Consider the following 57,671-nt stretch of genomic DNA (forward strand, 5'->3'; position numbering starts at 1 on the left):
GCCGCACGCCAAGGGCGATCGCGGCGGCCCCGCGCGTGGGCGTCCCGAATAAGGGGGCGGCAACGACTGCGGCGCTGAGGTTTTTCGTCGCGGGCAATCCGTATGTTTCAGACGTTAAGCAAAGTCAGATTCACCCTAATGGAGGATGGCAATCATGAAGAGCCAAAACATGTTGGATTATATCGGCGACAAAATGGACGCGCTGGATTTTGACGGCGACTTGGACCTGAACTGGGACAAAGAGGCCCGGGTGTTTGAAGTCGAGATCACGATGACCGTCGAGGCGGCCAGCGGCTTTGAGGTGGAAGACCAGGACGGGCAGACGATCGACGACGGCGAGATCGACTACGAGGACGCCATTTTGTTCTATGATGCCACCCGCCTCAACGGGGATGACTACCAGGACAATTACCTGGCCGTCTTCGGTTTTCAAGGCAAGCAGGGCATCAGCAAAGCTACGGTGGACGCGGTCTTTAGCTACCTTCAGGACCTGCTTGATGATGGCCAATCGGACCTGATGGACTTTGTGGACGGCACGTCCGATGCGGACACCTTCGAGCTGCACTTCGACCAGGCGAAATACCAGACCGCCTACGCCAAGCAACCTGAGGCCGCCAAGCACGAGCTGCTGGCCTACCCCCAGTACTAGGAGGCGCCAATGAGTCAGTGGTTTGAGATCGCAATTGAAACCAGCAGCGAAGCCGTCGATGCCGTCGCTAACTTTCTCATGGAGGAAGGCGCCGGTGGCATCCAAATCGATGACGCCGCCGATTTTCAGGGCGGCGCCGTGAGCCAAAGCGGCGTGTTGTTTGATCCCGATAGCGTGCCGCACCGCCGCGCCGGGGCGAAAGTCAGCGGCTATTTTGCGGGCGACGCCCATCCGGCCGAGCTCGTGGCCACGCTGAAGGCACGGGTGGCCCAGCTGCCCGCTTTTGGCTTGGCCATGGGGGCCGGTACGGTCACGGCAGCGCCGATCGCTCAGGCCGATTGGGCCAACGAGTGGAAGAAGTACTACCGGCCGCTGCGCATCACGCGCTACTTGACCATCGTCCCGGCGTGGCTGGATTATCAGCCGCAGCAGGCCGGCGAGCAGGTGATGCGCCTGGATCCGGACATGGCCTTTGGCACCGGCAGCCATCCCACCACAGCACTGATGCTGCGGCTATTGGAAGAGCTGGTGCGCGGCGGGGAGACGATGATCGACGTCGGTACGGGCTCGGGCGTCTTGGCGCTTGCGGCGCGCCTGATGGGCGCGGCGCAGGTCCTGGCAACGGACGTGGATGAGGGCGCGGTGCAAAACGCCAAGGCCAACTTGGCGCTGAATGCGGTCGATCAGATCACGGTGGTCGAAAGCGACCTGCTTAACGGCATTGATCTCAAGGCCGACCTGATCGCCGCCAATATTTTAGCCAACGTGCTGCTGCCGCTGATCCCGCAGGTGCCCGCACGGCTCAAGCCCCACGGCCGGCTGCTTCTGTCCGGCATCTACCTGGATAAGGTCGCGGCGGTCAAGCAGGCGCTTTCTGCCAGCGGCCTTAAGTGCCTGGCGCAATATCAGCTCGGCGATTGGGTCGCCCTGGTGGCGGGCCACGAGCAGGAGGATCCCTCATGAACCGGTTCTTCACGAGCCACAAGCTGGTCAGCGGGCAAACGCTGACGCTTGAGCCGGCGATCCAAAAGCACGCCATTCAGGTGCTCAGGCTGCAGCCGGGGGCGCTGATTGAGGTGGTTGGTCCGGACGCGCAGCCTTATACGGCGGCGATCGTGGCGGCAGCACCCTTGACGGTCCAGGTGCAGGCGGCCTTGAGTCGGCAGAGTGAACTGCCGGTGAAGGTCCACCTGATCTGCGGCGTGCCCAAGGGGGATAAGGCCGAGCTGATCGTGCAGAAGGCCACCGAGCTGGGCGCCTTTGCCATCAGCTTTTTCAACAGCGAGTGGGCCACGGCCAAGTGGGACGGCAAGCGGGTCGCCAAAAAGCTGGTCCGCCTGCAGACGATCGCCCAAGGGGCGGCGGAACAATCGCACCGGAGTGTCGTCCCGCGCATTGATGTGGTAACATTAAACGAAACCACCCAGCTGCCGGCCGCTGCGAAGCTCGTCGCGTACGAGGAGAGCGCCAAGGCCGGCGAGCGCAGTGTGCTCGTGCAGACGCTTGAACAGCGCCCGACCAGCCTGCTGGTGGTCTTTGGTCCGGAAGGCGGCCTGAGCCCGGCCGAGGTCGCGCGCCTGGCGGCCGCCGGGTTTCAGCCGGCCGGCCTGGGGCCGCGGATCTTGCGGACCGAAACGGCACCACTATATCTGCTCAGCGCCGTATCCGTGCTCAGCGAATTGCAGGGAGATAAGAATGAGTAAAGTCAAAGCCTGGTTGAGGACCCCTTCAGCCCTGATCATTATTTTAAGTATCATCGCGACCATGGTCCTGCCGTGGGCGTTCACGCTGCTGCACATCCACGTGGCGGTGCGGATCTTAGTGCTGTGGATCCTCATCGACATGGGCCTGGCCCTGTGGTTCGGCCGGCTGATGAGCGGCTACCACCTGGGCTGGTGGCTGAGTCTGGTCCTGCCAGTGTGCTTTGGCATCATGGTCCTGGTGCGCTTTGCCAACTACGGCTACTGGTTCGTGCCGGTCTACTGGCTGCTCACGATGCTCGCTTGGACCCGTGACTAGTTTTTTTTCGCAAGATTGGTATACTCAAGGCTAAGAAACTCTGCATGGCACGTTTCCGGCGTGCTTTTTTGCTTACTAGGGCTGCGCGGCAGCCTGAACGCGGGCGGCTGCTGACTAGCTCCGGCGGCGCGCGAGAAAGGGGACCATCATGGCAGAAGAACCAGAATTGACGCAGGATCAAGTCATGGCGATGTGCGCCAAGTACATGAATGACGAACACCTAGCGTTTGTGAAGAAGGCCTATGATTTTGCGGCGTACGTGCACAAGGACCAGCGCCGCAAGTCGGGGGAGCCTTACATTATCCATCCCATTCAGGTGGCCGGGATCTTAGCCGACCTGAAAATGGACCCGATCACGGTGGCGTCGGGTTACCTGCACGACGTGGTGGAAGACACCAACATCACTTTGGGCGACATTCAGGAAGTGTTCGGCCAGGAAACGGCGGTCATTGTCGACGGCCTGACCAAGCTGAGCAAAGTGACCTATGTGGCCCACAAGGATGAGCTGGCCGAGAACCACCGCAAAATGTTGCTGGCGATGGCCAAGGACATGCGAGTGATCCTGGTCAAGCTGGCCGACCGGCTCCACAACATGCGCACGCTGATGCACCTGCGTCCGGACAAGCAGCGCCGCATCGCCAACGAAACGCTGGAGATCTACGCCCCGCTCGCCGACCGGCTGGGCATCAGCACCATCAAGTGGGAGCTGGAGGACCTCAGTCTGCGCTACCTCAACCCGCAGCAGTACTACCGCATCGCCCAGCTGATGAAGTCTAAGCGCACCGAGCGCGAGGAATACATCGCCAAGGCCATTGTCGACATCAAAAAGGCGCTGGCCGACCTGAACATGAAGTACGAGATCTACGGCCGGCCGAAGCACATCTACTCGATCTATAAGAAGATGCGAGACAAGCACAAGCAGTTCGACGAGCTTTACGATCTGCTTGCGGTGCGGGTGATCACCCAAAACATCAAGGACTGCTACGCCGTGCTCGGCGTGATCCACACCCAGTGGAAACCGATGCCCGGCCGGTTCAAGGACTACATTGCCATGCCTAAGGCCAACGGCTACCAGAGTCTGCACACGACCGTGATCGGGCCGATGGGCAAGCCGCTGGAGGTGCAGATCCGCACCGAGGAGATGCACCACATCGCCGAATTCGGGGTCGCGGCGCACTGGGCGTACAAGGAAGGCCAGACCACGGAGGTCCAGTACGACAAGGCGGGCAAGCAGATCGACATGTTCCGCGAGATCCTGGAGATCCAAGACGAGACCAACGACGCGCACGACTTCATGGACAGCGTGAAGGGCGACATTTTCACCGACCGGGTCTACGTCTTCACGCCGCAGGGGGATGTTTACGAGTTGCCGAAGGGGTCGGTGCCGCTGGACTTTGCCTACATGGTCCACACCGAAGTCGGTAACCACAGTGTCGGCGCCAAGATCAACGGCAAGATCGTGCCCCTGAACTACCAGCTGAAAAACGGCGACATTGTGGAGATGCTGACCAACAGCAGCTCCAAGCCCAGCCGCGACTGGGTCAATATCGCCTTCACCTCGCGCGCCCGCAACAAGATCCGCCGCTACTTCAAGCAGGCGGACAAGGGGGAAAACTCCGAAAAAGGGCGCACTGAGCTTGAGCAGACCCTGACGGAAATGGGTTTTGCGCCGAAGGACTTCATGGGCCAAAAGCGGGACATGACCGATCTGCTGAAGCGGCTGAACTTCAGCACCGAAAGCGAGCTGCTCTCGGCGATCGGCTACGGTGAGTATTCGGCCAAGGTGATCGCCAACCGCCTGACGGACCGGGTGCGGCGCGAGAAGGCGGATGCGGACAAGAAGGCCAAGGAAGACGCCATTTTGGCTAATAACCAAAAGGTCACGACCATGTCCAAGGAGAAAAAGCCGGTCTCCCGCACCGAAGAGGGCGTGGTCATTGAAGGCGTTGACAACTTGCTTGTCCACCTGGCGAAGTGCTGCAGTCCCGTGCCGGGTGACCCGATCGTCGGCTACGTCACCAAGGGCCGCGGCGTCACGATCCACCGCACGGATTGCCCGAACGTCGCCAGCACGCCGGAAATGGCCGGTCGCCTGATCGACGTCCGCTGGCAGAACATGAACGACCAAAGCCAGCTGTTCGACACGGAGCTTGAGATTTACGGGTACAACCGCAACGGCCTCTTGAACGAGGTCCTGCAGACCCTGAACTCGCAGACCAAGAACCTGACGAACGTTAACGGCCGGGTCGATCACGACAAGATGGCCGACATTCACGTCACCGTCGGTATCCCGAACCTCGGGGCGCTATTGCACATGATGGATGCCATCAAGAACATTCCGGATATTTACGAAGTGAAGCGGGCGCAAGGCTAGGCGCAAAGCAGGCCACGCGCCTGCTTTTTGATGAGGAGGAGCCGGCATGAGAGCAGTACTGCAGCGCGTGAGTCAAGCCAGCGTGACGATCGAAGGGCGAACGACCGGACAGATTCAGCAGGGCTTTTTGATCCTGCTGGGGGTGGGGCCGCAGGATACGCCGGCTGACGTCGACTGGCTGGTGAACAAGATCAGCAAGCTGCGCGTCTTCAGCGATGAACAGGGCAAGATGAACCTGGCGCTGGCCGCGGTCGGCGGCGCCGTGCTGGTGGTGTCCCAGTTCACGCTATACGCTGACGTGCGCCGCGGCAACCGGCCCAGTTTCACGGCTGCGGCCGCCCCGGCCCTTGGGCAGCGGCTTTACGAGGCGTTTTTGACCAAGTTTGAGGCCACCGGGATCCCGGTGGCGCACGGCGAATTTGGCGCGGATATGCAAGTGGCCCTGACCAACGACGGGCCAGTCACGATACTATTGGACACGGAGGAAACACATGCTGGTTAATGCAATTTGGGATTTGGATGGGACCTTGTTTGACACGTACCCGGAAATGCTGCGGGCGCTGGTCAAGACCCTGCACTACTTCGGGCAGGCAGACGTCGATCAGGCGGCACTGCTGAAAACCGTCAAGCGCGGCTCCATCACGGAAACGCTGACGACGCTTGCGCCGACTTTGGGCGCAAAGCCGGCCGAAGTCTTGACTCACTTCCACATGCTGGAGCGCAGCCAGGTCATGATCGCCCAGCCTTACCCGGAGGTGCCGGGGGTGCTGCGCGCGATCCGCGATGCCGGGGGCATCAACCTGCTGATGACGCACCGGGACAAGTCGGCCTGGGCGCTGCTGCGGCAGGCCGGACTCAAGGACCTGTTTTTGGACGGGGTCACCTCAGATCTGGGCCTACCGCGCAAACCCGCGCCTGACGCCGTGGCCTACCTGGTGAAGGGCCATCAGCTGAACCCGGCGGTCACCGCCATGATCGGCGACCGCAAGCTGGATGTCATCGCCGGGCAAAACGCCGGGGTCAAGGGTGTGTACTTCAACGTTGACGGCCTGAACGACGCGCCGATGGCGGACCTTCAGGTGGACCATCTGGTGGATCTGCTGCCGGCGTTCAACGCGGCGCAACCGTAAAACGCGGGTGGCGATCCCCGCAAGCAGATCGCCAGCTTTGGCACGTCAAAACGCCCAGGCACCGCGGTTCAACGAACCGCAGTGTCTGGGCGTTTTTTGGTACGCGATGATTGATGGTTTCAGTGCTACTGATGATTGCCGGCCTTGAAGTAGCTGGTCAGGCCCGTGACCACGTCCTGGGCGACCTTTTGCTGGTAGCCGGCGCTTGCGATGTGCTTGAAGTCCTTATTGGTGTTAATGTAGCCCATTTCAAGCAGGACCGCCGGCTGGGTGTTGTTGCGGATCACTTCGAAGTTGCCAAACTGGACGCCGCGGTTGGGCAGCGTGAGGTTGCCTGCAAAGGCGTGGTTCAGGTGTTTGGCCAGCTGCATGTCCTTTTTGGCGTTGTAGTAGTAGGTGGTAAAGCCCGAGGCCTCGTTGGCGTTGGCGCTGGAGTCAAAGTGCAGGGAGATGAAGGCGTCCGCGTGCGCTTTTTCCGCCACGACCGGGCGCGGAGCCAGGTCGACGAACGTGTCGCTGGTGCGGGTGTAAATGACGTTGGCGCCCTGGGCGCGAAGCGCGGCCCCAACGGCCTCGGCCATCTTCAGGGTGTAGGTCTTCTCGTACTGGCCGCTGGTCGCCATGGCCCCGGAATCGCTGCCGCCGTGACCCGGATCAAGCACGATCGTCGCTTCCGCCAGGTTGGTCGCCGCTTTTGCGGTCTTGCTGCCCGGCGTGGTGACGGTCCAGGACGCCAGGTAGCCGGTTTTGCCGCTGGCGGTTTGCACCTTGTACCACTCACTGGACTGATCCAGCACCGTCACGGTGGTGCCCTTCGGCAGCTGGGTGACCACCGGTGCGTTTAACCCGGCTGCCGAGCGCAGATTGACGCTGATGTTGGTGGTCGCTTTGATGGCGCTGACGGTCGGCTGCGGCTTAGGACTGGCCGCCTTGGTTTGCTGCGGGGAGGCGAGCGTGACGGTTTTGCCGGTCAGCGCCACCGCCCGGGTGCTGACCCACGCGGCAGTGTTCTTGTAGGCGATCTGCGTCCAGTTGCCTTCCTGGTAGATCACGTCCAGCAGGTCCCCGGCCGCCGCGGTGCCGAGCACCTTTGCGTCGGTCGCAGCGTACTGACGGATGTTCACGCCGGTTTTGACCGTGGCGGTCTTGGCGCTAGTCGTCGTCGCTTCGGTTTGGTCAACCAGCCAGGAGGCGACCCAGCCGATCTTGTTGCCGGCCAGCCGCACCTGATCCCATGCGTTTTCTTGCTTGATCACGGTCAGCTTGGTGCCACGCTGGACCTGGCCCATGAGCCCGAAAGACATCCCCGGGCCCAGCCGGACGTTCAGCACGCTGGCGCGCACGCTGATGGTGTTGCTTGCGGCCAGCACGGAGGTGGTCGCCACCGAAACGCCGATCATCAGCCCGCAGGCAAGCGCCAGCGGCCATCGCTTAAGCTGCTTAATTTTCATCTTGTCATCCCCCACCAGTAAAGTGCCACTAGGCTGATTATACCAAAACTGGTCCGTGAAAACGGTTCGCGATCGGTTTTTTCTGCCCGGACCGTTGACAAGTTACTGAAAACAACGTAGGCTTGACTCAAATACAAAGCGCCAATGAGGAAGCAGGATAGGTCATTGTGAAGCGACCCGGAGATGGTGAAAGCCGGGACCGACCGAAAAGACACTTCTGAGGCTGACGAGCTCCGGTTGCCACCGTTATGGCTGAGTTAAATGCAAGGTGGTACCGTGTCCGCACCCTTCGTCGATGACGAGGGGTGTTTTTTGTTGGCAATGGCACGAGGAGGAAAGCATGAGTTATCAACGTCCTAAAGGCACCGCAGACATACTGCCGGGTCAAAGCGCACTTTGGCAGCACGTCGAAGCGATCGCCAAGCGCATTATGGAAAGTTACCAGTACCGAGAGATCCGCACACCGCTGTTTGAAAACTACGACGTGTTCGCGCGCTCCAGCGGTGAGACCTCAGATGTGGTCTCAAAGGAAATGTACACGTTCGCGGACAAGGGCGGCCGGCAGATGGCCCTGCGGCCGGAGGGCACAGCCGGCGTCGTGCGCGCCTACGTGGAAAATAAGCTGTACGGACCCGATCACGAAAAGCCGTACAAGGTCTACTACATGGGGCCGATGTACCGCTACGAGCGGCCGCAAAGCGGCCGCCAGCGGGAATTCCACCAGATCGGGGTCGAGGCGTTCGGCGTTGATAGTCCGGCGCTGGATGCGGAAGTGATCGCGCTGGCCAAGGATCTGCTCGAGGCGCTGGGGGCCAAGCACCTGAAGTTTGCGATCAATACGCTGGGCGATCCGGCCAGCCGGGCCGCCTATCACCAGGCGCTGGTGGCGTTTCTGACGCCGTTTCAGGCCCAGCTGTCCGCAGATTCCAAGGTGCGCCTGGAGAAAAATCCCCTGCGCATCCTTGACAGCAAGGACAAAGGGGACCAGGCCATTGTGGCCGGCGCGCCGAAGATCCTCGATTACCTGACGCCTGAGGCCACGGCTCACTTTGAGGCCGTGCAGGGCTTCTTGAAGGCGCTGGGGATCCCGTACGAGATCGATGCCGACATGGTGCGCGGCCTGGATTACTACAACCACACGATCTTCGAGGTGATGAGCGACGACGCTGTGTTCGGCGGCGGCTACACCACCGTGCTTGCCGGCGGCCGCTACAACGGGCTGGTCGAGGAGCTCGGCGGCCCGCAGACCCCGGGCGTCGGCTTCGCCATGGGGGTGGAGCGCGCGATGCTGCTGCTGTCCGGGCAGGCGATCGAAACCGCACTGCCGGCGTACATCGTGACCATCGGCGAGGCGGCCCAGGCCGCCGCACTGCGCTTGGCGCACGCGTTGCGGCGGCAAGGCGTTGCGGTCGACATGGACTTTCAGGGCCGCAAACCCAAGGCCCAGTTCAAGTCCGCCAATAAGGCGAACGCCCAACTGGTCATGACCTTGGGTGACAGCGAGCTGGCCAGTGCGACCGTGCAGGTCAAGAACATGCAAACTGGGGTCCAAAAGGAATTCAAGCAGGCGGCAGTGGCCGAAGACTTTCGGGCACTAGCTGCACAATTGGAGGCAGATCATGAGTAAACGCACAATGTATGCCGGGGACGTCACGTTAGCCAACCTCGGCGCAACCGTCACGTTAAAGGGCTGGGTGCAAAAGCGCCGCAGCCTAGGCAACCTGATTTTTATCGACCTGCGCGACCGCGCGGGGATCGTCCAGCTGGTCTTTTCGCAGGAATTCGGGGAGGCGGCGCTGGCCGTGGCGAACGAGGCCCGCTCCGAGTACGTCCTTGAGGTCACCGGGAAGGTTGCCGCGCGCGGCGCTGACGCCATCAACCGCGACATGAAAACCGGCGAGATCGAAGTCGAGATCGCCGCGGCCAAGATCCTGAACAAGGCCCAGACGCCGCCGTTTGATATTGCCGACGGGGTCAACGCGACCGAAGAAACCAAGCTCAAGTACCGCTACCTTGACCTGCGCCGGCCGGAGATGCAAGCGGCCATCATCACGCGCAGCAAGATCCTGGCGGCCGTGCACCACTACTTCGACGAGAACGGGTTCCTCGACATTGAAACGCCGACGCTGACCGCCTCGACCCCGGAAGGCGCGCGGGACTACCTGGTCCCATCCCGGGTCTATCCGGGCAGCTTCTACGCGCTGCCGCAGTCCCCGCAGCTGTTCAAGCAGCTGCTCATGGGCGCCGGCTTTGACCGCTACTACCAAATCGCGCGCTGCTACCGCGACGAGGACCTGCGCGGCGACCGTCAGCCGGAGTTCACGCAGATCGATATGGAGACGAGCTTTCTTGACCAGCAGGAGATCCAAGACCTCACCGAAGGCCTGATCGCCCGCGTCATGAAAGAGGTCAAGGGCATCGACGTCAAGCGGCCGTTTCCGCGGATCCAGTGGCAAGACGCGATGGATCAGTACGGCTCCGACCGGCCGGACCTGCGCTTTGGCATGCTGATCCAGGACGTTTCCGCCATTGTGAAGGATTCCGCGTTCAAGGTGTTCAGCGGCGCCGTCGAACAGGGCGGTCAGGTGCGCGCCATCGTCGTGCCAGGCGGGGCGGAAAAGTACTCCCGCAAGAAGATCGACGAACAGCAGGATTACATCAAGCGGTTTGGCGCCAAGGGGCTTGCCTGGCTGAAGGTCACGGACGACGGCATCGCCGGGCCCATCAGTAAATTCTTTGGCGACGGCCAGCTGCTGACCAAGCCGCTGGGCGCCAAGGCCGGGGACCTGGTCCTCTTCGTTGCCGATCAGGCCAGCGTGGTCGCGGCCAGTCTGGGCTACCTGCGCACGCACTTCGGCCATGACCTTGGCCTCGTTGACGAAGCGCAGTACAACTTCTGCTGGGTCGTCAATTGGCCGCTGTTCGAGTACGACGAAGGGATCCAGCGCTGGGTCCCAGCCCACCACCCGTTCACCATGCCGAACGAGGAAGACGTTCACCTGCTGGACACCGATCCCCACAGCGCCCACGCGCAGTCCTACGACATCATCATGAACGGGGATGAACTGGGCGGCGGCTCGATCCGCATCCACAGCCGGGAGATCCAGGAAAAGATGCTGAAGGCGCTGGGCTTCACCCCAGAGCGGGCGCAAAAGTCCTTTGGCTTCCTGCTCGACGCGTTGACGTACGGCTTCCCGCCGCACGGTGGCCTGGCGATCGGACTGGATCGCTTTGCGATGCTGCTGCTGGGCCGCGATAATATTCGCGACGTCATTGCCTTCCCGAAGAACTCCAAGGCCTCCGAGCCGATGACCAGTGCGCCAACCCCGGTGGCCGACGCGCAGCTGGCAGATCTTGGCATCGAGGTCCGGGCCAACGTCGACCCTGACGCCGCCCATGCCGGGGACAACGAGTTAACTGAATAACTGCCGGGCGGCTAAGAACTAAACCGCGAGCCCCGGCGCCGCCCCCGCACCATGATTCGTTCCATGAATCATCGTGCAGGGGCGTTTTTGTTGCTGGTGTTGCAACACGCAGGCCAATGCGCAGCGACGCTGACCCGTTTTTTACCGGGACGACAATAAGATTGCTGGCAATCTAAAGCCAATCTCGTTATACTGGGAGCGAGGTGATGAGCATGGAAAAAGACTTGAATGAACTGCGTAAGAAATTAACCCCGCAGCAGTTTGACGTCACGCAACAGGCCGGCACTGAGCGGCCATTTAGCAGTGAGTACGACGATTTTTACCAGCCCGGGATCTACGTCGATGTCGTGTCCGGGGAGCCGCTGTTTTCCTCCCAGGACAAGTACGATGCGGGCTGCGGCTGGCCGTCCTTCACCAAACCGCTCGCTAAGCTGACCGAAAAGCGGGACACCCGGCTGTTCATGGAACGCGTCGAGGTGCGCAGCAAGCAGGCGGATTCCCACCTGGGCCACGTCTTCACCGACGGGCCGCAGGATAAAGGCGGACTGCGATACTGCATCAATGGGGCCGCACTGCGGTTTGTGCCACTAGCCGAACTGGATGCACAGGGGTACGGGCAGTACAAGCAGTTGTTTGAGGAGGCGCAGTAACATGGCAGAAGAAACCGCAATTTTTGCCGGCGGGTGTTTCTGGTGCATGGTGCACCCATTTGATACCCAGCCGGGGATCAACGCTGTGATTTCCGGCTACACCGGCGGCCATGTGCCGAATCCCACCTACGAGCAGGTGGCAAGTCATACCACCGGCCACACCGAGGCCGTGGAGATCAAGTTTGATCCGGCCGTGATCTCCTACGCCCAGCTGGTCGAGATCTACTGGCAGCAGACGGACCCCACCGACGCGATGGGCCAGTTTCAGGACCGCGGCGATTCCTACCGCCCGGTGATCTTTTACCACACGCCTGAGCAAAAGGCCATTGCCGAGGCCTCAAAAGCCAAGCTGGCGGCCAGCGGCAAGTTCACGGACCCCATCGTGACCACGATTGAGCCGGCCCAGCCGTTCTACCCAGCCGAGGAGTACCACCAGGATTTCTACAAGAAAAACCCGTGGCGTTACGCGCTCGAAGAACAAGGCGGCCGTGACCAGTTCAAAGCGGCCCACTGGCAGCATTAGCGAACCGGTCTCCCAAAGCACTTTGGGCGGCCGGGTTTGGCGCGCCTGAAAGCAAGCACCGCGCGAAGCCAGGCCCTTGCCTGTGGTATACTGATGGTACCAATTTTCGGGAAAGGGATCCTTATGCAAGAAATCGACCGACTGATCCGCCGCCACCAAAACTGGAGCCGCCTGACCGCTGCGTTCTTTTACAGTATCTGCGTGGCGCTGGCTTTAAATATGTTCTGGGAACCAGGCGGGGTCTTTGCCAGCGGGGTGACCGGGGCGGCGCAGCTGCTCGCCACGGTGGTGCGCAAGTGGTTCAACGTCTCGTTTGGCACGCCGTTTGGGCCGATGGCCACCACGGACCTGTTTTCAACCGGGACGCTGCTGTTTCTGCTGAACGTGCCGCTTTTTGTTGTGGCCTGGAAGCAGATCGGCCACCGCTTCACGATGTTCACGTTCCTGGCCGTGATTTTCTCGACCGTCATGATCCGGCTGCTCGGCGTCGTCAAGCCCTTGACCACCGATCCCATCGTCTGTGCGATTTTCGGGGCGGTGATCAACGGCCTGGGGACCGGGTTTGCCCTCCGCAACAACATCTCGACCGGGGGCCTGGACATCGTCGGCATCGTTTGGCGCAAGAAGACCGGCGCTACGATCGGCTCGGTCAACATCGCGATCAACATCGTGATCATCTTCCTGGCGGGCTTTGTTAACGACTGGCCGCACGCATTGTACTCGGCGCTGGCCATCTTCATCAACGGCCGGGTGATGGACGCGATGTACACGCGGCAGCAGCGCCTGCAGGTCATGATCGTGACGGACCAGCAAAAGGCGGTCGTCAACGAGATCCAGAACACGCTGCGGCGGGGGATCACCATCGTGCACGACGCGGAAGGGGCTTTTCACCACGAGGAGAAAACGATCCTCTTTACCATCATCACCCGCGCCGAGATCTACGACCTGGAGGACGCGATGCGGCGCAGTGACCCTTACGCGTTCGTTTCCATCACGCAGTCCGTCAAGATCATGGGCCACTTTTACGAACCGAAAACAGATTAACCCGGGCCGCCTGGGTGCGGCCCTTTAAGGAGGACTTCGGGATGCTGATCGGGGCTAACGTTTCAATGAAGGGCCAAGGAATGTTCGTCGGGGCGGTGGCGGAGGCGCAAAGCTACGGCGCAACTTCCTTGCAGTTTTACACCGGGGCGCCGCAAAACACCCGGCGCAAGGCCATCTCCGCAATGCGCATTCCGGAAGGCTTGGCCGCGATGCAGGCGGCGGGCCTGTCGCACTTGGTCATTCACGCCCCGTACATCGTGAATCTGGGCAACACGGTGAAGCCGGAAAATTATCCCTTTGCCGTTCAGTTCATGAAGGAAGAAGTCGCCCGGGCCGAGGCCCTGCACGCATTTGCCATGCCGTTTCACCCCGGGGCGCACGTCGGGGCCGGGCCGGCGGCGGCCGTCGCCCAGATCGCCAGAGGCCTCAATGAGATCATCACGGCAGACCAGCACGTGCTGATCGCCTTAGAGACCATGGCGGGCAAGGGCACCGAGGTCGGGCGCACGTTCGAGGAGCTGGCGGCGATCATTGCGCGGATCGACCAGCCGGATAAGGTGGCCGTCACCATGGACACCTGTCACATGAGCGACGCGGGCTACAACGTGAAGGAAGATTTTGATGGGGTGCTTAACGAATTCGATCACGTGGTCGGGCTGGATAAGCTCGCGGTGGTCCACGTCAATGACTCAAAAAATCCGCAGGGGGCGCACAAGGACCGCCACCAAAACATCGGCTTTGGGACGCTGGGCTTTGACTGCTTGAATGCCATCGTGCACCATCCTCAGCTGGCAGGGGTGCCCAAGATCTTGGAGACGCCATACGTGGGGCCGGACAAGGCCCACCTGGTGCCCCCGTACGGTGTGGAGATCGGCTGGCTGAAGCGGCAGCAGTTTGCGCCTGAGGAGCTGGTTGCCCTCGGCGCGGCCCCGCTGGGTGAATAAGGCCAATCAAAAACGGCAGGGACTATTCCCTGCCGCTTTTGATTAGGGGGTAGCGGGCTGCCGGCGGCTGCTTGCGCCATGCCGCCTGATGGAAGGGGGCGGGTTACTGCTTGGCGGCGTCGTCGACTTCATCAAGCCCCATGTGCTCGAGGATCAGCATGGCAGTTTCTTCGATGGACCGGTGCGCCGTGTTGATCACCATGCACCCGAGTTTTTGGTACAGATCATCGGCGAACTTGAGCTCCTCGTTGACTTGATCGCGGGCCGAGTAGGCGGTGTCGGGGTTAAGGCCATACGCGATCATGCGCTGGCGCCGAAATTCCATGAGGACGGAGGCGTCGGTCGTCAGGCCAACGATCTTCTTTTGGTCGACCTTCCAGATCTCTTCCGGAATGTGGGCGTTGGGCACGAGCGGCAGGTTTGCGACCTTGAAGTTGCGGTTGGCGAGGAACAGTGACAGCGGTGTCTTACTGGTCCGGGAGACCCCGAGCAGGACGATGTCCGCCTCCAGAAAGCCCTTCGGATCCTTGCCGTCGTCGTACATCACGGCGAATTCCATGGCAGAGATGCGGTCAAAGTACTTCTCGTCTAGGTCATGCACGGCCCCGGCCACTCCGCTGGGCTGGTCGCCGGTCTCGCTCTTCACCGCGCTAAGGATCGGGGTCATGACGTCGATGAAGGGCAGGGCGATCTGCTTGGCGTAGTCCCTGCCGATCTGCGCGAGGCCAGGGGTGACCAGCGTCGCGATGACGACGGCGCGGGTGTCGCCCTTGGCCGTGTCGAGGGTCTCCAGCAGTTTTTTCTGCTCGTGGACGAAGGGGAACCTGAGGTAGTGCGCGCTTTGGGTGGCGAACTGGGCGGCCACCGCCTGGGCCAGTTTCAGCCCGGTTTCGCCAACCGAATCGGAAATGATGTAGTAGTTCGTTTCTTCTTCCAAGATGATCCCGTCCTTTGTGATTGATACCGTTATCATACCATAATCGGACAGTTCACAGCGGCACCGGCCATTTTGGTGAGAGAATTTGCAAAATAAATCACAGAATTGGCAGTTGCCGTATTGACGCGTTTTTTGATGTTCGATATAATAGTTGAGAACTAGCGATGCAACAATCAATGGTTACGCAAGTGTCGGAGGGAGGGATATCATATGGCAAAGACAGTCGTTAAGAAAAACGAATCTCTCGATGATGCTCTTCGGCGCTTCAAGCGCACCGTATCCAAGTCAGGTACATTAGCCGAATACCGCAAGCGGGAATTCTACGAAAAGCCAAGTGTCAAGCGGAAGCTTAAGTCCGAAGCTGCACGCAAGCGCAAGAAGTTCTAATTGTTCGCGAAACGCGCGCCGAATGTGGTGCGCGTTTTTTGTTTTGCGGCGACCCGGCCGCCATTGAGGCAGGCGAGGCGGTGCAAGTGAGGAAAGGAAGTTCATCATGGCAGTACTGGATCAATTGAACGAGCAAATGAAGGCCGCAATGAAGGCCAGGGACAAGGCGACCTTGAGCACGGTGCGGATGCTGAAGTCCGCCCTGCAAAACAAGCAGATCGAACTGGGTCACCCTTTGACCGAAGCGGAAGAGCAAAGTGTGCTGACCTCTGAGATGAAGCAGCGCAAGGAAAGCTTGAGCGAGTTTGAAAAGGCCGGGCGCGAGGATCTGGTGACCCCGCTGAAGGCGGAGATCAAGATCGTGGCGGCCTACCTGCCGGCCCAGCTCGATGAGGCGGCGGTGGCCAAGCTGGTCGATGAGACCATCAAGGAGACCGGGGCCACGAGCAAGGCCGATTTTGGCAAGGTCATGAAGACCCTGATGCCCAAGGTCAAGGGTCAGGCCGATGGTGGTCTGGTCAACCAGTTGGTCAAGGCCAAACTTCAATAATTCGCTTGCTTCTGGATCGCCGCGCCGCACTGTGACGCGGCTTTTTTATGGTAAAATGAAGAAAACCTAGCAAGGAGGCGGCTTCTTGGCAGAAGAATCCGTAGAGAAGACCCTGACGCTCAGCAGCACGGATCAGGCAATCGCGCTGTCGGGCGTTAACGATGAGAATTTTACGTTGATCGAAGAGGCGCTGGACGTGTTGATCGCGCCGTTTGGAGACACGCTAAAGATCACGGGGACCCCCAAGGCCACCAGCCTGGCTTACCAGCTGATCCAGCAACTGTTGACGCTATTGAGCCGGGGCATTGCGATCGCCCCGCAGGACGTCGTGTCCGGCGTCAACATGGCGCAGCGCGGCACCCTGGAATACTTTGCCGACATGTACTCAGAGACTTTGCTCCGCGACGCCAAGGGGGCCCCGATCCGGGTCAAGAACTTTGGCCAGCGGCAGTACGTGCAATCGATCAAGCACAACGACATCACCTTCGGTATCGGCCCGGCCGGCACTGGGAAGACCTACCTGGCCGTCGTCATGGCGGTGGCCGCGATGAAGGCCGGCGAGGTCGAAAAGCTGATCCTCACGCGGCCTGCGGTGGAAGCGGGCGAGAATCTGGGCTTTTTGCCCGGCGACCTCAAGGAGAAAGTTGATCCGTACCTGCGGCCGATCTACGACGCGCTGTACGCCGTGCTCGGCACCGACCACACAAACCGGTTGATGGACCGGGGCGTGATCGAGATCGCGCCGCTGGCCTACATGCGCGGGCGAACGCTGGATAACGCGTTTGCGATCCTCGATGAGGCGCAAAACACGACGCAGGCGCAGATGAAGATGTTCCTGACGCGGCTCGGCTTTTCGTCCCGCATGATCGTCAATGGGGACATCACGCAGATCGACCTGCCAAACCACCAAAGCAGCGGGCTGATCCAGGCCCAGCGGATCTTGAAGGATATTGACCACATCGGCTTTGCCACGTTCTCGGCGAGCGATGTGGTCCGGCACCCAGTCGTTGCCAAGATCATTGAGGCGTACGGTCAGGCGGACCAACCTCAGTGATCAGCAAGGAGAGGCAATGCGAAAATCAGCCCAACTGAGCAAAAGCGCGGTCCTGATCACGGCCTGTTTTACGGTGCTGCTCGTGGCCGCCATCGCGTGGATCACGCTGCCCGATCCCGTGGCCGTGAAGCTCAACCGCCCGGCCTCGCAGACGATCATCGCCACGCAAACGGTGCAGGACGAGGCGGCCACCCGGCAGGCGAAAAAGGCGGCCGAAAATGCCGTCGCGCCGGTTTACAGCTACGATGCGTCGGTCGGCTCCAAGCAGCAGGACCTGCTCAACCAGCTGCAGAAAGCCTTGACCACCACCGAAACCACCCAGACCTCAGCGGCCCAAAAGAAGTACCGCGCGGCCTCGGCCGAAAGTGCCAGTGCCACGTATCAACGGCCCTCGGTCAGCGACTTGACGGCGGCGTTTCGGACGGCCAACCCCAAGGCGGAGAATCCCTTTTTCTACCAGTTTAACGATCATTTCTACCGGGCCGCCTTCGCCCTGACCTCCAAGCAGCGCGCAGCCGTGTTTGACACGGTCGCCTCGGCCGTGGCCACGCAGCTCAAGGAAAAGCTGACCGCGTCCGACCTGGCCGCGGCGCAAAAGGCCGCCACGGCTGACCTGTCGATCAGTGATCTCAGCACCGCCCAGCGGCGGATGGGGACCACCTTGATCCAGCAAGCCATCATTCCCAATCAGATGATCAACCAGGCGCAGACCAAGCTCAAGCGGGCCCAGGCCCAAGTCGCGGTGGATCCGGTCGAGATCGTTTCCGGCCAGGTGATCGTGCAACAGGGCCAGATCGTGGACGCCCCGATCATGCACCAGCTGAACGTGCTGGGGCTGACGCAGCGGCGCGCGCCGTGGGCGTTGTTTGGTTTGCTGCTGCTGGTGGTGGTCCAGGCCGTGGCGCTGTTGACGTTGCTGCGCCAAGAAGCCGCGGCCGCGCAGCGCAAGGACAGCCTGCTTTACAGCGCGCTGATGCTGATCACCGTGCTCGTGATGCTGGGGCTGCGGTTTGTGGCCACCACTGCCGGCGCTAATCTGGCGATGCTGCTGCCAGCGGCGTTCATGCCGCTGTTGCTCCATAATTTCAGCGGGCGCCGGTTTGGGTTGCTGGCCGCCTTGATGCAGACCTTCTTGGCCTTCTTTGTGTTCTATTCCACCACGGGGACGCTGTTCACTGCGGCCACGGCGATCAGCTACCTGACGTCGGGCGTGCTAGCGGACATGGTGGCGCATAAGCGGCTCACGGCCGAAGCACGGCTGGTCGCGTTTTGGGTCCTGGGGGTCAACTTGCTGCTGACGCTCAGTACGATGCTGCTGCAAGGGGCCCGGTTCACGGCGCTGGCGACCTGGCAGACGCTTGGCTTTGTCGTCGTGGGGCAGCTGCTGGGGTACCTCTTGGCCCTGGGGGCGACCCCGTACCTGGAGATGATCCTGCAGGACGATTCGGTCCTGAAGCTCAACAAGCTGAGCGACCCGAACGATCCGCTGCTCCGGGAGCTGATGGCCAAAGCGCCTGGCACTTACCACCACAGCATGATGGTGGCCAGCCTGGCCAGCAACGCGGTGGCGGCGATCGGCGGGCGGTCAACGCTGACTCGGGTGGCCTGTTATTACCACGACGTCGGCAAGCTCAAGCGGCCGCTGTACTTCACGGAGAACCAGCCTGCGGGTTTTGACTCGCCGCACAACCACCTGACGGCTGCGCAGTCCGCGGAGATCATCTTTGCGCACGTGACGGACGGGGTCGCCATGCTCAAGGCGCGGCATATGCCCAAGTTCATCATCGACATTGCCCAGCAGCACCACGGCACGACGTTGATGAAGTATTTCTACATTGAGGCCAAAAAGGCGGACCCCAGCACCCCAGAGGCGGCCTACCGCTACGATGGCCCCAAGCCGCAGACCCTGGAAGCGGCCGTGGTCAACCTAGCGGACACCTGTGAGGCCGCGGTCCGGTCGATGAAGCATCCGACCCAGGAGACGATCGCCGCGTTCGTCACGCGGATCACCAACGAACGCCTGGCGGACGGCCAGTTCGACGAGGCGCCCATCACGGTCCAGCAGCTGCGCCGCGTGGGCGACTCGCTGGTGAGCGGCCTGACGAGCACCTTTTACACGCGGATCGAGTACCCAAAAGACACTGCACCAGCTAAAGGAGAAGCATAATGGACTTGGAATTTTACGATGATGATCACCGCTTAGACGAGGCACACGCCAAGCTTGCCAAGGACCTGGTTGAATTTGCCGGCAAGGAGTTGAACAAGGCCGCGGACACCGAAATGTCGATCACGATCGTTTCCGATGAGGAGATTCACCGGATCAACAAGCAGTACCGCGATACGGACCGGGTGACCGACGTCATCTCGTTTGCCATCGAAGACGGCGAGCAAGAGACGCTGATTGGCTTTCCTGACATGCCCGAAAACATCGGCGATTTGTTCATCGATCCCGACCAGGTGGCGCGGCAGGCCAAGGACTTCGGCCACTCGTTTGAACGCGAGCTCGGCTACACCGTGGTACACGGGTTCTTGCACCTGAACGGCTACGATCACATCAAGCCGGAAGACGAAGCGGTCATGATCCCGCTGCAAGAAAAGATCCTCGACGCTTATGGCCTCACCAGATAAGCAGATCGATAAAAATCACCATTTTGGGCAGTCGCTGAAGCACGCCGCCGCTGGCCTGTTCTGCGTGTTTCTGCGGGAGGGCAACTTCCGCCGCGAAAGTGTGATGGCGCTGCTGGTGTTCATCATGGCCTGGTGGCTGCAGGTCGGCCGCTTTCAGTGGTTCATTCTGATGCTCGCGGTGATGCTGGTGTTTCTCATGGAGCTGTGGAACACGATCATTGAAAACGTCGTGGACCTGGTCGTGGGCCGCCGCTTTGACGTGCGGGCCAAGGCCATCAAGGACATGAGCGCCGGCGCGGTGCTGGTGGCCAGCGGCATCGCGGTGCTCTGCGGTGCCTACGTGTTCATTCCGCCGCTGTGGCACCTGCTGACGCGCTGGTTTTAGGAGGGGATAATCATGGATGAGTTGATCAAGGCCGCGCAAACCGCGCGCGAGCGGGCTTACGTGCCGTATTCCGAGTTCAAGGTCGGGGCCGCGGTGGTCGCCGGCGGTGAGGTGTTCACCGGGTGCAACATCGAAAACGCCAGCTACGGCCTGGCGATGTGTGCAGAGCGCGTCGCCATTTTCAAGGCGGTGGCGGCCGGCCACCTGCGGCTCGATGCGCTGGCCGTGATCGGCGACACCACGGCGCCCATTTCACCCTGCGGCGCGTGCCGTCAGGTGATGGCGGAGTTTTTTGCCGCCGATGCGCCCGTTCTGCTGGGCAACCTGGCAGGCGAGCAGACGAAAACCACGGTGGCGGCGCTGCTGCCTGGTGCTTTTACTAAAGGAGATATGCAGAAATGACTCATCATTCAGGCTTCGTCGCCATTATCGGGCGGCCGAACGTCGGCAAGTCCACATTCATGAACCGGATCCTTGGCGAGAAGATCGCGATCATGTCACCCAAGGCCCAAACCACCCGCAACAAGATCAATGGCATCTATACCACAGACGACGTGCAGATCGTGTTCGTCGACACCCCAGGCATCCACAAGCCCAAGAATCAGCTGGATGATTACATGGATACGGCTGCGCTCTCGACGCTTAACCAAGTGGATGCGGTCCTCTTCATGGTCGCCGCCGACGAGGAGATGGGACCGGGCGATCAGTACATCATCAATCAGCTCAAGCCGGTCGAAAGTCCGGTTTACCTGCTGATCAACAAGATCGACCTGGTTCACCCGGACGACCTGCTGCCGCGCATCAAGCAGTACCAGATGGCGCGCGATTTTACCGGGGTCTTTCCGATTTCCGCGACGATGGGCAACAACGTCGATGAGCTGCTGGCGACGCTGACGCAGGCGCTGCCGGAGGGGCCGCAGTATTATCCGGCCGACCAGCTGACGGATCACCCCGAGTATTTCGTGGTCGGCGAGCTGATCCGGGAGAAGATCCTGGAGCTGACCCGCGACGAAGTGCCGCACTCGGTGGCCGTCGAGGTTGAACGGATGAAGGACCGGGTGAACGGTAAGCTGCAGATCGAGGCCTACATCATTATCGAGCGTGATTCGCAAAAGGGCATCATCATCGGCCGCGGCGGCGCGATGCTCAAGCAGATCGGGATCCGCGCCCGCCGCGACATCGAGGCGCTGCTGGGCGAGCCGGTCAACCTGAAGTTGTGGGTCCGGGTGCAGAAGAACTGGCGGGACAATAACCAGTACCTGCGCAGTCTCGGCTACAACATCAAGGATCTGCGCTAATGGCCCGCCGTGAGGTCCAGTTCAACGGACTGGTGCTTTCGCGGCAGAGCTACCGGGAGGCCGACATGCTGGTCAAAATTGCGACCGACCAGTTTGGCAAGCGGATGTTTCTTCTGCACCGCGCGCGCAAACCCGGTTTTCCGCTGGCCGCTGGCATTCTCCCGTTCACGCAGGGGACTTACGTGGGCACCATCAACCCGAGCGGCCTGTCTTACCTCAATGCGGTGCGCCGCGCTGACCAGTTTCAGCAGATCGCCGGTGACATTACGCTCAACGCCTACGCAACTTATGTGCTTGGCCTGATCGACCTCGCGGTTCCGGACGGCGAACCGCTGGGGGCGTGGTACGATTTTGCGGCCACCAGCTTGCGGTTGATTGACACCGGCCTGGATCCGGCCATCGTGGCGAACATCGCGGAGGTCCAGTTGCTGGGGGCGTTCGGCGTGGCGCCGAATTGGCGCGCCTGCGTGCTCGACGGCCGGACGGACCTGCCGCTTGATTTCTCGGAAAAGTACGGCGGCCTGCTGTGTCAGGCCCACTGGGCCCTGGACGACTACCGCTTCCACGTGCAGCCCAAGGCGTTATTTCTCTTGCGGCGGTTCTCGACGATCGATCTGCACCAGTTGCACTCCATTACGGTGAGCGCACCCACCAAGCGTGAGTTGCGCCGCGTGCTGGACCGGCTCTATCAGGACATGGTGGGCACGGTCCCCAAGGCCAAATCCTTCTTAGACCAAATGCAGCGCTGGCAGGACCGACTGCCCCCACGATAAGGTGCGGAGAGGTCGCGGGCTTAGGGGGACAGCCAGCCGCTCCGCATGTCATCCTGTACGCCATAAATGGCTACAGGATGATCATAGCCCCGGGCATTGTCGGCGTACTTTGCCGACGAGGCCCGGGGCGTAGCTGGCCACTCCCGCGTTGTCTTTAGCAAGGCGCGCAGAGTTCGCGCACTGATGGGCCTGGCCAGCCGCCCCGCAAGCCGCCCAGTCCACCACCACGCTCTAACAATCACAATTCCCTGGCCTTGTCGGTTTTTCCGGCAAGGCCTTTTGCATCGCCAGCCATGTTCCCACTGGCGACTGGGCCCGGTCAATTCAGGGTGCGGGTCTGGCCAAACTATATTATGATGGGATAAGTGATTATCTGAGTTGGAAAGTGGGTACGGGTTTTGAAGACACTGAGTATCATCGTTCCTTGCTATAATGCGGCTGCTTACATGAAGCGCGCGGTCACGTCACTGCTTGCCGGGGGGCCGGCGGTTGAAGTCATCTTGGTCGATGACGGCTCAACCGATGCGACCGCTGCTGTGGCGGACGAGTTTGCGCGCAGCTACCCCGCGCAAGTGGTGGTTGTGCACCAGGCGAACGCCGGCCACGGCGGCGCGATCAACGCCGGGCTAAAAGTCGCCAGCGGCCGTTACCTCAAGGTGGTCGACGCCGACGATTGGCTGGACGAAGGGGCGCTCCATCAGGTGCTGGCGACCCTCTCGCAGCTGCCGGCGCCAGTCGACTTGTTCATCAGCAACTACATTTACGACAAGGTCGGCGCCAAGCACCAAAAAGTGACGCGGTACCGCCACGGCCTGCCGCAGAACCGCGTCTTTGGGTGGGACGAGGTGCGACTGCCAGTTGGCACGTACCTGCTGATGCATGCCCTGATCTACCGCACCCAAGTGCTCCGCGATTTGCCGCTGCAGCTGCCGACCCACACCTTTTACGTCGATAACCTCTTCGCGCTGGAGCCGCTGCCGCACACCAAGCGGCTCTACTACCTGGACGTGGATCTTTACCATTACTACATTGGGCGGCCCGACCAGTCGGTGCACGAGTCGGTGATGATCAAGCGCATCGATGAGCAGCTGGCCGTGAATCGGCGCATGATCAAGGTCGTGGCCGAGCGCCAGGGCCTGGAGCCGCATCTCTACCGCTACATGGCGCGGTACACGGAAATCGTTACGGGGATCTCGTCCATTTTGCTGCTGCGGGCCGGCACCCCGGCGGCGCTGGCCAAAAAGGCGAACCTATGGCGCTACATGCGCATGACCGCACCGCACTTTTACCGTCTGGCGCGCACCAGCGTCGTGGGGTGCGCCGTTAACTTGCCGGGCTGGCTGGGCCGGCGCACCAGCGTTGACTTTTACAAGGTGCTCCAGCGCATTTACCACTTTAACTGAGGCCGCGGATGGAAACTCGGCGGATTCAACTCATTGCCAGTGACCTGGACCACACCCTGCTGGACGCAAAAGGCCGGGTGCCACGGGCCACAATGTCGCGGCTGGCGGCGTTGGCGGCGCTGGGCATCCCCTTTGTGCCGATCAGCGGCCGCGATTTGCCCACCATGCAGGCGCTGTTTCCCAACCAGGCGTGGCTAGTGGCGGCTAACGGCGCTGTGATCGCCCACGCCGGACGGCCCGCCCAGGCCCGATTGCTCGCCGCAAATCAGGTGCAGGCGCTGCTGGCCGCGGCCAGTGCGGCAGCGGCGGTGCCAGTCCTGTGCCGACTGTGGCAGGTGGAGGTCCTCGATGGGGACGCAGCGCGGGTCGCCGAGTTGCGGCAGTTTTTCCGCGTGGTGCGGGTGGTGCCGCGCTTCACCCAGCTGACCGATGTGACCAAGGTGACGCTGCTGGTGCCACCGGTGCGCCGGCGGCTGGTGCAGGCCACCCTTGAGGCCAAGATGGGCGCCGCGGTGCAGATCACGGCCGGGGAGGCCAACGCCCTTGGCATCACGGCGGCGGCGGTCGACAAAGCGGCGGCGCTGACCACGCTTTGCCATGAGCTTGCGGTGCCGCTGAGCGCCGTGCTGGCGTTTGGCGATGCCCAAAATGATGCCGGGATGCTGCGGCTGGCCGGGGTCGGCATGCGGATGCAAGACGGGGACCCCGCGCTTGCTGCGCAAACCGCGCTGATCGCCCCGCCCAATGCCGAAGACGGCGTGGGGCAGGTGCTAGGCTGCCTGCTTGAAGGCCACGGCCGCCTTGCAATCAAAGGAGGATAGAAGTATGAAACCAATTAAGCTGATCGCAACTGACTTGGACCGAACGCTGCTTTTGGATGACAGCACGATTCCGGATGGTACCTTTGCGCGCATTCGGGCGCTGCACGAAGCGGGGATCGAATTCGTCGCCGCCAGCGGCCGCGGCGTTTACACACTCGAGGACTTGTTTGCCCCAGTCAAAGACCAGATGAGCTTCCTGGCGGAAAACGGCGGCGTCCTGAAACGGGCCGGTCAGGTGGTCGGCGCGACCTATTTGACGCCCGCCCAGGTGGCAGACATCGTGGGCTTTGTCCGGACCCAGCCGAATGCCATTGCGATCGGCAACGGATTGGCCGCGACCTACCTCGATCAAAGCGAGCGTCAGTACCAGCCGGCCCTCAGCAGCTTCATCACCCGGTTTAAAATCGCCGCTGACCTGGCCCATCCAGCGGCGCCGCTGGCCAAGCTGTCGCTTTACTTCCCCCACGAAGGGGCGTACGCGGCCCTGGCGCCGGTTTACCAGCCGCGCTTTGGCAAGGAGCTGGCACTGACGGTGGGCGGGCCGGCGTTCATCGACATCATGCCAAAAACCACTAACAAGGGCAACGGCCTCAAGCAGCTGGGTGAAGTGTTGGGCATCGCGCCGGCGGAGATGATGGCGTTCGGCGATACCAACAACGACATCGAAATGATGAAGACCGTCGGCTATCCCGTCCTGGTTGCTAATGCCACCGCCAACATGTGGCAGTACGGCAAGTATCAGACCGCCAGCAATCAGGAGCGCGGCGTGCTTAAGGCCATTGACCGCGTGCTGGCCGGCGGCTTACCGGACCTCATTGGCTAAAACAGGCCATCAAGTTCGTTTACAACTCAAAAAAGCGCTGCCGCCGCCCGCTTCTCAGCAAAGCGGGCGGTGGCAGCGCTTTTTGGCCCAGGCGGTGCGGACAGCCCCGCGGGCGGCGGGTGAGACAAAGCGGTCTCAGTTACGACAAGGCTTTGGTCGTCGAGGGCGCCAGCAGCTCCTGCGCGTAGCTTTCCGCGGTTTGCAGGTCGACGTGGTGGCCCGCCAGGAAGATCCACTCCAGGATCGAGAGCACGGTCATACTGTAGTGCTGGGCAACGAGCTCAACCGGCGTCTTCAGCCGCCGCGGCCTCGCACTGGCGGCCAGCAGGCTGGAAAACACTCTGGTGAAGTAGTTGGTGAAGTTGAAGACCAGCTGCGAATCAAGCGGGTTGTGGGCCACGACTTTGACCAGCAGCTCGCGGTGCGCGTCGAACAGGTTGTAGATCTGGGCGAAGGCCTCGAGGAAGCTGTCACTGCTTTTGGCCTGGGACAGGGAATCAAGGTGGACTTCCTTGCGCATCCGGAACCAGCAGTAGGTGAGAAGGTCGTACTTATCGTCAAAATAGTTGTAAAAGGTCGCGCGCGGGTAGTCGGCGACCTGGCAAACCTCATTGACACTGATCTTCTCAAAAGGCTTTTCACCCAGCAGGGTCAGCATTGTTTCTGAAAACGCTAACAGTGTGCGCTTTGCACCGCGCGTGATTTTCTGATCCGGATCATACTTCATTTTCATATTCTCCTCCAGCTTATTTCTTAGACACTTTTCACAAGATGTCCAAATCAGGACAATCGCCCATCCATTGTCCCTTGCCGCTTCTATGCCTGTACTTTATCATGGCAATGAACGTTTGACAAGTGTCTAAAAGTAGTCAAGTGAGTGAGGGGATTCACATGAAGAAATTTATGCAGCAGCATGGGATGGCGGCGGTCACGTGGTTCATTGTGGTCGTGCTGGCGATCGTGTTCATGCCAGATGTTAACGCACTGGTGCGGGACAATGGGGCCGTTAAGCTCCCCAGCGACGTGCAAAGCCAAGTGGCCACGCGCATTCAAAAAAAGGCGAACGGCAAGCCCGTGCGGACCTACACCGCGGTTTTTGCCAACGGTGATCACCGGCTCACCCACGCGCAAACGCGCCTGATTGACCGCCGGCTGCACCAGGTGAAGAGCGAACAAGGGCTGCACATCACGGCCATCATGCGGCCCAACGATAACGCCCAAACGCGCAAGCAGCTGATCGCCAAGGACAAGTCGACTCAGCTGGCGCAGATCACGGTGCGCGAAGGGGCGCTAGTCAAGACGCAGGTGCAGAAGCTGCGCAGTCAGCTGGCCGTTAAAGGCGTGAAGACGTACGTGACCGGTGCGGACGCGCTGAACGACGACTTTACCAACGTGACGGAAAAGGGCATCCAAAAGACCGAAGTGATCGCGATCGTCTTCATTTTCATCGTGCTGATTATCGTCTTTCGCTCACCAATCGTGCCGATCCTGTCGCTGCTTAACGTCGGCGTCGCGTTCATCACCAGCCTCAGCATCGTGATGAACCTCGCCGCGCATTTGAACTTCCCGATCTCCAACTTCACGCAGGTCTTCATGGTCATCGTGCTGTTTGGGATCGGCACCGACTACAATATTTTGCTGTACGACTATTTCAAGAGCGAACTGGCGAAGGGGAAAACTGCGCTTGAGGCGACGCGCGAGACCCGCCGGCACGGCGGCCGCACCGTTTTGTACTCTGGCGTCTCCGTCCTGATTGGCTTCTCCGTCCTCTGGCTGGCGAAGTTTTCCTTCTATCAAAGTGCTTCGGCGGTGGCAATCGGGGTCTTGATCCTGCTGCCGGTGCTGCTGTCCTTGAACATGTTCTTCATGGCCACGCTGGGCGAGAAGATGTTTTGGCCAAGCAAGCTCAATGGCGGCGAGAGCGCCAGCAAGCTTTGGTACGGACTTTCTCGCGCTTCGATGAGCAAGCCCGCACTGTGGCTGGCGGGGTTGGTCGTGCTGGCGGTGCCGTTCACGCTCGCGATGATGCAGGTGTCGGAGAGCTTCAACAACGCCGAAGAAGTGCCGAGCACCTATCAGTCCAAGCAAGGCTACCTCGTGATCGAAGATCATTTCTCCAAGGGGATGACCGCGCCTGCGACGGTTTATATCCAGAGCAAAACACCCCTCGACACCCCGGCCAAGCTGGCCGCGATCGACCACCTGACGCAGTATCTGCAAAAAGAGCCCGGCGTCAAGACGGTCGCGTCTGTGACCGAACCTGGCGGCAACAAGCTGGATCAGATGTACTTGCGGTCGCAGCTGACGACCATCACGGACGGACTCAAGGCCTCTGAAAAGGGGCTGACGACGATCAAGGCGGGCCTGAGCGGTGCCAACCGGCAGCTCAAGGCCCAGGATATCGCGGGCGGTGTCGGCCAGGTCACCAAGTTGGCTAACGGTACCGATCAGCTCCAGCGCAGCATGAGCCAGATGCAGTCTGGTCTGACCGCCTACACCGCTGGGGTGGCGCAGGCCAACCGCGGCGCGCAGCAGTTGAGCGGCGCAACCGGCCAGCTGCAAGCCGGGGCCCAGACGCTGGACCTTGGCGCCGGCCGCCTTGCTAGCGGTGCCGGTCAGGCCGTCAGCGGTGCGCAGCAGTTGGCGCAAGGCACGGCGGCCGTTAGCAAGAACACGGCCAAGCTGAGTGCGGCGGCTGGCCAGCTGCAAGCCGGCACCGGGGCGCTTAACGAGGGCATCACCGGTTTGCAAGCGAGCCAGGCTAAAATGGCACCGACGCTCGGCCAGCTCCAAAAGCAGCTGACCGCCTACCAGGCGGAAGCCAAAGCGTTGATCGCGTATCTGAATCAGCAGCCAGGCATGGGCAAAGCCATGGGTGCCCAGGCCAGCCAGGCCGTTCAGGGGCTGACCGCCGGGCTGAGCCAGATCACGCAGGGTGCGGCGGCGCTGAACAGTGGCATGACCGCCGCGGGCAGCAACGTGCCTAAGCTTAACGCTGGCGCGGCGGCGCTGGCTAACGGCGCCAACCGCCTAAGCGCGGGCACAGGCCAAGTCGATCAAGGCACGCAGAAATTGGCGGCCAGCCTGGCTGCTTTAGCTGGGGGCACCAAGCAGGCCACCAGTGGGATCGATGCCCTGGCCACTGGCGCGGGCCAAACGGCTCAAGGCGCGGCCACGCTGGCCGCAGGGACAAGTCAGCTGGCCGCTAAGAGTGGCGCGCTGACCAGTGGCGCCGGGCAGCTGGCCAGCGGCAGCAAGCAGGTCAACGCGGGGGTCCAGCAGCTGAGCGCCAAGCTCACCCAAATGAGCAGTCAACTCACTAAGCTTGAGTCCGGCCTCGGCTCCGCTTCCGCCGGCCTAACCGCGCTGAAGTCGGGATCAGCCTCGATGGATGATTACCTCACGCAGATGAAGGGCTCATACATGGGGAATCAGTTCTATCTTCCTCAGACCGCCATCAAGGCCAAGGCATTCAGGCCCGCCTTGAACGCGTACATGGCCGACCACCGCAAGATCACGACGATGACCGTTGTCTTTAAAGGCGACCCGAACTCGGATCTGGCGGATAAGCAGTTCGGCGAGTTAAACCGCGACCTGAAAGCCGAGGTCAAGCACGGTTCGCTGGCCTCAGCGAAGGTGGCGATCGGCGGGCAAACGGCCCAGAACCACGACCTGCGCAGCCTCGCCAACGGTGATTTCCTGCGCACGGCCTCGATCATGGTGATTGGGATCTTCATCGCCTTGATCGTGGTCACGGAATCAGTGCTGCAGCCGCTGACGATCATGGGCACCCTGGTGACGGCCTACGTCACCTCGATGGGCATTACCCGGCTGCTGTCCAAACTGGTGCTTGGCCGGCCGCTGCTGAGCTGGAACACTCCGTTTTTCACCTTCATCATGCTGATGGCACTTGGGGTGGACTACAGCATCTTCTTGATGATCCGCTTCCGCGACGGCCGCGCCGAGCCTGACGTGAAACTGCGGATGCTCAAGGCGGCCACCACCATTGGCACGGTCGTCCTGTCTGCGGCAGTCATTCTCGGCGGCACGTTTGCCGCCCTGATGCCAAGCGGCGTCACGACCCTGATCCAAGTCGCACTGGGCGTGATCATTGGGCTTGTGCTGCTGGTGATCCTGCTGCCAATCGCGATGTCTGCTTTGGTCAGCTTGACCGAGTGGCATCAGGCCCGCGAACACCGCGCGCCAGATCAAGCCAAATAAATGCCAGACCCGCAGCCGTTATTGGTTGCGGGTTTTGTGGTATTCTTGCGGCAGAGGTGAGACCATGAAGAAAATTGCGGTGTACTGCGGCGCTTATTCCGGCCAGCCGGGGTATGACCAGGCGGCCCGGCAAGTGGGCGAGTGGCTCGTCGCCCACGGCTACGCGCTGGTTTATGGCGGCGGCGGGGTCGGGCTGATGAAGACGCTGGGCCAAACGGTGCTGGCCGCCGGCGGTACGGTGTACGGGGTCATGCCGGCGAACCTCTACGAGCGGGGGGCGGCGCTGCCTGCGCTGCCGCACCTAGAAATCGTTGCCGACATGGCGGCGCGCAAGAAGCGCATGCTAGAACTCGCGGATGTTTGCCTGGCCTTGCCTGGCGGTGCCGGCACGCTGGAGGAGATCAGCGAGGCCTTCTCGTGGGCGCGCGTTGGCGACAATGCCAGCCCGTGTGCGTTTTACAACGTCGCGCATTACTACGACCTGCTGGCGGCGTTTTACGATCACATGGTGGCGGCAGGCTTTTTGACCGCGGCGGACCGGCAAAAGCTGCTGTTCACGGCCGACTTGGCCGCCCTTGCCCCCTTCATTGCCAGCTACCGGCCGCCGCAACTGCGCAAGTATTAATGGCGCGAGCGCTTGACCGGGTTTTCAGCCGTGCTATACTTAATTTAATTAAATCGGTGATGAGAAAAAGCGTTGCGGGCCTTGTGCCGTTTAGCGAGTAAGGGGTAGTGGGAGCCTTGCCGGTCGCCTTGCAGCGGGCGTTTTCGAGCCATGTTTAAGTAAGGGCAAGTCTCTGACTTGAAGTAGGGTGGAACCGCGCGGAAGCGTCCCTATGCTGATTTTGGCATAGGGGCGCTTTTTTTCATGACCAGAAAAGAGGAAATCATGACAGAGAAGATGAGTGTCCAGAAGATGATCCAAACGCTGCAAAACTTCTGGGCGGACAAGGGCTGCATGCTGATGCAAGCCTATGATACGGAGAAAGGGGCGGGGACGATGAGTCCTTACACCTTCCTGCGGGCGATCGGGCCAGAGCCGTGGGCGGCGGCCTACGTGGAGCCCTCCCGTCGGCCGGCTGACGGCCGCTACGGGGAAAACCCGAACCGGCTGTATCAACACCACCAGTTCCAGGTCGTGATGAAGCCGTCGCCAGCGAACATCCAGGAGTACTACCTGGATTCTCTGCGAGCGCTTGACCTCGATCCGCTAGAGCACGACATCCGCTTCGTTGAAGACAACTGGGAGAATCCTTCTATGGGCTGCGCCGGGGTTGGTTGGGAAGTCTGGCTGGACGGTATGGAAGTCAGCCAGTTCACCTACTTCCAGGTGGTCGGCGGGTTGGCCGTTTCACCGGTCACTAGCGAAATCACTTATGGGGTCGAACGGCTGGCGTCTTACATCCAGAATGTGAACTCCGTGTTCGACCTGGAATGGGGCGACGGGGTGCTGTACGGCGATATTTTCAAGGAGCCCGAATACGAGCATTCCAAGTACTCCTTTGAAGAATCCGACCAGGACATGCTGCTGAAGTTCTTTGATGCGTACGAGAAGGAAGCATGGCGGCTGATGGACCTGGGCTTGGTTCACCCGGCCTACGACTACATCTTGAAGTGCAGCCACACCTTTAACTTGCTTGATGCGCGCGGCGTCGTGTCGGTGACTGAGCGTGCCGGCTACCTGAGCCGGATCCGCAAGATGGCGCACAAGGTCGCAAAGGCGTTTGTTGAAGAGCGCAAGAAGCTGGGCTTCCCGCTGCTCAAGCACCAAATGGAGGAGGCAGACTAATGGCCACATACTTATTAGAAATTGGGCTCGAGGACATGCCCGCGCACGTGGTGACGCCAAGCGTCAACCAGTTCGCGCAAAAGGCGAGCCAGTTTCTCAAGGACAATCACCTGGATTTTGATCAGATCAAGACTTACTCGACCCCGCGGCGGCTGACGATCGAAGTGCAGGGGCTGGCCGCCAAGCAGGCCGACACTGAAGAGGACGTCAAGGGCCCGGCCAAGAAAATCGCCCAAGACGCGGCAGGCAACTGGAGCAAGGCCGCGATCGGGTTCACCCGCGGCCAAGGCATGACCGTCGATGACATTCAGTTCCGTGAGCTGAAAGGAGTCGAATACGTCTACCTGCACAAGCAGACCGCGGGCAAGCCCGCCGCTGCGATCCTGCCCGGCCTGATCGACGTGGTCAAGGGGTTGACGTTCCCGACCCGCATGAAGTGGGGCAGTTACGACTTCGAGTACATTCGGCCGATCCACTGGCTGGTGTCCCTGCTTGACGACCAGATCATCCCGATGCAGCTGCTGGACGTGCAGGCCGGTCGCCGCACCCAGGGGCACCGCTTCCTGGGCCACGCCGTTGACCTCAAGCAAGCCAGCGATTACGTCGAAGCACTGCGCAGCGAGAAGGTGTTGGTCGACGCGCACGAACGTAAGGAGCTGATCCGCACCCAGATCGCGCAGATCGCCGCCGATCAGGGGTGGCATATCGACCTGGATGCTGACCTGCTAGAAGAGGTCAACAATTTGGTCGAGTGGCCGACCGCTTTTGCCGGCCGCTTCGATGAGAAGTACCTCGCGATCCCCGAGGCGGTGTTGATCACGTCGATGAAGGACAACCAGCGCTACTTTTACGCCCGTGACCAGGCGGGCAAACTGGTCAACGCCTTTATCGGGGTCAGAAACGGGAACGCCGAGCACCTTGAGAACGTGATCGCCGGGAACGTGAAGGTCCTGACGGCGCGGCTGGAGGACGCGGCCTTCTTCTACGCGGAAGACCAGAAGAAGACGATCGCCCAATTCGTTGAGCGCCTGAAGACCGTCAGCTTCCACGATAAGATCGGCTCGATGGCCGAAAAAATGGCGCGGGTCGGCACGATCGCCGGCCTGCTCGCCGATGCGGTCGGGCTGGACGACAAGGCCAAAGCCAAGCTGCTGCGGGCCGCTGCCATCTACAAGTTCGACCTCGTCTCCGCGATGGTCGGCGAGTTTGCCGAGCTGCAAGGGGTGATGGGCGAAGTTTACGCCAACCTGGCCGGGGAAGACCCAGCGGTCGCCCAGGCGATCCGCGAGCACTACGAACCGATTTCTGCAGACGGCGCGCTGCCTGAGTCGACGATCGGGACGCTGCTCGCCATTGCGGATAAACTGGACTCGGTCATGAGCTTCTTTGCGGTCGACTTGATCCCAACGGGCTCGAATGACCCCTACGCCCTGCGGCGGGGGGCCTACGGGATCGTCCGCATGGTCGCCGCGCATCACTGGGGCTTTAACGTGATGGCGCTGCAGCAGCAGATCGTCGCCGCGCTGGGGCAACAGGGCCAGCTTGCCGGCCTGGACTGGGAGAAGCATCAAGGCGCGGTTGCCGACTTTTTCCGGGACCGGGTCGCGCAGCTGCTGGGCACCGGCAAGATCCGCCACGACATCCTGGACGCGGTGCAGAACGCGCCAACCGTCGACGTGGAAGCCATGATCGACGCGGCCAAGATCCTCACCGCGCACCAAGACGATGCCGACTTCAAGCTGACCATGGAGGCCCTCGGGCGCGTCGTCCGCATCGCGGACAAGGATCCTCAGCACGTCGCCGTCGACGCTGCCCTGTTTGAAAATAGCACTGAAAAGGCACTCCACGACGCGGTGGCCGCGGTGAAAACGCGCTTTAATTCCCAGCCCAGCGAGGCGAACTATCAGGCCTTGCGGGGCCTGACGCCGGTGATCACCGATTACTTCACGGAAACCATGATCATGGCCGATGACCAGGCGGTGCGGACGAATCGCATGGCCGAGCTGACCGGGCTGGCCGCCCTGATCCACCAGTTTGGCGACGTGACGGCGGTCATCGTCAAGTAGCTTGCAATTCGGCAAGCGCGTCGGTATAATATAGCTTGTATTAGTCTGTAGAAAACGGCAAAAACGAAGTCGCATTTCACCTTGAAGTGCGACTTTTTACCGCTATTAAAGGGAGGTTTGCGAATGGCTCGGATCCCGACAGAAGTGATCGATCAAGTGCGCTCGACGGTCAACATTGCTGATTACATTGGCCAGTATGTGGCCCTTCGCAAACAAGGTCAGAACCTGTTCGGATTGTGCCCGTTCCAGACGGAAAAGACGCCGTCGTTTTCGGTTTCCGAAAGCAAGCAGATCTTTCAGTGCTTTTCCTGCGGCCGCGGCGGCAACGTCTTCAAGTTCGTGCAGGAGTATGATCATGTGACCTTTCCAGAGGCCGTCGCCAAGGTCGCCGAATTTGCCCACATTCCGCTAGGCGTTGACGTGACGCCGACGCGGCGCCAGGAAGACCCGGCCGTCGTGCGGCAAAAGCAGCTGCTCAAGGAAACTGCCGCGATGATGCACCACCTGCTGGTCAACACCAAGGGCGGGGAGGCGGCCCTGAGCTACCTCACCGGCCGCAACCTGAGCCAAGCGACGATCGATCACTTTGACGTTGGCTATGTCCCGGCGGATCGCAGCTTGGTCAAGAAGTTTCTCGACAGTCGGGGGGCCACCTACGACGAGGAGCGGGCCAGCGGGCTGTTCGTTGAGGACGACCAGGGCCACTTGTTTGATCGGTTCAACGATCGGGTCATGTTCCCGCTCAAAGATGCCTATGGTGACATTATCGGCTTTTCGGGCCGGGTGCTGACCAAGGAGGCGAGCCAGGCCAAGTACTTGAACAGTCCAGAAACGGCGCTGTTCAACAAGCGGGATGTGCTGTTCAACCTTGATCAGGCCAAGGGCACCTTTAAAGAAAATGGCGCCTTGTTGTTTGAGGGCTTTATGGATGTCATCTCGGCGTTCCAAGCCGGGGTGCTAAACGGGATCGCGTCGATGGGCACGAGCCTGACTCAAGACCAGGTCGGGATCATTAGCAGACAGACCAAGCGGCTGACGATTTGCTACGACGGGGATGCCCCCGGCCAGCATGCGGCAGACCGGGCGCTGGCGCTGGTGCGCGACCATCCGCAGCTCCAGGTGGGCGTGGTGGTACTGCCAGCCGGCCAGGACCCGGATGAGTTCATCCAGGCCCACGGGGCAGAGGCGTTTGGCAAGCAGCTGCAGCACACGCTGACGCCGATCGGCTTTCGGCTCAACTACCTCGCGCAAGGGCGGGACATGAGTGCTGATCAGGAAAAACTGGCCTACGTGAATGAAGCACTTAAAGAGATCGCGCAGGAACCCGAACCGGTTGCCCAGAGCCTGTACCTTAACCAGGTCAGCGAGCTGACCGGGGTGCCGGCCGAGACCCTGCGCCAGCAGCTCCCGGTGGTTAGTGCCCCGCGGCCAATCGCGCCGGCCGACTGGGGGGCGGCCCCGCCGCCGCCAGAAGAGGAAGGCGCCGGCCCAATGCCAGCACCGCCCGCGCCGCATTTTGATCGGTTCGAGAAGGCCGAGCGGCAGCTGCTTCAGCTGACCTGGCACGAGCCGGGGGTCGCCAGGCGCCTGCATCAGGCGGACTTTCACTTTCCTGATCAGCAGTACCAGGCGCTGTTTGCGGCCTGGCTGGCCTACGCGAAGGACGCTGCGGCGCCGACCGTCGCCGGCTTTCTCGACACGGTGGGCGAGCAGCAAAGCGCCTTGGTTTCGGCGATTGATTTTGACGCCTGGCCGGCGCTTGACGATGACGGCGTGAGCGACCTGATCCAGGCCGTCAGCCTGCTCGGCATCAGGCAGCAGCGGGATTTCGCCAAGCAGCACATGAACCAGGCGCAGCAGCTGGGCGATCAGGCGGCCGCGGACAAATATTTTGAAGACTATCTTCGGTTGCAGCGGCAGTTTAAAGCCGCGACTGGACAATAAGCTATAGGAGGCACTTTAATGGCTGATAAAGAGACTGAGAACAAACAGACCAAGAAGACGACTGAGGCAAAGCCAGCCGCCAAGCGTACGGCCAAGAAGGCGCCTGCTTCCAGCACCAAGAAGGCTCCGACCAAGAAGGCTCCGGCCAAGAAGGCGGCCACCAAGACTTCAGCAACTGCCGCTTCGGCCAAGAAGTACGAGACCGCGGTCAAGAAGCTGATCAAGGACTTCAAGAAAGAAAAGGCAATCACCAACGAGGAGCTGGTCAAGCAAATCGTCAAACCGTTTGCGCTGAAGAGCGAAGCGGTCGATGACCTGATGCAGCAGCTGGAAGACAACGGCATTTCCATCGTTGATGAGAACGGTGATCCCGCCGAAGCCAGCCTGAAGAAGGAAAAGCCGGTTTCCAAGAAGGCCCTCAGTGATATGTCGGCGCCCACCGGCGTCAAGATCAACGACCCGGTCCGGATGTACCTGAAGGAGATCGGCCGCGTGCCGCTGCTCACCGCAGACCAGGAAGTGGATCTGGCCTTGAAGATCGAGCAAGGCGATCAGGAAGCCAAGCAGCGGCTGGCCGAAGCAAACCTGCGGCTGGTCGTGTCGATCGCCAAGCGGTACGTTGGGCGCGGCATGCAGTTCCTGGACCTGATTCAGGAAGGGAACATGGGGCTCATGAAGGCCGTCGAGAAGTTCGACTACCGCAAGGGCTTTAAGTTCTCCACGTACGCCACCTGGTGGATCCGCCAGGCTATCACCCGCGCGATCGCCGATCAGGCGCGCACTATCCGGATCCCGGTCCACATGGTCGAAACCATCAACAAGCTGATCCGCATCCAGCGCCAGCTGCTTCAAGACCTCGGGCGCGAACCAACGCCTGAAGAGATCGGGGCGGAAATGGACATGCCGACGGAGAAGGTTCGCGAGATCCTGAAGATCGCGCAAGAACCCGTTTCCTTGGAGACGCCAATCGGGGAAGAGGACGATTCGCACCTTGGCGACTTCATCGAAGACGACAACGCGACCTCGCCGGAAGATCACGCGAGCTACGAGCTGCTGAAAGAGCAGCTGGAGAGCGTGCTCGACACGCTGACCGACCGGGAAGAGAACGTCCTGCGCCTGCGCTTTGGGCTGGACGACGGCCGCACGCGCACCCTTGAAGAGGTGGGTAAGGTCTTCGGGGTCACCCGTGAGCGGATCCGCCAAATCGAGGCCAAGGCGCTGCGGAAGTTGCGGCACCCGAGTCGCTCCAAACAGCTCAAGGACTTTTTGGAATAATCTGATCAACGTCAGCTGCGGCTGGCGTTTTTTGGTCGCCAGATTCGTGTATACTGAACCTAAACCACAAAGGAGTGCAATTCATGTCAACCATTCATCTCTCCACCCGGCTCCAGCACCTTGCTGACCTTAACGCGGACGGCCGGCGCATTGCCGATATCGGCACCGACCACGCCTATTTACCCATTTACCTGGCCCAAACCGGCCAGATCGAGTACGCGGTGGCCAGCGACATTGGAGAAGGCCCAGTCGGCATTGCCAAGGCCAACGTCGCTGCGGCCGGCTTGACCGCGACCATTGACGTGCGCCAGGCGGACGGGCTGGCGGGGCTCACCGCCGCCGATGCGCTGGACACGATTTACATCGCGGGGATGGGCGGCCAGCTGATCCAAGCCATCCTGACTGCCGGCATGGCCCGTCTGGATGGTACGGAGACGCTGATCCTCGGGCCTAACCGCGACGCCGAGGACCTGCGCCGGTTCCTCGCCGCCAGGGAGTTCGGAATTTTGGATGAGGACCTGGTCGAAGACGCTGGTCACGTCTACCCGCTCATGAGTGTGGCGCAGACCCGCCCGCAGGTGCCCTACACCGAAGCCGACTTGATCTTAGGCCCGGTGCTGCGGCGCAAGCGCAGTCCGCTGTTTCTTGCGCAGCTGGCGCTGGCGGTGGAGAAAACCGAAGCGGTCCTGCAGGGGCTGGCGAACGCGCATGATCTGCCAGAAGAAAAGATCGCCGCTGAACAGGCGCGCCTCACGATTCTAAAGGAGGAGTTACATGCTGACCGGAAATGAGATCATCACCCAGTTTGAACAGTTTGCCCCGCAAAGCCTGGCCGTGCCAGGGGACCCGGTGGGCATTCAGCTCGGGGACGGCAACCAAACCGTGCACACGGTCCTGGTGACGCTGGATGTGCGGCCCGAGGTGGTCGATGAGGCGATCGCGCTGAACGCCGACATGATCTTTGCCCACCATCCGGCGGTGTTCCACGCGCCGAAGAATCTGAACTACGCCGATCCGCAAAACGCGATGTACGGGCAGCTGGCGGCGCACCACATCCTGGTTTATGCGGCGCACACGAACTTGGATCGCGCCACCGGCGGCATGAACGACTGGCTTGCCGCGGCCATGCACCTGAGCGCCGTCAAGCCGTTTATCGCGGGCGGCGACGAGGCGAACATGGGCCGCATTGGCACACTGGCTGAGCAGACCACGATCGCCCAGTTTGCGCAGGCCCTAAAGGAAACCTTCAACCTCAGCGGGCTGCGGGTCGTCGCCGATGACCTCTTCCAGCCGGTGCAAACAGTGGCCGTGGTGGGCGGCGACGGCGGGCAGTTTTACCTGGACGCAAAAGCGGCCGGGGCCGATGTCTTTGTCACCGGGGATGTTTACTATCACACGGGCCACGACATGCTCGCGCACCACATGCCGGTGATCGATCCGGGCCATCACATCGAGGCCATCATGAAGGAACAGGTGCGGGCGCTGCTGATCGGCTGGGCCGAAGCCAACAACTGGCCGCTGCACGTGGTGGCCTCGACGTTGAGCACTGATCCGTTCACGTTTATCTAACAGGCTGGGCCATACGGCGGTTTTAACCCAAAACGCAAGCACCCCGGCATCACGATTCGGAATTTGAATCGCGGTGCCGGGGTGTTTGCGTGGTTAGGCGGTGCCGAACGGAACGCGACTGGGACGTTTGGGCGCAATCGCGTTTCTGCTTATAGCTGCTCATCAGTGTCAAAGTTCAGCGGGCTCATCGCCGTTGACTCCTGAAGCAGCTGGGCGGTGAAGGCGGTCCAGGCGGTTTTCGCGATCTCCGCATTCTTCAAGCTGGCACTGGTCGCAAGCGCGCTCAGATCAGCGTTTTGCGAAGCGCGGCGCCCGGTCGCTTCGATGTTGGCCAGCAGCTTGGCGTGCGTCGCCGCTTGGCACTGCTGCAGGGCGTGCTGGAAGTGCCAGAAGTGCGCATCGATCAGCACGCCGGCCAGCTTGTACTGCCAGTATGCGGAGTCCAGGCTGGGCGGCAGGGCGCCGATTTGATAATCGGCCGGCGTCTCGGTCGTGCCCGCAAAGAAGGGGACAAACTGGCTCTCCGCGGCCACGCCCATGGCCTGCCAGTGAATGCCGGCCAGCTCGCGCGGCAGGCCAGGCCGCAACTGAAGCACGTGGCTTTCCTGGGTGCGCGCCAGGCTGATCGGCCGAAACCGGTGCGGCGCTTGCGCCGCGGGATCGCCCGGATCGTAGGGCGTCTCTTCGAAGTGGCTGCTTAACACGTGAAACGCGTCCTCCACCTGCAGCGGGCGGTCCGGCCTTAACGCAAACGGCAGCGTCATCGCGGTCGGTTCATTGTGCTGGCTGGGCGATAGCCGCCGCTGGCCGTCCCAGACCCGCGGGGTGTTATAGGTGCGGTCAAACGGGGTCGCCGTGCCGAAGAGATCACGGAAGATGAACGGGGTCCCTGGCCGCCACAGGTGACACGCGGCCGCAAATTCAAAAATGCCGGGACTGGTCAAAAAGTGCGGGTCATTTGGCCGGACCTCCTGAATGCTCAGCTGGTTGGCCACCACCGCGTAGCAGTCGTCAGGCAGCCGCTGGGCGACCCAGTGGTGGCCGGTCGCGATCTCCATGTACCAGGCCTCATCGTGATCGGCAAACAAGATGCCGTTGGCCTCGCCGGCGCCGCTGGCTTGGACCAGCTGCCCCAACCGCTGGACGCCTTCTTTGGCCGAGCGAATGTAGGGGAGCACCACCGTCACCATTGCCTCTTCGAGGATCCCCGCCGTGGGGTACGGGTCGTAAGCCAGCACTCGGGCGTTGGCATAGGCGCTTTCCGTCGCGCTCATCGCCACGCCCTGCTGATTGATGCCCGCTTCTTCAAACAGGCCGAACTGATCGGTCCACTCCGGGGTGGCGGTGTACCGCTGGGCATCCGCCGGCAGCGGGCAGGTGAACGCGTTGGCCTTGGAGGTGAAGGTGGCTTTGGTGCGGCGTGTTTGCGCCGGCCGGCTGACCAATAATTTCGGCCAGGCCGCCTTTGCATCTTCATTGCGGCCGATCATGACGCTGCCATCGGCACTGGCCGCTTTGCCGATCAAAATACTGGTACAAGAGGTCCGAGTCATTAGGAAGATCCTTTCTCTGTTCACAATTGGCGAACAGCTGGCTATGAGCCGTGAGTTTTCATTTATTATACCCGAAATTGGCCTGGGAGGCTGTATTTTCCGGGCGTCACCGTGTATTCTAGTACCATTGGTGGCAGCGGGGAGTGCCTCGACAGAGGCCGCCCAGCACAGCTGTTCACAATCTATGAACAAGTAGGCAGAAAAACGATGGCAAAGCTCACGAAGTTTGATTCGCATGAAACGTTGACGAAACTAGGGGTGGCACTCGTCAGTGGGTTGTTGACGGCAATCGCGCTGAATTTCTTCTTGACGCCGGCGCAGGTGTTCCAGGGTGGGGCAACGGGGCTGGCCCAGCTGATCTCCATTTTTCTGCACCGGCTGAAGCTGACCAGCGGGGATCTGACCGGGTGGTTCAACCTGCTGATCAACTTGCCGATCGTCTACCTCGGGTGGCGCAAACTGGGGCGCAGCTTTACGCTGTTTAGCTTGCTGAACATCGTGATCATTTCTGGCTTCACCATCCTGCTACCGGTCAGCGCGCTGTCGACGAACCCGCTGATGAACGCGATCTTCGGCGGGGTGCTGACCGGCGCTGCAGTGGGGATCGCACTGCGCTACGGCTTTTCCACCGGCGGGTTTGACATCGTGTCGATGTACCTGGCGAAAACCACGCGGCGATCAGTCGGTTGGCTCATGTTCGGCATTAACCTCGTGATCGTGCTGATCGCCGGGTTCGGCCTGGAATGGGAAAGCGCCCTGTACACGATCATTTCGATCTACTGCATGACCCGCGTTGTCGACATGATCCACACCTCCAACCAGAAGATCACCGCCCTGATCGTCACGGAGCACCCGGACGCGGTCGTGGCTGCGGTGTCGGCTCGGCTGATCCGCGGCATCACGGTGATCCCCAGCCGCGGGGGCTTTTTGCACCGGCCGAACACAACGCTGATGATCGTCATCACGCGCTATGAGCTTTACGACCTGACGCAGGCGACGCTGGGCGCGGACCGGCTGGCCTTTATTGATATTCTCAACACCGTCGACGTGGTGGGTGAATTCCTCACGTCTGACCAGCAGGAGGCCAAGCGCAAGACGCCTGTTCAAGCCTCGCAATCTCAGGTATAATGCGAAGAAGAAGCATAAAGGAGCGATAACATGCCATTAGTTCACATTGATCTCATCGAAGGCCGCACCCCGGCGCAGCTAGCCCAGATGTGCAAGGACGTCACCGCCGCGATCGTGAAAAACACAGGCGCGCCGGCCGAGCACGTGCACATCGTGTTAAACGAAATGAGCCCGGCCCATTACGCAGTCGGCGGCACGCTGAAAGCAAACGAGTAGGAGGCGAGCGCATTGGCAGACGAGAAGCCGCAAACGCCCGCAGAAGACGCCTACTTCGCCAAGATGAAGCAGGCCATTGTGAAGGCCCTGGAAACGGTGATCGACCCGGAACTCGGGATCGATATCATTAACTTGGGCTTGATTTACGGGGTCGACTTGGATGAAACCGGCCACTGCGACGTTGAAATGACCCTGACCACGATGGGTTGTCCGCTGACGGACATGCTTGACGACGGGATCCACCAGGCGCTGCTGGCCATCGATGGCATCACTTCCGTCGACATTCACCTTGTTTGGTACCCGCAGTGGGGCCCGGAGCGAATGAGTCGGGAGGCGCGCATGGCCTTGGGCATTCACTAAATCTGCTTGGCGAATGTGACCTGTGCCCGCGGCTCGTTTTCTGAAGCAGCGGTCCGTCCCGCGAACGTTCCGGCAGTAGGGTTTGAAGAACAAATCACGGTGAAATCAGTCCCTGCTTCGCGATTGTATGCCTGAATCGCGAGGCGGGGACGCCTGCGTTTTAGGGTGCGCCAGCCGGTTCGTGCTGTTTTCTTATTGGAGGCCTGTTTGGATTATTGGAATAACATCACGGCGCTGGCGGCCCAGATGCCGACCCGGCCCGTCACGGCGCAACTGACCGCGCTGACGGCTTGGCGGCAAGCCGTCGCCGCCAGCCGGTTGCCTAACCTGCCCCTGCCGCGGCTTGGCCTGACTGGCGAGGCAATGGCCGAGGCGGAATACGCCTTTGGGGTGCCTGCAAAGGCGGTGCGCGACTTAGATCACCTACTGCGTAATTACCGGCAGTACATTGCTTACCACTACGGCATGTGGGCGTTCGTGCAAACTGCGCTGTTCACGTCCTGGACTGAGCTGTTCGGCCGCCAGCGCTACTTGGAAGTGGCGGCGGGCAACGGCTACGTCAGCGCAGGGCTGCAGGCGGCCGGCAACCCAGTCATCACCACTGACAGTCTCACGTGGCGGCCGCAAAACGAGACGGGCCGCCATCCGTTGGTGCCGGTGAGGCAAGCGGGGGCCAGCGCTGCGCTGTGGCAATACGGTGAGGCCGTTGACGCGGTGGTCATGGCCTGGTCGCCAGACCACGAGTGGAGCGACGCCGCGTTCTTGCAGCTGCTCCGGCGCCGCTTCAGTAATCTGCCCCTGTTTGTGATCGGGGAGCGGGCGGGGGCCACGGATAGCCGCTTGTTCTGGCAGCTGGCCCAGTTCGTCCCGGACCGGCGGCTGCTGACCTTGAACCGGCAGTTTCCGCGGTTTGATGCGATCAATGACCGGATCTACCTGATTAAATAGAAAGGGTGGCGCAAGTGAAGCGATTGATTGTTCTGGGCGCGGCCTGGTTCCTAATGATCTTGGCCGCCGGCTTCGTCTGGTCCGCTCACGACCAGACCGAGTACGCCGAACTCCTTGACCATTTCAACTTGACGGAGGATGCGGTGCGGATCAAGTCCGATGCCCGAATGACCCTGCCAGAGGCGGCGGCCAAGCTGGCGAAAAGCGATCTGACCGACTTTCAGGTTCAGTTTCGGGCCAGTGATTCGCGGGTTTACTTGTTTGCCAAGGGGGACTACGGCAGCCTGCCGCTGGCGTCCGGGCAGTGGTTCTCCGACGCGGACTTGGCCTCATCGCTGCCGGTCATGGTGGTCGGGCAGGACCATGCCAAGGCGTTGACGGTCGGGAGCCACCAGCAGTACGCCAAGCAGGCCGGTGAATACATCCCCGTGCTCGGGATCATTTCCTCGCCGCGCAGTCGCCGCCTCAATGCCGTGCGCTTTTTCAACGCCAGCGGCAGCGAGGCGAACCACCTGCGCGTCAGTCAAATGACGATCTACGCGGACGGCCAGCAGACTCCCGCGCAGAAGCGCCAACTCGCCCGGCTGCTGGGCGGCCGCGCGGCGGGGTACCAGTACCGCCAGCGCAGTGCGGCGGGTGACTTCTGGGCGACGATGGGGCTGACCTTGACCCTGTGCGCAGGGCTTGCGGCCTTGGCGGCGCTGTTGGCCTGGCTGACCGGCTGGTTCATGCAGCACGCCTTGCCGGCTGAACTGCCGCTGGAATCGCGGCACCGGACGCTCCGCGGGCTGTGGCTGCGGGTGAGCGGGTATGCCGCAATTGACACCGGCTTAGGGCTGCTTGCCGTCAACTGGTGGTTTTACCTGAGCAACCACCTGCGGGCCGTGCTGTTTGCGGTTGGCCTGTGGGGCTTGGCAATTGCCGTGCTTTACGTTTTCTTGATGCGCAGCGCAAGTGGAAAGGATGATCCAGCATGACCCTGCCAGCAGGCTTTATCACGAAGTATGAAACGCTCCTCAAAGCGGATGCGGCGGCCTTCCTGGCGACGTTTGACGCTTCCGCCGCGGCCGGCTTTCGGACCAATCCCTTGCACGAAGCAACGGCCGCGGCCCCGGCGATCCCTTGGAGTCAGTGGGGCCATTACGGGAAAGTGGCGGGGGCATCGCTGGCGCACGTGGCCGGCGACGTGTACAGTCAGGAGCCCAGCGCGCAGTTTGTGGGCACCGTCGCTGCGCCAAAGCCTGGGGAGCGGGTGCTGGACCTGTGCGCGGCCCCTGGCGGCAAGTCCACCCATTTGGGCAGTTACATGCAGCAGCAGGGCCTTTTGGTCGCCAATGAGATCAACCCCGGCCGGGCGCGGGTGCTGTCCAGCAACCTCGAACGCTTTGGGCTGACGAACGCACTGGTGACGAATACCGACCCGGCGCACCTGGCCGCCCTTTTGCCGGAATTTTTCGACCGGATCTTGGTCGACGCGCCGTGCTCCGGCGAAGGCATGTTTCGCAAGGACCCGGACGCGATGAGCTACTGGACCCCGAGCTATTCAGCAAGCTGCGCCGAGCGCCAGCGCGAGATCCTGACCGAAGCGGTCAAAATGCTGCGGCCAGGGGGCGTTCTGGTCTATTCTACCTGCACCTTCGCGCCTGAAGAAGACGAGCAGATCGTGGCCTGGGCGACGCAGCACCTGGCGCTTTCGGTGCTGCCCATTGAGAAAGTCGCCGGCATCGCCGATGGCCGCCCGGACTGGGCGAACGGCGACTTGGCCTTGGCTGGCACCGCCCGGCTGTGGCCGCACCAGGTGGCCGGCGAGGGCCATTTTGTGTCCAAGTTGCAAAAGGCGGGGAGCGCCGCTGCGGCGCGGCCCCGGGCAGTGGCCCCGGTGCGGCTGAACCGCGAGCAGCAGCGCGACTTTGCCGCCTTTGAGCAGGCGAGCCTGGCCGCGCCGCTGAACCTGCCGCTCACGCTGAACCGCGACGTCCTGGCCACCCTGCCGACTGATACCCCGGCGCTGCCAGGCATCCACATCCTGCGCACGGGGCTGACGCTGGGCACCTTTAAGCGCGGCCGCTTTGAGCCCGCCCACGCGCTGGCCACGGCCCTTGCCCCAGCGGCGTTCAAGACCGTGGTGGCCGTCAGCGAAGACGAGTTTGCCCGCTACCGCCACGGGGAGACGCTCAGCCGGCCGGCTTTGACCAGCAAGCAAACCGTGCTGTTGACCTACCAAGGCCGCGGTTTTGCCCTGGGCAAGGCGGTCAGCGGCACCATCAAGAACGCCTATCCCAAAGGCCTGCGCATCTAAGCAGCGCTTGCCGGGGTGCGTACAAACCAAAAACGTCCCTGCCTCACGATCTTAAGTCGCGAAGCAGGGACGTTTGCTTTGGCGGAGCGGTGGGTGATGAGACGCGCCGCGGCGATGATCCGAATGACTGTTGCGGTTAAGGCAGCGCCAACCCCCGCTGCTGGGCGTAACTGGCCAGCGCCGGGGCCACGACGACGGGTACGTTCTGCAAGGCCTTGACGTCCCTAGCGCCGAGCATGGCCATCAGCGCTGGCAGCATGGCCTGCCACTGCTTGATGTGCGCTTCCGCAGCCGCCGGGCCCTCTTGGATCAGCCAGTGCAAGGCGAGCCCGCTGATGCCGACAGCGCTGGCGCCCAGGCGCAGGGCCTTGAGCACGTCCCAGGGGCTGCGCACGCCGCCGGTCGCCAGGATGGTGAGTCCACTGGCGCCGGCCTCAAGCAGGGATTCAACCGTGCTTTGCCCAAAGTCGGCCAGCATCGCGAACTGATCGCCCTGACGGCGCACGCCTTCGATGCGGGCGAAGTTTGTCCCGCCCCGGCCGCCCACGTCAACGTAGCGGACGCCGGCGGTTTTGAGCTTCGCCAGCGCCTCACGGGTCATCCCGAACCCGACTTCTTTGACGATCACCGGCACGGCGACGCCCTCGACTAACGCCTTGATCTGCGTCAACCAGTGAAAATCGCGGTCGCCCTCGGGCATGACGATCTCCTGCACCGCGTTTAGATGGATCTCAAGCGCGTCGGCCCCGATCATCGCAATCGCCGCCTGCGCCTGGGCCACGGTCTTGTCCGCCCCGATGTTGGCGAGAAGAAAGCCGGTGGGATTGGTTTCGCGGACAATGCTGAAGGTGGGCGCAAGCGCCGGTTCTTTCAGCGCGACAGCCTGCGACCCCGTCGCCATGGCCAGCCCGGTGTGCGCCGCGATTGCCGCCAGCTGCTGGTTGTAGACGCCCGTCTGCTTGGAGCCGCCGGTCATGGCGTTGATGAAAAACGGCCACTGCCAGTTGAACAGCCCAGGGGCCACCAAGACGTCCGCCACGGCGGTTTCTGGCAGCGGGTCGTGCAACAGCCGCACCTGCTCAAAGCCCGCGGCTGCCTGGTCCTGGAAGAACTTTTCCGCTAAGAAGACGTGCTCGTCCTTGCGGTGGGACTGAATGGATTGGCTCATTACTTTGCCTCCAGTACTTGGGCTGCCGGACCCGGCGCCGCCACAAGCAGGCGACCGCCAAACGCGCTTAGGGCCTTTTGGATGGTCGGGACGGCAGGCGCCAGGGTCAGGATCTTCACGTTGGGGCCCGCGTCCATGGTGGCGTATGCGGGTACGCCTTGCTGGCGCAGCGCCTGCACGGTGTGCCATACCGCCATGGTATCCGGCTGAAAATAGGTGAAGGCGGGGCTGCCCGCCAGGATCGCCGCGTGCATGCGGGCGCTGCTTTGCTCGGTGAGCTCCCCGATGCGGGTGAAGTCGGCTGCCGCCAGGGCGGCGACCATGGCGGCAGCGGCTTGCTCGTTGCTCTTCACAAAAGCGGGGTAGTAAGGGCTGGTCGCCACCGTGTTGGCCATCAGCTGCCGCGAAGAGACTGGCTTTTGGCCGGCGTCGACCATGACCACGATCATGCGCAGGGGCAGGGTGGTTTTGGGCAGCGGTTCGGCAAAGGACGTTAGGTCGTCTTCGCCGCGGTGCCAAATGGCCAGACCGCCGTAGATCGAACGGGCCGCCGAGCCGCTGCCGCGCCGAGCTAAGCGCGACAGGGCCGCTGGCGCAAGGCGCAACCCGGCATCCCGGCTGGCGGCCAGGGCCAGTGCGGCAAACGCCGACGCGGAACTGGCGAGCCCGGCGGCCGTCGGGACGTGATTGACCGAGGCGACCTGAGCAAACTCGCGGCGGCCGGACTGCGCGCGCACCAGGTCGAGAAACGCGGTGACCTTGGGCGCCGCCTGCGCGGTTCCGTTCAGCGTGAACTGGTCTGAGCCAAGCTCCGGGTTAAAGCTGACGGTGGTGTCCGTGTAGAAGTCATCCAGCGTCAAGGACACGCTGCTGGTGTACGGCAGGATCAACTTGGCGTCCCGCTTGCCCCAGTATTTGATCAGCGCAATGTTGGTGTGTGCGCGTGCGGTGGTGGTCATTGAAGTGCCTCACTTTCAGAAAAATCGTACTGCCAAGTGGCCACCGCGCCGGCCTTTTTCAAGGCGGCCTCAATGGCGGCGGCACCGGCGTGATCGACCGCCAGCGCAATCAGGCAGCCGCCTTGGCCGCTGCCGGTCAGCTTAGCGCCCAGTGCGCCGGCGTGCATGGCGGCGGCCACCAGCGCGTCGAGTTTATTGTCGCTGACGCCCAGCGCCGCCAGCGCAGCTTGGGCGGCGGTCAGCTGGGTGCCCAGGCTTTTGAGGTCATCCTGGGCCAAGGCCACGGCGGCCTGGCGCGCGGCGTGGCCGATGCCGGCAATCAGGGGCTGGTAGCGGGCGTGGTCCTGGCGCAGCAGGTCGGCGACGTGGCCGACCGCGGCGCCGGTTTGCCCCATCTCACCGGAGTCGGCGATTACCAAGAAGCCGTGGCGGGGAAAATGGATCGGCCGGGGCGCCTGGCCGCGCACGAACCACTGCGGCCGGTCCGCCGAGGTGGTGGCGGCATCAAGGCCGCTGGGATTGCCGTGAATCGCTTTTTCTGAAACTGCCGCCCAGTTCAGCAAGGTGGCGCGGTCAAGCCGCGCGTCAAAGGCGGCGTAAAAGGCGCGCACGATCGCCACGGCGCACGCGGCGGATGACCCCATGCCGCGCTCGGCCGGCAGCGCACTGGTCAGGGTCAAGGTGAACCCCTGGCTGCGGGCGTCAAAGAAAGTCAACAGCTGGCGGATCAACTTGGTGATGCCGCTAAACGGCGGCTGGGCGGCGGCAAGCGCACCGGTGTAGAAGCTGGACCGGACCGTTTGGGCAAGGCCCTGGCGCGGCGTGAGCGTCGCGGTCAGCCGGATCGATTTGATTGGCAGGGCGATGGCCGGCTGCCGGTACACGACGGCGTGCTCCCCGATAAGAATGATTTTGGCACAGCTTGTCCCAATGGCTTGATGCATAGAATCGCTCCTTTTGTTCCTATAAATGATACCCCATCGGCGGTGTGGGGACTAGCCGCTTATGCTAAACTTATAGCAGTCAAAGTGAAGGAGAGGCGCAGATCATGACCCTGCAATTTTATCTTGGAACCGCCACGACGGACCACCAAACGGCGATGGCCGAAGCCGCCGCGGCTGCGCTTGCCGCCGGCCGCGAGGTGTTCTACCTCGTGCCCAACCACGTCAAATTCGAGGCCGAGGTCAGCTTACTGCAAACCCTGCGGGCCAAAACCGGCAGCCGGTCGCAGTTTGCAGTCTCTGGGCTGCAAGTCCTGTCGTTCAGCCGCCTGGCCTGGTACTTTTTGAAGGACACGCCGGGTTATCAGCAGCCGCGGCTTGACCGCGCCAGCAACACGATGCTGGTCAGCAAGGTGTTCCAGGACCTGCTCAGTGACCCGCAAACCGCGGCCCAGCTCCATCTGTTTGCCGGCTCCGTGCACAACGCCGGCTTTTTTGCCGAGCTGGCCGATCAGCTGGCCGAGCTGCAGACTGGCCGGGTGACGGCGGCGCTCCTCAAGGACGCGGTGGCGCGCGGTGAAAGCAGCTTGCAGGACGCCGAGAAGCTGCGCGAGCTGCAGGTGGTGGCCGAAGCCTACGAACAGCGGGCGAGCGGGTTTGCGACCAACGCCGCCCTGCTTGAGCAGTTGACCCAGTGGGTGCTCAAGCATCAAGGCCAGATGCAGCACGCGGCGTTCTTCCTTGATCACTTCAACGACCTGTCCGCCAGTGAGTTTCACCTGGTCCACACCATCTTACACACGGGCGCGGACTTGACGGTGGCGCTGACCCTGGACCGTGTGCCCCAGGCGGTGCCAGAAGGGCCGGCCCTCTTTCTGCCCGCCGCCAAGCTTTACTATCAGCTCAGCCATTCCGTCGCGGACCTGCGGCCAGCGCCCCCGGTCAAAACCGCGTGGTGCCGGCCGCTTCACGGCCCGGCGAGCTTGGTGGGCGGGCTGGATCAGTTCTGGCAAACGGAATACGGCGGCGCGCACAGCACCCAGGAGCCGCTTGCCGCTGCGGCCTTGGCGGCGGTGCAAGGCGGGCTCACGATCGCCAAGGCCAGCGAACCTTACACGGAACTGCGCGCGGTGGCCCGGGCGATCAAGCACGCGCTTCACCAGGACCAGACGCTCCGCTACCGGGATTTTCTGATCGTGGCGCGGTACCTAGGACCGTACGAACCGTACCTGCAGCCGGTGTTCGACGAGCAGGGGCTGCCGGTGTTTATTGACCGCGAGCGGCCGATGCAGAATCACCCGCTGGTGGCCTTGATCCAGAGCCTGTTTGCCGTGCAGCGGCATCACTACCAGTACGAGGACATGATGCGGCTGCTGAAAACCGAGCTGCTGATCCCCAGCGGCGTGGCGCTGGCCGATTTTCGCCAGGCGCTGGACGTGACGGATAATTTCCTGCTTAAAACCGGCAAGTTCGGCGATGCCTGGCTGACCGCCGAGCCGTGGCAGTACATCGACCACAAGCAAAATGATCAGTTCGTCGTCGATGAAGCCAAAACCGCGCAGGTCAACCTGGTCCGGGCGTTCGTCAAGGCAACGCTGCCGGCGCTGTTTGCCGGCTGGCAGCAGGCCACGACCGGCACTGCCGGCGCCACCGTGTTATACCAGTGGCTGAAGCAAAGCGGGGTCACGACGGTGCTGGATCAGTGGCGCCAGGCCGCCATTGCGAGCGGCGCCCTCACGGCGGCCACGGCGGGCGAGCAGGCGTGGGCGACGTTAATGACGCTGCTGGACGACTTTGCCATGATCAAAGGCGCGGACGCCTTTGATCTTCAAGAGTTTGCCGAGATGCTTGACGCCGGCTTTGCCGGGGCGACCTACACGCAGATCCCGTCCACGCTCGATCAAATCACGGTGTCCGAAACTGGGCTGAGCCGGCTGCCTAAATTCCGGCAAGTCTTCGTGATCGGTGCGACCAGCCAGGTGATGCCCGACACGCCTGCCGATCACCCGATCATCACGGCTGCCGACCGGGCGGCGCTGCAACCGCTGCTGGGAGCGGGGGTGTACCTCCCGGAAGCCGGCGCGGAAAGCGCCCTCTGGGATGCGTTCATCAATTATTTGGCGATGATGGCGGGCAGCGACCGGCTGACTTTGAGCTACCCGGTGTACGCCGACAATGAAAACCACGCTTCCAGCTACCTGACGCAGCTGGAAGCCTACTTTGATGTGCCGGAGACCCAGTGGCCCGGCGTTGACTTGACGACGCCATTCCCGCAGGCGTTTAGCAGCGCCCGCGGGATGCTGGCGGACTACATGCGCATTTTCGCCCAGGCCAAGGCCAGTGGCACCGGCGTACCGGCGGCCTGGCAGCAGGTCTTGCAGGTGCTGCGGCAAGCGCCCGCGCCCCTGGGCCCGTTGGCTGCCCGGATGGCGGCGGCCGCAGGGACGCAGAACCCGATCGGCAGCCTCACGCCGGCGCTCGCCGAACAGCTTTACTCACCGCACATGAACATCTCCATTTCGCAGCTGGAGCGCTACTACGCCAATCCGTTTGAGTACTTTCTGCGCTACGGGCTGAAGCTGCGCAAGCGGCCAGAGTTTGAGCTGACGCCGGCCGATTCCGGGGTGCTGTACCACGGCGTCATGGAGCAGCTGCTGCGGGAGCACCCGGCGCTCGGCGACCTGACAGAGGCAAAGCTGAGCAGCTTGGTCGCGGGCCTGGTGCGCACCGCGGCCGCCCAGCCCGGGTTTGAGATCTTGCAGGCCGATGCGTACTGGCAGTACGTGACCCAGCAAATTGGCACGATGCTGAGCCAAAATGCGCTGATGATCCGCCGGCAGCAGGCGCGCACGCGCTTTCGCCCGAAGGAAACGGAGCTGGTCTTCGGCCGCGATAAGCGCCTGGCCGGGCTGGAGCTGCCGCTGTCCGGCGGCCGGCAGGTCACCGTCTCTGGACGGATCGACCGGCTGGATGAGGCGCTGGTCGATGAGCAGCCGTATTTCATGGTCCTCGATTACAAGTCCAGCACCCACGATTTTTCCATGCAGGACGCGTACTACGGCAAGTCCATGCAGCTGCTGACGTACATCGACGCGGTCCAAAAGGCCGCCGGGCCGTTCGCGGGAATGCTGCCGGCCGGGGCTGAGTACTTTGTGTTCACCTTGCCGCGGCTCAATTATCAGGATCAGACCAAGCCGAACGCCCTGCTGGCGAAATTTCAGCTCAAGGGCCTGATCATTTTGCCGGACCAGGCGGCGCCGGCTCACCGGGAAAAGCTGATCGAGGCGTTCGACTCGGCGCTTACGCCGGGCCAGGGCGCTGGCAGCCAATCACCAGTCGTGGAACTGAGCCTGAAAAAGGATGGGGCCCTGGCCGCTGCCGGGCGCGCCAAACGGATCCAGCAGTCGCAGCTCGGCCTGCTGCTTGCCCACAACGAGCGGCTGATCGCGCAGGCGGCTGACCAGATTTTAAGCGGTGTGATCAGCTTGGCGCCGCTGCAGTTCAAGCAAGAGGCCGACGTGATCACCCGCAGTGATTATCAGGCGATCATGCGCTTTGATCCGGCGACCGGCGGCGATCATTACCACCACGTCCAGCCGCTGACGTTTACGCAGGTGATGCAGCTGATCGCGTCGGAACAGGAGGGCAAGGAAAATGACTGAACAAGTGAAGCGCACGCCGGACCAGGAGCGGGCGGTGACCTTACAAGGCACCGATCTGCTGGTTTCGGCCAGCGCGGGCTCGGGGAAAACGAAGGTCCTGGTCGACCGGATCATTCACCGGTTGCTCACCGATCCTGACGCCTCCTTGAGCAAAATGCTGATCGTGACGTTCACCAACGCCGCGACGGCCGAAATGAAGCTGAAGATCGAGACCAAGCTCCGCGAGCGCCTGGCTGCCGGGGAGTTGACGGCGGATCAGCACCAGCGCCTGGCCAAGGAGATCGCCCAGGCCAGCGCGGCCAACATCATGACCTTGGACGCCTTTTCCAAGCAGGTCGTCGATCATTACTACTACGTGATCGACTTGGACCCCGGCTACCGCATGCTGACCGATGACACCGAAGTGCTCCTGTTGAAGACGCGGGTGTGGGAAGACCTGCGCGTGAATCTGCTGAGCGCACCAGCCCACCGGGAGGCCTTTGAGGCCCTGACCGCCAATTTTGCGGCGCGCGCCACCCAAGACGGGTTGCAGGAGGTGGTCTTTGCGCTCTACGAGTACGCGATGACGACCAAGGATCCGGTGGGTTACCTGAAGCGGCTGGCCGCTGATTACCAGGATAACGAGGCGGCCTGGATGGGCAAGATCTGGCAAACGGTGCGGCCAGCCGCGCTTCACGCGGTCGCATTACTCACCCAGGCCTTTGAACTGGTGGCCGGGATCCCGGCCAGCAAGCCCTGGGCGGACATCATTGCGCCTTCCTTAGCGGCTGCCCGGCAGCTCGCCGGCCTTACCGAGCCTACTTACGCCGCCGCGTTTGAAGCGGTGCAGGCACTCACGTTTCCGACCTGGAAGGCGGCGCGCGCCAAGAAGTACGACGACGTGCGAGACGCGGTGCAAACCGCGCAGCAGCTGCGGGACGAGGCGAAGGCGCTGCTCACAGCGCAGCAGGCGTGGTTCACCATTACGCCAGGTGATTTGGCCGCCGCGCTGCCGCAGACCCGGCAGCTGGCGCAGACGCTGCAGGCCGTGATGCTGGAATATTTGCGCGCCATGACCGCCGAAAAGGCTGCGCGCCGCGTGCAAACCTTTGGCGACATTGCGCAAAACGCCTTGAAGATCCTGAACACCCCTTTGCCGGATGATTCCGGGCTGACCGTCGGCGACCACTACCGCCAGCAGTTTCGCGAGGTCCTGGTCGACGAGTACCAGGACATTAACCCGCTGCAGGACGGCCTGCTCGACGCCGTGAGCCGCACGCACCCGGGCAACCGGTTCATGGTGGGCGACGTGAAGCAGAGCATTTACGGTTTCCGCCTGGCCGATCCCCAGAAGTTTCTGACGCGCTACCACCGCTATTCGCAGCCGGCTAGCGATGGTCAACTGGTGACGCTAAACCAGAACTTCCGCTCGACGGAAAACGTGTTGGCCTTCACCAACCTGGTGTTCGGCCAGCTCATGGACGAAGCGCTGGGGGACATCGCCTACACGGAAGCGGAGCGCCTGCACGAAAACCAAGGCTATGATTACCAAGATGAAACAGACCAGAAGACCCACGCCTACCGCTTGAGCACCGAATTGCTGATCGAAGTCGCCAAGCCGGAGGCACCAGCGCAGGCTTCGGAGCAGCCGGCCGCGGCTGATGCCGCAGACGGGGAAGACGTAAGCGCAGCGCAGGCGCGCCTGGTGGCCGCCCGCATTCAGCAGCTGGTCGCTCCAGATAGTCCGGCCCGACTTTACGTCAAAGAGGCCCAGCCCGGCCAAACCGGCAAGGCCCGCCACGAACGGCGGGTGCGGTACCGCGACATCACGCTATTGACGCGCACGCAGAGCAACAACATCGCGCTGCAACAGGCCTTTGCGGAAGCAGGCATCCCCATCGTGATCACCAAGACGCAGAATTTCTTTAAAACCACTGAACTCATGGTGATGCTGAGCCTGCTGCGGGTGATCGACAACCCCAAACAGGAGATCCCGCTGACGGCGGTGCTGCGCTCGCCGCTGGTCGGCCTCACCGCCGATGACCTAGCCCGCATTCGGTTGTTTGCGCCGGGGCCCTACGACGAGGCGGTGCTGGCCTACGCGCAGCAGCCGGCGCCGAAGACCCCGGCCGCCGCGGCGCTGCAGCAGAAGCTGGCGGCCTTCACGCAGTCGCTGGCGGAGCTGCGCACTTACGCCCGGACGCACGAGCTGTCCGCGCTGATCTGGCACATCTACGAACAAACCGGGTTCTTGGAGATCGCCGGCAGTCAGGTGGGCGGTCGGCAGCGGCAAGCCAACCTGCGGGCCCTTGCCGCGCGGGCGGCCGAGTATGAAAAAAGCGGCTTCAAGGGCTTGTTTGCCTTTGTCCGCTTCATCGAGACGATGCAAAAGCAGAATAAGGATCTGGCTTTGCCGGTGGCGCTTGCCCCAGACGTCGACGCGGTTTCGCTCATGACGATCCATGGGAGTAAGGGGCTCCAGTTCCCGATTGTTTTCTTGCTGAACACAGAAAAGCCGTTCAATAAGCAGGACCTCAAGCGGCCGTTCATCCTCAGCCAGGGACAGGCGGCGGGACCAGATGCCGCCAAGCCGGAACTGGTCGGCCTGAAGTTTCGCGATCCGCAGACGTTTCTGGAGTACCCGCTGCCGCAGTGGCAGCTGGCCAAGGCCGAAAAGACCAGGCAGCTGCTTGCCGAGGAGATGCGCCTGCTTTATGTGGCGCTGACCCGCGCTGAGCAGCAGCTCTTCATTGTGGGGACGGCCAAAAGCCAGGGGCACCTGCTGACGCAGGCGCAGCTGGAGGCCAACTGGCTGAAGGCGGCGGCCAATTCTGACCTCGTTCTGCCAGCCGCGCTGCGCATGAGCGCGCAGTCGCCGCTGGATTGGCTCGGCATGACCCTGGCGCGTACCGGCGCGCTTGCCGGGGCGCCCGCTTTGGGGGCCCTTGCGGCCGACGCGGCCAAGGCGAACATCGTGTTCAACTTCCAGGACCAGCCGCTTGCCGCGGCCGCCCAGTTGCCGCAAGCCCCGGCCCAAGCCGCGCCCGCCTTGCCGGACTTTTCCGCCCAGCTGGCGGACTGGTTGAATGCGCGGTACCCCGACCAACTGGGGACCACCACCACCGGGTTTCAAAGCGTGACCGAGCTGAAGCGGGTGTTTGAAGATCCTGCGGTGGCCGACGCCCAGCCGGCGGCCTTCCCCAAAGGGGGGCAGCGCCTGACCGGCGATTTTGCCACGCCGACGTTCCTGCAGGATGATGCCGCCGTCAGCGCAACCGCGGTGGGGACGGCGACTCACCTGCTGCTGCAGCAGGTCGCCTTAACCGGTCCGCTTGATGAGGCCGCCTTGGGCGCGGCGGCGGACGCCCTGGCCCAAGCCGGCCTGATCACGCCGGCGGTGCGGGCCCACCTGCCGCTGGCGAAGGTCGCCGCGTTCTTCACGACGCCGCTGGGCCAGCAGCTACAAGCCGCGCCCGCCCGCGTGCACCGCGAGCAGGCGTTCTCCTTGCTGTGGCCGGCCAGCGCGCTGCTGGCCGCGCAGACGGCCGCTTCAGTTGGCCACGTGGAAGGGGACGTGCTAGTGCACGGGGTGATCGATGGGTTTATCGACCAGCCTGAGGGGATCATCTTGTTTGACTACAAGACGGACCACATTGGGACCCATTTGGCGCAGGTGATCGACCGCTATCAGGGCCAGCTTGAAGTCTACGCCCAGGCGCTGATGCTGATGACCCACCGGCCGGTCCAGCACCGGTACCTGGTCCTACTGGAGACCGGCGATGTGCACGAGGTGTTGCCGGTGGTCAAGCCGGCGACAAACTAGGTGAGAAGAAAGGAAGATTTGGCCATGGCGCAAGGCCCCATTTATGCGGTGATCGATTTGGAAACCACCGGCACCGAGCGTGACTCGGATCGCATCATTCAGTTTGGCTGTGCCATTATGCAAAACGGCCGGATCCTCACCACGATGTCGCAGATGATCAACCCGGATCGCCCGGTCCCCCAAAACATTCAGCAGCTGACCGGGATCCACCCGGCGGATCTGACCGCGGCGCCTTACTTTGCCGACGTGGCCGAGCAGATCCGGCGGCTGCTCGGGGATGCCGTGATCGTTGCGCACAACGTCAACTTTGATTACCCGTTTCTGGCGCACGCCTTGGCGCAGGCCGGCCAGCCGCCGCTTGATAACTTGGCGGTCGACACCGTGGAGCTGGCGCAGATCCTTTTGCCCACGGCCGCCAGCTACCGGCTGAGCGACTTGACTGCAGTGCTTGGCATCGAGCATGATCATCCGCACCGCGCTGACAGTGACGCCATCAGCACCGCCAAACTGCTGTGGCGGCTGCGTGAGACCTTTCAAGCACTGCCCAGCGCCTTGCAGGACCAACTCACCCAGCGCGGACACTTTCTTCTTCGTGATACCGGCGCGTTTCTGGCCGCTGCAAAGCAGCCGCGGCAATTGCCCGCAGATCAGCTGATGCGCGTCGGCGACCTGGTGATCCGCCGGCCCAGGCAGGCGCCGGCGGGCCCTGAGACTGCGCAATACCCTGGGACTGACGCGGCCAAAAAGGCGCTGCTGCGGCCGCGGTTTCGGTTTCGCAAGGTGCAGGCGCAAATGATGGACCTCATCCATCAAAACGCCCTGGGCGCAAAGGCCCCGCTGATGATCGAAGCCGGCACCGGGGCCGGGAAAAGCCTCGGCTACCTGTTGCCGTATGCCTACGTTGCCACTTCGGCCCGGCCGCTGATCGTGGCGACGCACACGACGGTCCTGCAGACGCAGCTGATGGCGCGCGAAGTGCAGGCGGTGCGCGAGGTGACTGGCCTCAGCCTGCCTGCAGTCATGCTCAAGAGCCCGCGCCATTACCTCGATTTGGCCAAATTTGCGGCGAGCCTGCGCCTCAAGCACGTGAACCGCCAGACGCAACTGCTGCAAATGAAGATCCTAGTCTGGCTGACGCACACGACGACCGGAGATCTAGACGAACTGCACCTCACCAACTACCATGCGCCTCTGTTTGCCCGCATCCAGGCCACGGGGGATGCCCGGCTGACGGTGCCTGGCCCGTATGCCGCGGTGGATTTCTGGGCCCGCCTGCAGGCCAACCTGCGGCAGGCAGCCATTGTCATCACCAATCACGCCTACCTGGCGCGCCACTTTAACGAGCTGCCGCAAGAAGCGCCGTTTCTCGTGGTCGACGAGGCCCAGCATTTTGCCGACACGACGGCAGAGGCGTTCTCCCAGGTGCTGGACCTGGCCAAACTGCGCCGGCGGCTCGGCCAGTTGCAGTCGTTCATCGAAAACCAGCAGGGCGGGGGCCTGCTGGCTTTGACGCGCGGCGAAGCGGCTTTGACTTACCGCCTGCAAAGCCAGCTGACCGTCAGCGAATCCCTGGTTGGGGAGATCGAGCGGCTCCAGAGCCGGCTTTATCAGCAGGCGTTCACCCCGGTGGCCCACCCCAGCGGGCAGGTCAGCCTGACGCTTGATCAAGCGAGCCTGGCGCAAGTCAACGAGATCCTTGCGGCGCCGCTGGCTCACCTCAAGCGGGCACTGCCCGCGCTGCTGCAGGCAGTGACGGTGGTGGCCAAGCAGGTGCAGGCGCAGGCCAGCCATTTTGGCAGCGCCCCGCTGCTTGAAGGGTTCGCCGGCCTCGTCAGCGCGCTGGCAAGGCAGACCAGCCGCCTCCAGCAGCTGGACCCAGTGGCACTGGCGAAGGCCCAGGTGGTGGTCAGCCTGACTTTGGCGAACCAGAATGATCGCCTGAGCCTCGGGGTCGCTTGGACGCGCTTTGCCGCAGGTGCTATCATTCAAGATGAACTTGCTCATTTCACCGCGCCGGTGTTCGTCGGGGCGACCCTGACGGTGGGGCGCAAGTTTGATTACCTGGCCAAGCAGCTGGGCTATGCGCCGCTGCCGGAAGCGGCCACGCTGCGTTTGCGCAGTCCCTTCCGCTACAAATCGCAGGCCAAGGTCTTCTTGGCGAGCGACGCCCCAAACGCGGCAGACCTGACTCCGGCGGCTTACGCCGATTACCTGGCAAGTGCGATCGCGCAGCTCGCTTCCGGCCACCACCAAACCCTGGCGCTGTTCACCTCGCTGCAAATGATCTCCGCGGTCTACGAGCGGCTGGCCAAGCTGCCGATCGCCGGCGAGCGGGAACTGCTTGCCCAAGGGGTCACGGGCACCGCCTCCCGGATCGCCAAGCGCTTTGCGGTGGGGGAGCAGACCCTGCTGCTCGGGGCGGCCAGCTTCTTTGAGGGGGTCGACTACCCCGATAAGCAGCTGGAGCAGGTGATCTTGACGCGGCTGCCGTTTGACAACCCGC

The 57,671-nt window shown here is 62.2% G+C and carries 50 protein-coding genes (2 of these 50 cut by a window edge); 43 read left to right on the plus strand and 7 right to left on the minus strand.

Going from position 1 to position 57,671, the window contains the following annotated elements; genetic code table 11:
• The 8 genes from EKM85_RS04235 to EKM85_RS04270 form a co-directional block, all read left to right on the plus strand.
• Nucleotides 1-158, plus strand: partial view of a DNA-3-methyladenine glycosylase gene (locus EKM85_RS04235; protein WP_125585022.1) — the final stretch only. Its footprint begins 451 nt before the window's first position; 158 of the gene's 609 nt are visible here — the last part of the coding sequence; its start codon lies beyond the left edge, outside the window; it ends in the stop codon at nt 156-158.
• Complete coding sequence (locus EKM85_RS04240) at nt 155-649, plus strand: DUF3013 family protein (protein ID WP_125585023.1); 495 nt, start codon at nt 155-157, stop codon at nt 647-649. Before EKM85_RS04235 ends, EKM85_RS04240 begins: the two co-directional genes overlap by 4 nt.
• Nucleotides 650-658: 9 nt before the next feature.
• The gene (gene prmA / locus EKM85_RS04245; protein WP_125585024.1) at nt 659-1,612 is read left to right on the plus strand and encodes a 50S ribosomal protein L11 methyltransferase; all 954 of its coding nucleotides are present in this window, start codon (nt 659-661) and stop codon (nt 1,610-1,612) included.
• On the plus strand, nt 1,609-2,352 hold the full coding sequence (locus tag EKM85_RS04250) for an RsmE family RNA methyltransferase (protein WP_125585025.1): 744 nt from the start codon (nt 1,609-1,611) through the stop codon (nt 2,350-2,352). Before prmA ends, EKM85_RS04250 begins: the two co-directional genes overlap by 4 nt.
• Nucleotides 2,345-2,668, plus strand: a complete 324-nt coding sequence (locus EKM85_RS04255) for a hypothetical protein (RefSeq protein WP_125585026.1) — start codon at nt 2,345-2,347, stop codon at nt 2,666-2,668. Before EKM85_RS04250 ends, EKM85_RS04255 begins: the two co-directional genes overlap by 8 nt.
• Nucleotides 2,669-2,816: 148 nt before the next feature.
• Nucleotides 2,817-5,042, plus strand: a complete 2,226-nt coding sequence (locus tag EKM85_RS04260; protein ID WP_125585027.1) for a RelA/SpoT family protein — start codon at nt 2,817-2,819, stop codon at nt 5,040-5,042.
• Between the two features lie 46 nt (nt 5,043-5,088).
• Nucleotides 5,089-5,544, plus strand: coding sequence for a D-aminoacyl-tRNA deacylase (dtd, locus tag EKM85_RS04265; RefSeq protein ID WP_125585028.1), 456 nt, complete (start codon nt 5,089-5,091; stop codon nt 5,542-5,544).
• Nucleotides 5,534-6,172, plus strand: a complete 639-nt coding sequence (locus tag EKM85_RS04270) for an HAD family hydrolase (RefSeq protein WP_125585029.1) — start codon at nt 5,534-5,536, stop codon at nt 6,170-6,172. The genes dtd and EKM85_RS04270 overlap by 11 nt, the downstream gene beginning before the upstream one ends.
• Nucleotides 6,173-6,297: 125 nt before the next feature.
• On the opposite strand, the gene EKM85_RS04275 is transcribed toward EKM85_RS04270, so the two are convergent.
• Nucleotides 6,298-7,623, minus strand: coding sequence for an N-acetylmuramoyl-L-alanine amidase (locus EKM85_RS04275; protein WP_125585030.1), 1,326 nt, complete (start codon nt 7,621-7,623; stop codon nt 6,298-6,300).
• Nucleotides 7,624-7,963: 340 nt separating this feature from the next.
• Here EKM85_RS04275 and hisS point away from each other — a divergent pair, with 340 nt between their 5' ends.
• From hisS to EKM85_RS04305, 6 genes are all read left to right on the plus strand, one after another.
• Nucleotides 7,964-9,250: a histidine--tRNA ligase gene (hisS, locus tag EKM85_RS04280; RefSeq protein ID WP_125585031.1), complete on the plus strand. Its 1,287-nt coding sequence runs from the start codon at nt 7,964-7,966 to the stop codon at nt 9,248-9,250.
• The gene (gene aspS, locus EKM85_RS04285) at nt 9,243-11,048 is read left to right on the plus strand and encodes an aspartate--tRNA ligase (RefSeq protein ID WP_125585032.1); all 1,806 of its coding nucleotides are present in this window, start codon (nt 9,243-9,245) and stop codon (nt 11,046-11,048) included. The genes hisS and aspS overlap by 8 nt, the downstream gene beginning before the upstream one ends.
• Before the next feature lie 212 nt (nt 11,049-11,260).
• Entirely contained in the window at nt 11,261-11,698 is a 438-nt protein-coding gene (msrB, locus tag EKM85_RS04290; RefSeq protein WP_125585033.1) for a peptide-methionine (R)-S-oxide reductase MsrB, read from the plus strand.
• Nucleotide 11,699: 1 nt separating this feature from the next.
• Nucleotides 11,700-12,221, plus strand: coding sequence for a peptide-methionine (S)-S-oxide reductase MsrA (gene msrA, locus EKM85_RS04295; protein ID WP_125585034.1), 522 nt, complete (start codon nt 11,700-11,702; stop codon nt 12,219-12,221).
• A 123-nt stretch (nt 12,222-12,344) separates the two neighbouring features.
• The gene (locus EKM85_RS04300; protein WP_125585035.1) at nt 12,345-13,265 is read left to right on the plus strand and encodes a YitT family protein; all 921 of its coding nucleotides are present in this window, start codon (nt 12,345-12,347) and stop codon (nt 13,263-13,265) included.
• Nucleotides 13,266-13,306: 41 nt separating this feature from the next.
• Nucleotides 13,307-14,209: a deoxyribonuclease IV gene (locus EKM85_RS04305; protein ID WP_125585036.1), complete on the plus strand. Its 903-nt coding sequence runs from the start codon at nt 13,307-13,309 to the stop codon at nt 14,207-14,209.
• Nucleotides 14,210-14,312: 103 nt separating this feature from the next.
• Here EKM85_RS04305 and EKM85_RS04310 read toward each other — a convergent pair whose 3' ends face one another.
• Complete coding sequence (locus EKM85_RS04310) at nt 14,313-15,146, minus strand: pyruvate, water dikinase regulatory protein (protein ID WP_125585037.1); 834 nt, start codon at nt 15,144-15,146, stop codon at nt 14,313-14,315.
• 210 nt (nt 15,147-15,356) lie between these two features.
• On the opposite strand from EKM85_RS04310, the gene rpsU reads away from it, so the two are divergent.
• The 12 genes from rpsU (at nt 15,357) to EKM85_RS04370 (ending at nt 25,268) form a co-directional block, all read left to right on the plus strand.
• Nucleotides 15,357-15,533 carry a 30S ribosomal protein S21 gene (rpsU, locus tag EKM85_RS04315; protein WP_054661478.1) on the plus strand — a complete coding sequence of 59 codons (177 nt, stop codon included), beginning with the start codon at nt 15,357-15,359 and terminating at the stop codon, nt 15,531-15,533.
• A 106-nt stretch (nt 15,534-15,639) separates the two neighbouring features.
• Nucleotides 15,640-16,083, plus strand: a complete 444-nt coding sequence (locus EKM85_RS04320) for a GatB/YqeY domain-containing protein (protein ID WP_125585038.1) — start codon at nt 15,640-15,642, stop codon at nt 16,081-16,083.
• 85 nt (nt 16,084-16,168) lie between these two features.
• Nucleotides 16,169-17,137, plus strand: coding sequence for a PhoH family protein (locus tag EKM85_RS04325; RefSeq protein ID WP_125585039.1), 969 nt, complete (start codon nt 16,169-16,171; stop codon nt 17,135-17,137).
• Between the two features lie 16 nt (nt 17,138-17,153).
• Entirely contained in the window at nt 17,154-19,304 is a 2,151-nt protein-coding gene (locus tag EKM85_RS04330) for an HD family phosphohydrolase (RefSeq protein ID WP_164510659.1), read from the plus strand.
• On the plus strand, nt 19,304-19,765 hold the full coding sequence (ybeY, locus tag EKM85_RS04335) for an rRNA maturation RNase YbeY (protein WP_125585041.1): 462 nt from the start codon (nt 19,304-19,306) through the stop codon (nt 19,763-19,765). Before EKM85_RS04330 ends, ybeY begins: the two co-directional genes overlap by 1 nt.
• On the plus strand, nt 19,749-20,150 hold the full coding sequence (locus EKM85_RS04340; protein ID WP_125585042.1) for a diacylglycerol kinase family protein: 402 nt from the start codon (nt 19,749-19,751) through the stop codon (nt 20,148-20,150). The genes ybeY and EKM85_RS04340 overlap by 17 nt, the downstream gene beginning before the upstream one ends.
• 12 nt (nt 20,151-20,162) lie before the next feature.
• A complete protein-coding gene (locus EKM85_RS04345; RefSeq protein ID WP_125585043.1) occupies nt 20,163-20,552 on the plus strand; it encodes a cytidine deaminase in 390 nt (129 codons plus the stop codon).
• The gene (gene era / locus EKM85_RS04350) at nt 20,549-21,448 is read left to right on the plus strand and encodes a GTPase Era (protein ID WP_125585044.1); all 900 of its coding nucleotides are present in this window, start codon (nt 20,549-20,551) and stop codon (nt 21,446-21,448) included. Before EKM85_RS04345 ends, era begins: the two co-directional genes overlap by 4 nt.
• On the plus strand, nt 21,448-22,221 hold the full coding sequence (gene recO / locus EKM85_RS04355; RefSeq protein ID WP_125585045.1) for a DNA repair protein RecO: 774 nt from the start codon (nt 21,448-21,450) through the stop codon (nt 22,219-22,221). Before era ends, recO begins: the two co-directional genes overlap by 1 nt.
• A 398-nt stretch (nt 22,222-22,619) precedes the next feature.
• The gene (locus EKM85_RS04360) at nt 22,620-23,624 is read left to right on the plus strand and encodes a glycosyltransferase family 2 protein (RefSeq protein ID WP_125585046.1); all 1,005 of its coding nucleotides are present in this window, start codon (nt 22,620-22,622) and stop codon (nt 23,622-23,624) included.
• 8 nt (nt 23,625-23,632) lie between these two features.
• Nucleotides 23,633-24,445: an HAD family hydrolase gene (locus tag EKM85_RS04365; RefSeq protein WP_125585047.1), complete on the plus strand. Its 813-nt coding sequence runs from the start codon at nt 23,633-23,635 to the stop codon at nt 24,443-24,445.
• A 4-nt stretch (nt 24,446-24,449) separates the two neighbouring features.
• A complete protein-coding gene (locus EKM85_RS04370; protein ID WP_125585048.1) occupies nt 24,450-25,268 on the plus strand; it encodes an HAD-IIB family hydrolase in 819 nt (272 codons plus the stop codon).
• Nucleotides 25,269-25,407: 139 nt separating this feature from the next.
• On the opposite strand, the gene EKM85_RS04375 is transcribed toward EKM85_RS04370, so the two are convergent.
• On the minus strand, nt 25,408-26,001 hold the full coding sequence (locus EKM85_RS04375; RefSeq protein WP_125585049.1) for a TetR/AcrR family transcriptional regulator: 594 nt from the start codon (nt 25,999-26,001) through the stop codon (nt 25,408-25,410).
• A 158-nt stretch (nt 26,002-26,159) separates the two neighbouring features.
• Here EKM85_RS04375 and EKM85_RS04380 point away from each other — a divergent pair, with 158 nt between their 5' ends.
• The 8 genes from EKM85_RS04380 (at nt 26,160) to EKM85_RS04415 (ending at nt 38,132) form a co-directional block, all read left to right on the plus strand.
• Nucleotides 26,160-29,489 carry an MMPL family transporter gene (locus tag EKM85_RS04380; protein WP_125585050.1) on the plus strand — a complete coding sequence of 1,110 codons (3,330 nt, stop codon included), beginning with the start codon at nt 26,160-26,162 and terminating at the stop codon, nt 29,487-29,489.
• Between the two features lie 64 nt (nt 29,490-29,553).
• Nucleotides 29,554-30,114, plus strand: a complete 561-nt coding sequence (locus EKM85_RS04385) for an LOG family protein (protein WP_125585051.1) — start codon at nt 29,554-29,556, stop codon at nt 30,112-30,114.
• A 264-nt stretch (nt 30,115-30,378) separates the two neighbouring features.
• Complete coding sequence (glyQ, locus tag EKM85_RS04390; protein WP_125585052.1) at nt 30,379-31,278, plus strand: glycine--tRNA ligase subunit alpha; 900 nt, start codon at nt 30,379-30,381, stop codon at nt 31,276-31,278.
• A complete protein-coding gene (glyS, locus tag EKM85_RS04395) occupies nt 31,278-33,344 on the plus strand; it encodes a glycine--tRNA ligase subunit beta (RefSeq protein WP_125585053.1) in 2,067 nt (688 codons plus the stop codon). Before glyQ ends, glyS begins: the two co-directional genes overlap by 1 nt.
• A gap of 123 nt (nt 33,345-33,467) precedes the next feature.
• Entirely contained in the window at nt 33,468-35,288 is a 1,821-nt protein-coding gene (gene dnaG / locus EKM85_RS04400) for a DNA primase (RefSeq protein ID WP_125585054.1), read from the plus strand.
• Nucleotides 35,289-35,306: 18 nt separating this feature from the next.
• Complete coding sequence (gene rpoD, locus EKM85_RS04405; RefSeq protein ID WP_125585055.1) at nt 35,307-36,563, plus strand: RNA polymerase sigma factor RpoD; 1,257 nt, start codon at nt 35,307-35,309, stop codon at nt 36,561-36,563.
• 83 nt (nt 36,564-36,646) lie between these two features.
• On the plus strand, nt 36,647-37,354 hold the full coding sequence (locus EKM85_RS04410) for a tRNA (adenine(22)-N(1))-methyltransferase (protein WP_125585056.1): 708 nt from the start codon (nt 36,647-36,649) through the stop codon (nt 37,352-37,354).
• Nucleotides 37,338-38,132, plus strand: a complete 795-nt coding sequence (locus tag EKM85_RS04415) for a Nif3-like dinuclear metal center hexameric protein (protein WP_125585057.1) — start codon at nt 37,338-37,340, stop codon at nt 38,130-38,132. Before EKM85_RS04410 ends, EKM85_RS04415 begins: the two co-directional genes overlap by 17 nt.
• 149 nt (nt 38,133-38,281) lie before the next feature.
• On the opposite strand, the gene EKM85_RS04420 is transcribed toward EKM85_RS04415, so the two are convergent.
• Entirely contained in the window at nt 38,282-39,685 is a 1,404-nt protein-coding gene (locus EKM85_RS04420) for a C69 family dipeptidase (protein WP_125585058.1), read from the minus strand.
• Between the two features lie 207 nt (nt 39,686-39,892).
• On the opposite strand from EKM85_RS04420, the gene EKM85_RS04425 reads away from it, so the two are divergent.
• From EKM85_RS04425 to EKM85_RS04450, 6 genes are all read left to right on the plus strand, one after another.
• Complete coding sequence (locus EKM85_RS04425; RefSeq protein WP_125585059.1) at nt 39,893-40,813, plus strand: YitT family protein; 921 nt, start codon at nt 39,893-39,895, stop codon at nt 40,811-40,813.
• Nucleotides 40,814-40,843: 30 nt separating this feature from the next.
• Complete coding sequence (locus EKM85_RS04430; RefSeq protein ID WP_125585060.1) at nt 40,844-41,029, plus strand: 2-hydroxymuconate tautomerase; 186 nt, start codon at nt 40,844-40,846, stop codon at nt 41,027-41,029.
• A 63-nt stretch (nt 41,030-41,092) separates the two neighbouring features.
• The gene (locus EKM85_RS04435) at nt 41,093-41,389 is read left to right on the plus strand and encodes a metal-sulfur cluster assembly factor (RefSeq protein WP_125585080.1); all 297 of its coding nucleotides are present in this window, start codon (nt 41,093-41,095) and stop codon (nt 41,387-41,389) included.
• Between the two features lie 207 nt (nt 41,390-41,596).
• A complete protein-coding gene (locus tag EKM85_RS04440; protein WP_164510660.1) occupies nt 41,597-42,337 on the plus strand; it encodes a response regulator in 741 nt (246 codons plus the stop codon).
• Nucleotides 42,338-42,351: 14 nt separating this feature from the next.
• Nucleotides 42,352-43,314 (plus strand): hypothetical protein, encoded by a 963-nt coding sequence (locus EKM85_RS04445; RefSeq protein ID WP_125585061.1) that lies wholly within the window; start codon nt 42,352-42,354, stop codon nt 43,312-43,314.
• Entirely contained in the window at nt 43,311-44,636 is a 1,326-nt protein-coding gene (locus EKM85_RS04450) for an RsmB/NOP family class I SAM-dependent RNA methyltransferase (protein ID WP_125585062.1), read from the plus strand. The genes EKM85_RS04445 and EKM85_RS04450 overlap by 4 nt, the downstream gene beginning before the upstream one ends.
• Nucleotides 44,637-44,772: 136 nt before the next feature.
• Here EKM85_RS04450 and fni read toward each other — a convergent pair whose 3' ends face one another.
• From fni to mvk, 3 genes are read right to left on the minus strand one after another with little or no spacing between them, the layout of a single operon-like run.
• Nucleotides 44,773-45,804: a type 2 isopentenyl-diphosphate Delta-isomerase gene (gene fni, locus EKM85_RS04455; protein WP_125585063.1), complete on the minus strand. Its 1,032-nt coding sequence runs from the start codon at nt 45,802-45,804 to the stop codon at nt 44,773-44,775.
• Nucleotides 45,804-46,763 (minus strand): diphosphomevalonate decarboxylase, encoded by a 960-nt coding sequence (gene mvaD, locus EKM85_RS04460; protein ID WP_125585064.1) that lies wholly within the window; start codon nt 46,761-46,763, stop codon nt 45,804-45,806. Before mvaD ends, fni begins: the two co-directional genes overlap by 1 nt.
• On the minus strand, nt 46,760-47,707 hold the full coding sequence (gene mvk / locus EKM85_RS04465; RefSeq protein WP_125585065.1) for a mevalonate kinase: 948 nt from the start codon (nt 47,705-47,707) through the stop codon (nt 46,760-46,762). The genes mvaD and mvk overlap by 4 nt, the downstream gene beginning before the upstream one ends.
• A 104-nt stretch (nt 47,708-47,811) precedes the next feature.
• On the opposite strand from mvk, the gene EKM85_RS04470 reads away from it, so the two are divergent.
• The 3 genes in view from EKM85_RS04470 to EKM85_RS04480 are tightly spaced (at most 24 nt apart) and all read left to right on the plus strand, a layout consistent with a single transcriptional unit that may run on beyond the window.
• Nucleotides 47,812-51,366: a PD-(D/E)XK nuclease family protein gene (locus EKM85_RS04470; protein ID WP_125585066.1), complete on the plus strand. Its 3,555-nt coding sequence runs from the start codon at nt 47,812-47,814 to the stop codon at nt 51,364-51,366.
• Nucleotides 51,359-55,168, plus strand: a complete 3,810-nt coding sequence (gene addA / locus EKM85_RS04475; RefSeq protein WP_125585067.1) for a helicase-exonuclease AddAB subunit AddA — start codon at nt 51,359-51,361, stop codon at nt 55,166-55,168. The genes EKM85_RS04470 and addA overlap by 8 nt, the downstream gene beginning before the upstream one ends.
• 24 nt (nt 55,169-55,192) lie before the next feature.
• Nucleotides 55,193-57,671 carry the 5' portion of a helicase C-terminal domain-containing protein gene (locus tag EKM85_RS04480; RefSeq protein WP_125585068.1) on the plus strand. It continues 311 nt past the right edge of the window, so 2,479 of the gene's 2,790 nt are visible here — the first part of the coding sequence; it begins with the start codon at nt 55,193-55,195; its stop codon lies beyond the right edge, outside the window.

This window comes from Lacticaseibacillus jixianensis, from assembly GCF_003946485.1.
Classification (GTDB): domain Bacteria; phylum Bacillota; class Bacilli; order Lactobacillales; family Lactobacillaceae; genus Lacticaseibacillus; species Lacticaseibacillus jixianensis.

Excerpts from the sequence above, each read along its gene's own strand:
- prmA (WP_125585024.1), top strand. The coding sequence starts at position 659 with ATGAGTCAGTGGTTTGAGATCGCAATTGAAACCAGCAGCGAAGCCGTC.
- EKM85_RS04340 (WP_125585042.1), top strand. The coding sequence starts at position 19,749 with ATGGCCTCACCAGATAAGCAGATCGATAAAAATCACCATTTTGGGCAG.
- EKM85_RS04370 (WP_125585048.1), top strand. The coding sequence starts at position 24,450 with ATGAAACCAATTAAGCTGATCGCAACTGACTTGGACCGAACGCTGCTT.
- mvk (WP_125585065.1), bottom strand. The coding sequence starts at position 47,707 with ATGCATCAAGCCATTGGGACAAGCTGTGCCAAAATCATTCTTATCGGG.
- EKM85_RS04250 (WP_125585025.1), top strand. The coding sequence starts at position 1,609 with ATGAACCGGTTCTTCACGAGCCACAAGCTGGTCAGCGGGCAAACGCTG.
- EKM85_RS04320 (WP_125585038.1), top strand. The coding sequence starts at position 15,640 with ATGGCAGTACTGGATCAATTGAACGAGCAAATGAAGGCCGCAATGAAG.
- EKM85_RS04365 (WP_125585047.1), top strand. The coding sequence starts at position 23,633 with ATGGAAACTCGGCGGATTCAACTCATTGCCAGTGACCTGGACCACACC.
- EKM85_RS04305 (WP_125585036.1), top strand. The coding sequence starts at position 13,307 with ATGCTGATCGGGGCTAACGTTTCAATGAAGGGCCAAGGAATGTTCGTC.
- msrA (WP_125585034.1), top strand. The coding sequence starts at position 11,700 with ATGGCAGAAGAAACCGCAATTTTTGCCGGCGGGTGTTTCTGGTGCATG.
- rpsU (WP_054661478.1), top strand. The coding sequence starts at position 15,357 with ATGGCAAAGACAGTCGTTAAGAAAAACGAATCTCTCGATGATGCTCTT.
- ybeY (WP_125585041.1), top strand. The coding sequence starts at position 19,304 with ATGGACTTGGAATTTTACGATGATGATCACCGCTTAGACGAGGCACAC.
- hisS (WP_125585031.1), top strand. The coding sequence starts at position 7,964 with ATGAGTTATCAACGTCCTAAAGGCACCGCAGACATACTGCCGGGTCAA.
- EKM85_RS04345 (WP_125585043.1), top strand. The coding sequence starts at position 20,163 with ATGGATGAGTTGATCAAGGCCGCGCAAACCGCGCGCGAGCGGGCTTAC.
- dnaG (WP_125585054.1), top strand. The coding sequence starts at position 33,468 with ATGGCTCGGATCCCGACAGAAGTGATCGATCAAGTGCGCTCGACGGTC.
- EKM85_RS04425 (WP_125585059.1), top strand. The coding sequence starts at position 39,893 with ATGGCAAAGCTCACGAAGTTTGATTCGCATGAAACGTTGACGAAACTA.
- EKM85_RS04330 (WP_164510659.1), top strand. The coding sequence starts at position 17,154 with ATGCGAAAATCAGCCCAACTGAGCAAAAGCGCGGTCCTGATCACGGCC.
- aspS (WP_125585032.1), top strand. The coding sequence starts at position 9,243 with ATGAGTAAACGCACAATGTATGCCGGGGACGTCACGTTAGCCAACCTC.
- EKM85_RS04255 (WP_125585026.1), top strand. The coding sequence starts at position 2,345 with ATGAGTAAAGTCAAAGCCTGGTTGAGGACCCCTTCAGCCCTGATCATT.
- EKM85_RS04385 (WP_125585051.1), top strand. The coding sequence starts at position 29,554 with ATGAAGAAAATTGCGGTGTACTGCGGCGCTTATTCCGGCCAGCCGGGG.
- era (WP_125585044.1), top strand. The coding sequence starts at position 20,549 with ATGACTCATCATTCAGGCTTCGTCGCCATTATCGGGCGGCCGAACGTC.
- EKM85_RS04375 (WP_125585049.1), bottom strand. The coding sequence starts at position 26,001 with ATGAAAATGAAGTATGATCCGGATCAGAAAATCACGCGCGGTGCAAAG.
- EKM85_RS04300 (WP_125585035.1), top strand. The coding sequence starts at position 12,345 with ATGCAAGAAATCGACCGACTGATCCGCCGCCACCAAAACTGGAGCCGC.
- dtd (WP_125585028.1), top strand. The coding sequence starts at position 5,089 with ATGAGAGCAGTACTGCAGCGCGTGAGTCAAGCCAGCGTGACGATCGAA.
- recO (WP_125585045.1), top strand. The coding sequence starts at position 21,448 with ATGGCCCGCCGTGAGGTCCAGTTCAACGGACTGGTGCTTTCGCGGCAG.
- EKM85_RS04420 (WP_125585058.1), bottom strand. The coding sequence starts at position 39,685 with ATGACTCGGACCTCTTGTACCAGTATTTTGATCGGCAAAGCGGCCAGT.
- EKM85_RS04435 (WP_125585080.1), top strand. The coding sequence starts at position 41,093 with ATGAAGCAGGCCATTGTGAAGGCCCTGGAAACGGTGATCGACCCGGAA.
- EKM85_RS04430 (WP_125585060.1), top strand. The coding sequence starts at position 40,844 with ATGCCATTAGTTCACATTGATCTCATCGAAGGCCGCACCCCGGCGCAG.
- EKM85_RS04470 (WP_125585066.1), top strand. The coding sequence starts at position 47,812 with ATGACCCTGCAATTTTATCTTGGAACCGCCACGACGGACCACCAAACG.
- EKM85_RS04410 (WP_125585056.1), top strand. The coding sequence starts at position 36,647 with ATGTCAACCATTCATCTCTCCACCCGGCTCCAGCACCTTGCTGACCTT.
- EKM85_RS04415 (WP_125585057.1), top strand. The coding sequence starts at position 37,338 with ATGCTGACCGGAAATGAGATCATCACCCAGTTTGAACAGTTTGCCCCG.
- fni (WP_125585063.1), bottom strand. The coding sequence starts at position 45,804 with ATGAGCCAATCCATTCAGTCCCACCGCAAGGACGAGCACGTCTTCTTA.
- EKM85_RS04380 (WP_125585050.1), top strand. The coding sequence starts at position 26,160 with ATGAAGAAATTTATGCAGCAGCATGGGATGGCGGCGGTCACGTGGTTC.
- EKM85_RS04450 (WP_125585062.1), top strand. The coding sequence starts at position 43,311 with ATGACCCTGCCAGCAGGCTTTATCACGAAGTATGAAACGCTCCTCAAA.
- EKM85_RS04270 (WP_125585029.1), top strand. The coding sequence starts at position 5,534 with ATGCTGGTTAATGCAATTTGGGATTTGGATGGGACCTTGTTTGACACG.
- rpoD (WP_125585055.1), top strand. The coding sequence starts at position 35,307 with ATGGCTGATAAAGAGACTGAGAACAAACAGACCAAGAAGACGACTGAG.
- glyQ (WP_125585052.1), top strand. The coding sequence starts at position 30,379 with ATGACAGAGAAGATGAGTGTCCAGAAGATGATCCAAACGCTGCAAAAC.
- mvaD (WP_125585064.1), bottom strand. The coding sequence starts at position 46,763 with ATGACCACCACCGCACGCGCACACACCAACATTGCGCTGATCAAATAC.
- EKM85_RS04260 (WP_125585027.1), top strand. The coding sequence starts at position 2,817 with ATGGCAGAAGAACCAGAATTGACGCAGGATCAAGTCATGGCGATGTGC.
- addA (WP_125585067.1), top strand. The coding sequence starts at position 51,359 with ATGACTGAACAAGTGAAGCGCACGCCGGACCAGGAGCGGGCGGTGACC.
- msrB (WP_125585033.1), top strand. The coding sequence starts at position 11,261 with ATGGAAAAAGACTTGAATGAACTGCGTAAGAAATTAACCCCGCAGCAG.
- EKM85_RS04240 (WP_125585023.1), top strand. The coding sequence starts at position 155 with ATGAAGAGCCAAAACATGTTGGATTATATCGGCGACAAAATGGACGCG.
- glyS (WP_125585053.1), top strand. The coding sequence starts at position 31,278 with ATGGCCACATACTTATTAGAAATTGGGCTCGAGGACATGCCCGCGCAC.
- EKM85_RS04275 (WP_125585030.1), bottom strand. The coding sequence starts at position 7,623 with ATGAAAATTAAGCAGCTTAAGCGATGGCCGCTGGCGCTTGCCTGCGGG.